Source organism: Vibrio sp. SCSIO 43155 (assembly GCF_023716605.1).
GTDB classification, from domain to species: Bacteria; Pseudomonadota; Gammaproteobacteria; order Enterobacterales; family Vibrionaceae; genus Vibrio; species Vibrio harveyi.
In genome coordinates, this window is record NZ_CP071852.1 from 3,167,244 (window position 1) to 3,224,914 (window position 57,671).

52 protein-coding genes and 4 pseudogenes (2 of these 56 cut by a window edge) are annotated in these 57,671 nt (G+C 45.4%); 13 read left to right on the forward strand and 43 right to left on the reverse strand.

Features of this window, described 5'->3' with window-relative positions:
• The 5 genes from J4N44_RS15050 to dusA form a co-directional block, all read right to left on the reverse strand.
• Nucleotides 1-1,277 carry the 5' portion of an assimilatory sulfite reductase (NADPH) flavoprotein subunit gene (locus J4N44_RS15050; protein WP_252044612.1) on the reverse strand. The gene continues 598 nt to the left of window position 1, outside the view, so the window shows 1,277 of its 1,875 coding nt (coding positions 1-1,277); the start codon lies at nt 1,275-1,277; its stop codon lies off the left edge, out of view.
• A gap of 117 nt (nt 1,278-1,394) precedes the next feature.
• Nucleotides 1,395-1,625, reverse strand: coding sequence for a hypothetical protein (locus J4N44_RS15055; protein ID WP_005451530.1), 231 nt, complete (start codon nt 1,623-1,625; stop codon nt 1,395-1,397).
• A 150-nt stretch (nt 1,626-1,775) separates the two neighbouring features.
• A complete protein-coding gene (locus J4N44_RS15060; RefSeq protein ID WP_009697568.1) occupies nt 1,776-2,441 on the reverse strand; it encodes a TIGR04219 family outer membrane beta-barrel protein in 666 nt (221 codons plus the stop codon).
• Nucleotides 2,442-2,541: 100 nt separating this feature from the next.
• Entirely contained in the window at nt 2,542-2,757 is a 216-nt protein-coding gene (pspG, locus tag J4N44_RS15065) for an envelope stress response protein PspG (RefSeq protein ID WP_005451528.1), read from the reverse strand.
• 163 nt (nt 2,758-2,920) lie between these two features.
• Complete coding sequence (gene dusA, locus J4N44_RS15070) at nt 2,921-3,901, reverse strand: tRNA dihydrouridine(20/20a) synthase DusA (protein ID WP_005451527.1); 981 nt, start codon at nt 3,899-3,901, stop codon at nt 2,921-2,923.
• A 285-nt stretch (nt 3,902-4,186) separates the two neighbouring features.
• On the opposite strand from dusA, the gene zur reads away from it, so the two are divergent.
• Entirely contained in the window at nt 4,187-4,642 is a 456-nt protein-coding gene (gene zur, locus J4N44_RS15075; protein WP_009697566.1) for a zinc uptake transcriptional repressor Zur, read from the forward strand.
• 18 nt (nt 4,643-4,660) lie between these two features.
• Nucleotides 4,661-5,122, forward strand: coding sequence for a chemotaxis protein CheX (locus J4N44_RS15080; RefSeq protein ID WP_005381269.1), 462 nt, complete (start codon nt 4,661-4,663; stop codon nt 5,120-5,122).
• Between the two features lie 100 nt (nt 5,123-5,222).
• On the opposite strand, the gene pgi is transcribed toward J4N44_RS15080, so the two are convergent.
• Nucleotides 5,223-6,875: a glucose-6-phosphate isomerase gene (gene pgi / locus J4N44_RS15085; RefSeq protein WP_017190915.1), complete on the reverse strand. Its 1,653-nt coding sequence runs from the start codon at nt 6,873-6,875 to the stop codon at nt 5,223-5,225.
• Between the two features lie 306 nt (nt 6,876-7,181).
• On the opposite strand from pgi, the gene J4N44_RS15090 reads away from it, so the two are divergent.
• Nucleotides 7,182-7,601 (forward strand): secondary thiamine-phosphate synthase enzyme YjbQ, encoded by a 420-nt coding sequence (locus J4N44_RS15090; protein WP_005451524.1) that lies wholly within the window; start codon nt 7,182-7,184, stop codon nt 7,599-7,601.
• 51 nt (nt 7,602-7,652) lie between these two features.
• Here J4N44_RS15090 and J4N44_RS15095 read toward each other — a convergent pair whose 3' ends face one another.
• The 3 genes from J4N44_RS15095 to J4N44_RS15105 are packed head-to-tail and all read right to left on the reverse strand — an operon-like array spanning nt 7,653 to nt 11,343.
• Nucleotides 7,653-8,849 (reverse strand): BamA/TamA family outer membrane protein, encoded by a 1,197-nt coding sequence (locus J4N44_RS15095; RefSeq protein WP_005451523.1) that lies wholly within the window; start codon nt 8,847-8,849, stop codon nt 7,653-7,655.
• 3 nt (nt 8,850-8,852) lie between these two features.
• Complete coding sequence (alr, locus tag J4N44_RS15100; RefSeq protein WP_005451522.1) at nt 8,853-9,929, reverse strand: alanine racemase; 1,077 nt, start codon at nt 9,927-9,929, stop codon at nt 8,853-8,855.
• Between the two features lie 13 nt (nt 9,930-9,942).
• A complete protein-coding gene (locus J4N44_RS15105) occupies nt 9,943-11,343 on the reverse strand; it encodes a replicative DNA helicase (protein WP_005451521.1) in 1,401 nt (466 codons plus the stop codon).
• 320 nt (nt 11,344-11,663) lie between these two features.
• On the opposite strand from J4N44_RS15105, the gene J4N44_RS15110 reads away from it, so the two are divergent.
• The gene (locus tag J4N44_RS15110) at nt 11,664-12,428 is read left to right on the forward strand and encodes a DUF481 domain-containing protein (RefSeq protein WP_009697565.1); all 765 of its coding nucleotides are present in this window, start codon (nt 11,664-11,666) and stop codon (nt 12,426-12,428) included.
• A 78-nt stretch (nt 12,429-12,506) separates the two neighbouring features.
• On the opposite strand, the gene rplI is transcribed toward J4N44_RS15110, so the two are convergent.
• The 14 genes and pseudogenes from rplI to pilM form a co-directional block, all read right to left on the reverse strand.
• Nucleotides 12,507-12,959: a 50S ribosomal protein L9 gene (rplI, locus tag J4N44_RS15115; RefSeq protein ID WP_005451518.1), complete on the reverse strand. Its 453-nt coding sequence runs from the start codon at nt 12,957-12,959 to the stop codon at nt 12,507-12,509.
• Nucleotides 12,960-12,991: 32 nt separating this feature from the next.
• Complete coding sequence (gene rpsR / locus J4N44_RS15120; RefSeq protein WP_000090472.1) at nt 12,992-13,219, reverse strand: 30S ribosomal protein S18; 228 nt, start codon at nt 13,217-13,219, stop codon at nt 12,992-12,994.
• A 288-nt stretch (nt 13,220-13,507) separates the two neighbouring features.
• On the reverse strand, nt 13,508-13,888 hold the full coding sequence (gene rpsF, locus J4N44_RS15125) for a 30S ribosomal protein S6 (RefSeq protein ID WP_005451516.1): 381 nt from the start codon (nt 13,886-13,888) through the stop codon (nt 13,508-13,510).
• 257 nt (nt 13,889-14,145) lie between these two features.
• Nucleotides 14,146-14,817 carry a ribulose-phosphate 3-epimerase gene (gene rpe / locus J4N44_RS15130; RefSeq protein WP_252044613.1) on the reverse strand — a complete coding sequence of 224 codons (672 nt, stop codon included), beginning with the start codon at nt 14,815-14,817 and terminating at the stop codon, nt 14,146-14,148.
• A 99-nt stretch (nt 14,818-14,916) separates the two neighbouring features.
• Complete coding sequence (locus J4N44_RS15135; protein WP_005451513.1) at nt 14,917-15,756, reverse strand: Dam family site-specific DNA-(adenine-N6)-methyltransferase; 840 nt, start codon at nt 15,754-15,756, stop codon at nt 14,917-14,919.
• Between the two features lie 69 nt (nt 15,757-15,825).
• Nucleotides 15,826-16,407 (reverse strand): annotated as a pseudogene (locus J4N44_RS28265) (SPOR domain-containing protein); the annotation flags it as partial.
• 525 nt (nt 16,408-16,932) lie between these two features.
• Nucleotides 16,933-17,328: pseudogene (locus J4N44_RS28270) on the reverse strand (ATP-binding protein); the annotation flags it as partial.
• 53 nt (nt 17,329-17,381) lie between these two features.
• Nucleotides 17,382-18,482: a 3-dehydroquinate synthase gene (gene aroB / locus J4N44_RS15145; protein WP_009697563.1), complete on the reverse strand. Its 1,101-nt coding sequence runs from the start codon at nt 18,480-18,482 to the stop codon at nt 17,382-17,384.
• Nucleotides 18,483-18,513: 31 nt separating this feature from the next.
• The gene (aroK, locus tag J4N44_RS15150) at nt 18,514-19,032 is read right to left on the reverse strand and encodes a shikimate kinase AroK (protein ID WP_005451507.1); all 519 of its coding nucleotides are present in this window, start codon (nt 19,030-19,032) and stop codon (nt 18,514-18,516) included.
• A 189-nt stretch (nt 19,033-19,221) separates the two neighbouring features.
• Nucleotides 19,222-20,973 carry a type IV pilus secretin PilQ gene (locus J4N44_RS15155; protein WP_005451505.1) on the reverse strand — a complete coding sequence of 584 codons (1,752 nt, stop codon included), beginning with the start codon at nt 20,971-20,973 and terminating at the stop codon, nt 19,222-19,224.
• 34 nt (nt 20,974-21,007) lie between these two features.
• Nucleotides 21,008-21,523 (reverse strand): pilus assembly protein PilP, encoded by a 516-nt coding sequence (locus J4N44_RS15160; RefSeq protein ID WP_005451501.1) that lies wholly within the window; start codon nt 21,521-21,523, stop codon nt 21,008-21,010.
• Nucleotides 21,513-22,106: a type IV pilus inner membrane component PilO gene (locus tag J4N44_RS15165; RefSeq protein WP_005451500.1), complete on the reverse strand. Its 594-nt coding sequence runs from the start codon at nt 22,104-22,106 to the stop codon at nt 21,513-21,515. Before J4N44_RS15165 ends, J4N44_RS15160 begins: the two co-directional genes overlap by 11 nt.
• Nucleotides 22,099-22,674: a PilN domain-containing protein gene (locus tag J4N44_RS15170; protein ID WP_005451499.1), complete on the reverse strand. Its 576-nt coding sequence runs from the start codon at nt 22,672-22,674 to the stop codon at nt 22,099-22,101. The genes J4N44_RS15165 and J4N44_RS15170 overlap by 8 nt, the downstream gene beginning before the upstream one ends.
• Nucleotides 22,658-23,674: a type IV pilus assembly protein PilM gene (gene pilM / locus J4N44_RS15175; protein ID WP_026000383.1), complete on the reverse strand. Its 1,017-nt coding sequence runs from the start codon at nt 23,672-23,674 to the stop codon at nt 22,658-22,660. Before pilM ends, J4N44_RS15170 begins: the two co-directional genes overlap by 17 nt.
• A gap of 178 nt (nt 23,675-23,852) precedes the next feature.
• On the opposite strand from pilM, the gene J4N44_RS15180 reads away from it, so the two are divergent.
• Entirely contained in the window at nt 23,853-26,423 is a 2,571-nt protein-coding gene (locus J4N44_RS15180; protein ID WP_050902270.1) for a penicillin-binding protein 1A, read from the forward strand.
• 66 nt (nt 26,424-26,489) lie between these two features.
• Here the strand turns inward: J4N44_RS15180 and oxyR are convergent, their stop codons facing one another.
• The gene (gene oxyR / locus J4N44_RS15185; RefSeq protein ID WP_005451495.1) at nt 26,490-27,398 is read right to left on the reverse strand and encodes a DNA-binding transcriptional regulator OxyR; all 909 of its coding nucleotides are present in this window, start codon (nt 27,396-27,398) and stop codon (nt 26,490-26,492) included.
• Between the two features lie 174 nt (nt 27,399-27,572).
• On the opposite strand from oxyR, the gene J4N44_RS15190 reads away from it, so the two are divergent.
• The 3 genes from J4N44_RS15190 to J4N44_RS15200 all read left to right on the forward strand — a co-directional run bounded on the left by J4N44_RS15190 (nt 27,573) and on the right by J4N44_RS15200 (nt 30,658).
• A complete protein-coding gene (locus tag J4N44_RS15190) occupies nt 27,573-28,301 on the forward strand; it encodes a redoxin family protein (protein WP_005451494.1) in 729 nt (242 codons plus the stop codon).
• 216 nt (nt 28,302-28,517) lie between these two features.
• Nucleotides 28,518-29,990 carry a dihydrolipoyl dehydrogenase gene (locus J4N44_RS15195; RefSeq protein WP_252044616.1) on the forward strand — a complete coding sequence of 491 codons (1,473 nt, stop codon included), beginning with the start codon at nt 28,518-28,520 and terminating at the stop codon, nt 29,988-29,990.
• A 386-nt stretch (nt 29,991-30,376) separates the two neighbouring features.
• The gene (locus J4N44_RS15200) at nt 30,377-30,658 is read left to right on the forward strand and encodes a DUF3624 domain-containing protein (RefSeq protein ID WP_026000384.1); all 282 of its coding nucleotides are present in this window, start codon (nt 30,377-30,379) and stop codon (nt 30,656-30,658) included.
• 154 nt (nt 30,659-30,812) lie between these two features.
• On the opposite strand, the gene argH is transcribed toward J4N44_RS15200, so the two are convergent.
• From argH to argC, 4 genes are all read right to left on the reverse strand, one after another.
• Nucleotides 30,813-32,687, reverse strand: a complete 1,875-nt coding sequence (gene argH, locus J4N44_RS15205; RefSeq protein ID WP_005432701.1) for an argininosuccinate lyase — start codon at nt 32,685-32,687, stop codon at nt 30,813-30,815.
• Between the two features lie 250 nt (nt 32,688-32,937).
• On the reverse strand, nt 32,938-34,152 hold the full coding sequence (locus tag J4N44_RS15210; RefSeq protein ID WP_252044617.1) for an argininosuccinate synthase: 1,215 nt from the start codon (nt 34,150-34,152) through the stop codon (nt 32,938-32,940).
• 90 nt (nt 34,153-34,242) lie between these two features.
• Nucleotides 34,243-35,034, reverse strand: coding sequence for an acetylglutamate kinase (gene argB / locus J4N44_RS15215; protein ID WP_009697558.1), 792 nt, complete (start codon nt 35,032-35,034; stop codon nt 34,243-34,245).
• Between the two features lie 21 nt (nt 35,035-35,055).
• A complete protein-coding gene (gene argC / locus J4N44_RS15220) occupies nt 35,056-36,060 on the reverse strand; it encodes an N-acetyl-gamma-glutamyl-phosphate reductase (RefSeq protein WP_252044618.1) in 1,005 nt (334 codons plus the stop codon).
• A gap of 144 nt (nt 36,061-36,204) precedes the next feature.
• Here argC and argE point away from each other — a divergent pair, with 144 nt between their 5' ends.
• The 3 genes from argE (at nt 36,205) to J4N44_RS15235 (ending at nt 41,231) form a co-directional block, all read left to right on the forward strand.
• Nucleotides 36,205-37,341, forward strand: a complete 1,137-nt coding sequence (gene argE / locus J4N44_RS15225) for an acetylornithine deacetylase (protein WP_017190923.1) — start codon at nt 36,205-36,207, stop codon at nt 37,339-37,341.
• Nucleotides 37,342-37,619: 278 nt separating this feature from the next.
• On the forward strand, nt 37,620-40,253 hold the full coding sequence (ppc, locus tag J4N44_RS15230; protein ID WP_252044619.1) for a phosphoenolpyruvate carboxylase: 2,634 nt from the start codon (nt 37,620-37,622) through the stop codon (nt 40,251-40,253).
• Nucleotides 40,254-40,691: 438 nt separating this feature from the next.
• Nucleotides 40,692-41,231 carry a PadR family transcriptional regulator gene (locus J4N44_RS15235; protein ID WP_005451477.1) on the forward strand — a complete coding sequence of 180 codons (540 nt, stop codon included), beginning with the start codon at nt 40,692-40,694 and terminating at the stop codon, nt 41,229-41,231.
• A gap of 70 nt (nt 41,232-41,301) precedes the next feature.
• On the opposite strand, the gene metF is transcribed toward J4N44_RS15235, so the two are convergent.
• From metF to J4N44_RS15250, 3 genes are all read right to left on the reverse strand, one after another.
• Nucleotides 41,302-42,204, reverse strand: a complete 903-nt coding sequence (metF, locus tag J4N44_RS15240; RefSeq protein WP_005432740.1) for a methylenetetrahydrofolate reductase — start codon at nt 42,202-42,204, stop codon at nt 41,302-41,304.
• Nucleotides 42,205-42,476: 272 nt separating this feature from the next.
• Nucleotides 42,477-44,885, reverse strand: coding sequence for a bifunctional aspartate kinase/homoserine dehydrogenase II (locus J4N44_RS15245; RefSeq protein WP_017190926.1), 2,409 nt, complete (start codon nt 44,883-44,885; stop codon nt 42,477-42,479).
• Between the two features lie 17 nt (nt 44,886-44,902).
• Complete coding sequence (locus tag J4N44_RS15250) at nt 44,903-46,063, reverse strand: O-succinylhomoserine (thiol)-lyase (protein WP_114092093.1); 1,161 nt, start codon at nt 46,061-46,063, stop codon at nt 44,903-44,905.
• A 229-nt stretch (nt 46,064-46,292) separates the two neighbouring features.
• Between J4N44_RS15250 and metJ the strand changes: the two genes are divergently transcribed.
• On the forward strand, nt 46,293-46,613 hold the full coding sequence (gene metJ, locus J4N44_RS15255) for a met regulon transcriptional regulator MetJ (RefSeq protein WP_005432736.1): 321 nt from the start codon (nt 46,293-46,295) through the stop codon (nt 46,611-46,613).
• Nucleotides 46,614-46,723: 110 nt separating this feature from the next.
• Here metJ and J4N44_RS15260 read toward each other — a convergent pair whose 3' ends face one another.
• The 12 genes and pseudogenes from J4N44_RS15260 to fkpA form a co-directional block, all read right to left on the reverse strand.
• Nucleotides 46,724-48,001: a malic enzyme-like NAD(P)-binding protein gene (locus tag J4N44_RS15260; RefSeq protein ID WP_005451474.1), complete on the reverse strand. Its 1,278-nt coding sequence runs from the start codon at nt 47,999-48,001 to the stop codon at nt 46,724-46,726.
• A gap of 209 nt (nt 48,002-48,210) precedes the next feature.
• On the reverse strand, nt 48,211-48,687 hold the full coding sequence (gene bfr / locus J4N44_RS15265; RefSeq protein WP_005381359.1) for a bacterioferritin: 477 nt from the start codon (nt 48,685-48,687) through the stop codon (nt 48,211-48,213).
• A gap of 74 nt (nt 48,688-48,761) precedes the next feature.
• Nucleotides 48,762-48,950 (reverse strand): (2Fe-2S)-binding protein, encoded by a 189-nt coding sequence (locus J4N44_RS15270; protein WP_005451472.1) that lies wholly within the window; start codon nt 48,948-48,950, stop codon nt 48,762-48,764.
• A gap of 336 nt (nt 48,951-49,286) precedes the next feature.
• Nucleotides 49,287-50,467: pseudogene (tuf, locus tag J4N44_RS15275) on the reverse strand (elongation factor Tu).
• Between the two features lie 155 nt (nt 50,468-50,622).
• Nucleotides 50,623-52,722: an elongation factor G gene (gene fusA, locus J4N44_RS15280; RefSeq protein ID WP_005451470.1), complete on the reverse strand. Its 2,100-nt coding sequence runs from the start codon at nt 52,720-52,722 to the stop codon at nt 50,623-50,625.
• A gap of 138 nt (nt 52,723-52,860) precedes the next feature.
• Entirely contained in the window at nt 52,861-53,331 is a 471-nt protein-coding gene (rpsG, locus tag J4N44_RS15285; protein ID WP_005438390.1) for a 30S ribosomal protein S7, read from the reverse strand.
• A 100-nt stretch (nt 53,332-53,431) separates the two neighbouring features.
• Nucleotides 53,432-53,806 carry a 30S ribosomal protein S12 gene (gene rpsL, locus J4N44_RS15290; protein WP_004399892.1) on the reverse strand — a complete coding sequence of 125 codons (375 nt, stop codon included), beginning with the start codon at nt 53,804-53,806 and terminating at the stop codon, nt 53,432-53,434.
• A gap of 178 nt (nt 53,807-53,984) precedes the next feature.
• Nucleotides 53,985-54,260, reverse strand: a complete 276-nt coding sequence (gene tusB, locus J4N44_RS15295) for a sulfurtransferase complex subunit TusB (RefSeq protein ID WP_005438388.1) — start codon at nt 54,258-54,260, stop codon at nt 53,985-53,987.
• A gap of 7 nt (nt 54,261-54,267) precedes the next feature.
• Nucleotides 54,268-54,624 (reverse strand): sulfurtransferase complex subunit TusC, encoded by a 357-nt coding sequence (gene tusC / locus J4N44_RS15300; RefSeq protein WP_005451467.1) that lies wholly within the window; start codon nt 54,622-54,624, stop codon nt 54,268-54,270.
• The gene (gene tusD, locus J4N44_RS15305) at nt 54,621-55,016 is read right to left on the reverse strand and encodes a sulfurtransferase complex subunit TusD (RefSeq protein WP_005438379.1); all 396 of its coding nucleotides are present in this window, start codon (nt 55,014-55,016) and stop codon (nt 54,621-54,623) included. The genes tusC and tusD overlap by 4 nt, the downstream gene beginning before the upstream one ends.
• A 2-nt stretch (nt 55,017-55,018) precedes the next feature.
• Nucleotides 55,019-55,736: pseudogene (locus J4N44_RS15310) on the reverse strand (helix-turn-helix transcriptional regulator).
• Between the two features lie 144 nt (nt 55,737-55,880).
• Nucleotides 55,881-56,663 carry an FKBP-type peptidyl-prolyl cis-trans isomerase gene (gene fkpA, locus J4N44_RS15315; protein WP_005451465.1) on the reverse strand — a complete coding sequence of 261 codons (783 nt, stop codon included), beginning with the start codon at nt 56,661-56,663 and terminating at the stop codon, nt 55,881-55,883.
• Nucleotides 56,664-56,791: 128 nt separating this feature from the next.
• Between fkpA and J4N44_RS15320 the strand changes: the two genes are divergently transcribed.
• Nucleotides 56,792-57,671 carry the 5' portion of a WD40 repeat domain-containing protein gene (locus tag J4N44_RS15320; protein ID WP_005451464.1) on the forward strand. The gene runs 107 nt beyond the window's last position, so the window shows 880 of its 987 coding nt (coding positions 1-880); the start codon lies at nt 56,792-56,794; its stop codon lies off the right edge, out of view.

Here is a 57,671-nt window from a genome sequence, read left to right on the forward strand (position 1 = left end):
ACTTCTTCATCGACTTCCGTTTGACTCGAAGCGATAGAATATAGACGAGGTGTCAATCGACGAAGTAAACCAACTAATTCTTCTGCACTTAACTTGGTCTTCTTCTCTGCAAGTACATCTACCACTTGGGTATTTGCAGCGTACTCACGAAGCTTGTCTTTATCTTCCACTAGCTTTTGTAGTTTCTTACTACCAGATAGCTCTGCGAATTTAGTGACAAACTGAGGGTTTGATGCGGTGATTTCGTACTTGCTAACCAATGCACTGTGAATAGAAAGGCTTTCGCCATCGACTTCAACACTTTCTACACCGGATAGACCAGCCTTCGCTAAGATAGCGTTGGCTAATTCTGAACTATTGTCGAACCAAACACCTAGCGCATCACCTGGCTGATAGGTCAAACCCGACTCTTCGAGATCAATCTCTACATGGCGAACGTCTTTACCTGAATCACGACCTGTGATTTTCTGGCTTGTCAGTAACGTTGCGGTATATGGATTTTGCTTGTTATAAGCAGAATGTCCTGGAGCGGCTTGACCAACAGGCAGTTGAACCACTTCAGCTTCATTACCTGAAGAAAGGGCTTCTTTTACTTGTTCAAGCGCTTGCTTACGCCATTCTGCCGCCGGCGCTTCATAATCCACATCACAATCAATGCGATCGATGAAGGCAGTTGCGCCTAACTTAGACAAGTAAGTATCGAAGTCTTTGCCCGTTTGGCAGAAGAACTCATAACTAGAATCGCCCAGTGCGATCACGGCGTATTGTAGATTTGGTAACTTGGGTGCTTTTTTAGATTGAAGGAACTCATGCAGTTCAATGGCATTATCTGGCGCTTCGCCTTCACCATTGGTCGACGCCACGATGATCACGTGAGTCTCTTTTGCTAAGTTCTTGCCTTTGTAATCGCTAGCATCAAACAGCTCTACAGCAATGCCTTCTGCTTTGGCTTCTTGCTCTAGCTCTTCAGCAACGCCTTTCGCATTACCAGTCTGAGAAGCAAAAATGATGCTTAGCTTGCCTGCTGGTTTTGCAGCAACAGAAGCAGCAGCCTGTGCGATTGGTGTTGCAGCCGCTGCACTTGGTTGGTTTTGAGCGAGTCCCCAGAAGTAACCGCTGACCCATGCAAGTTGCTGTGAAGACAACTCTGAGACAGTTTGCTGGAGTGAGTTAAATTGCTGGTCATTTAGTGGGCTTGCGATTGGTGGATTAGCACCCTGCCCATTATTATCTTCCGACACTTTCTTGTGAGAATATTCATTCTGTTGAAAAGACATTGTCACGACATCCCTATTCATTGCGTGACGATAGATTAACCACTCTCTCTAATAACAAGAAAGAATAGAAGAGAATGTTTTATAACTTTTTGGAAGTAAGAACGCTGAGCTTAGTGCTCAACGATCCTCAATACGAACTTGTTGAAAGCCAACCGCCAACGCCGATTTTGATGCCGTATCAAGATCATCATATAGGCACTCTTCCCCATGACTGTCTGTGAGGCAAACAAACCCACCACGGGCATGGCGAAACTCGACAACCCATCCTCCCTCTTGAATTGAAGGCTCTATAATGGCTTCGACTAGCTGGTTGTCACGAAATAGATGTCGTAATTCGTTTATTGTCATCGCAATCCCTGCTCCAACTTTTATACATTGCTCCTAGATAAGCATGGTAGAAGAGTGAAACTTGGGCGAGAAATTCGATTTAATATAATGAAGTGATATAAAAAAACGCCGCTTATAAAGCGACGTTTTAAAGGATTTGATGTTATGTAGTTAGAAAGAGTATTGAGCACCAACGAAGAAGCCGTCTGCAAAGATAAACTCTTTACCTAGGCTCGATAAAAACTCCTCTGACTCTAAATCAATCACACGGTAACCACCACGGAAAGTGAGTTGAGACTCTTGAAAAGGAATTCGGTACTGAACACCAGCCATTAGATCAGTACTCTTGATACCTTTGTTATCACCAAAGTTCATCTCACCAATTACATCAAAGTTTGTATTTGGCACAGTGATTTCTGCGTAGCCATACCAAGCCCAAATCAGCTCATCAAAATCTTCCGTACGAGCATTAGTGCCTGCGTCTACGTATTTTGTATCACTCAAGTTACTAAAAGTAAGACCCGCATCGAAGTGCATCAGGTCGTGTTCAAGAATTTGGTAGTAAAGAGTAAGGTCGAGCTTGTCAAAACCCATGTAATCCGCATCAACACTTGAGTAACGAAGGCGCGCATTCGGTACGTATTTCACGTCATGCTCAATTGCAGCGTAGAAAGACCCCGTTGTGTCGCTATCTCTTCTTACTTCATTCACTTTGGTATCCGCTACCCAAACTTCCCCACCAACCGTCGTAGTGAAAGAAGACTCTTGTTCTGCGAAACAAGGGTAAGACGCAGCCAACGATAGTGTCGCTAAAGCGATGGTCGCTTTATATGTCATGTAATTTTTACTCCGAGATAGCTGATTTCAACATTAAGGGGCATGTGAGAAATACTAACATACTCTCACAGCCCACCATCAACTAAATCTCTACTATCCGTTACTTATAACGAGGCTGGGCAACGAAGTTTTTAAAAAACCATATACCTAGTGCAATGACTATCAACCAAGGCAATAGTTTTAGTACAGCGCCTACCATACCCAATAAGAACATCACAACCAATGCGATACCTGTTGCGGCAAATACCGTTACCATAGTAATACCGGTTACTAATAGGGTTGCTGTGAAAACTAAAATAAAGATCAGCTCCAACATAATCACTTCTCCTTTGTTTTAGTTTTACTAGAGCAGGTTCCATACCAACTTATAAATATATATCTAATACCATGATCTATAAGTAAAAATAAAGCCAGAGGCATTTCTGCACTCTGGCTTTGTTATTTATCAGTTGGTAAATTTCACCAACCACTGGTGAAATTTACACGTTCAATTCTTTTGGAATCTTCGCCAGTGCATCTTGCAGCACTTCTAGACCTGAACCCGGTTTGTGCGCGTTTTCACTGATGTGACGACGCCATTGACGAGCACCAGGCATGTTTTGGAACAGACCCAACATATGACGCGAGATATGACCAAGGTAAGCACCTTTTGCCAATTGCGCTTCAATATACGGGAACATCTCTTCAACGATTTCGCTGCGCTTTTTCACTGGTGCATTTGAACCAAACAGCTCTTGGTCAACAGATGCTAGCAAGTAAGGGCTTTGGTAAGCCTCACGACCAATCATCACACCATCTAGGTGTTGTAGATGCTCTTTCGCTTCTTCTAAAGATTTCACGCCACCGTTAATCGCAATCGTTAGGTGTGAGAAGTCCTTCTTCAATTGGTAAGCGCGTGGGTAATCCAATGGTGGGATCTCACGGTTCTCTTTCGGGCTTAGACCACTTAACCATGCTTTACGTGCGTGGATAGTGAACTGCTCACAGCCGCCCTTCTCAGAAACAATAGACACGAAATCCGTTAGGAATTCATAAGAATCTTGGTCATCGATGCCGATACGTGTTTTCACAGTAACAGGCACGTCTACCACATCTTTCATCGCGGCTACGCAGTCTGCGACCAACTGCGGCTCTGCCATTAGGCATGCACCAAATCGACCATTTTGAACGCGATCCGATGGACAACCAACGTTTAGGTTAATCTCATCGTAGCCACGCTCTTGCGCAAGCTTGGCACACGTTGCCAAATCTGTTGGGTTTGAGCCACCAAGCTGAAGGGCTAACGGATGCTCTTCCTCGTTATAAGCCAGGAAATCCCCTTTTCCATGAATGATCGCGCCTGTGGTCACCATTTCGGTGTACAGCAGGGTTTCTTTGGTCATTAAGCGATGGAAGTAGCGACAATGACGATCCGTCCAATCCAACATTGGTGCTACAGAGAGCCTGCAAGAATGAGTCATGATATAAACACCCGTTTTTACGTTGCCAAGATAGAGCGCGACGGTGCGCTCAAAAAATGAAGTCGGGTATTGTATACCCACTGTGCAGTGGATGCGAGTGTTGTGAGCTTACTTACCAATAGACATATTTCGGCATTGGGATCTCGTTCTGTGATATCGGTTACTCTCTCTGATATACACTAGCTTGCTTTAATTCATGATTTTCGTTCTGATAGTAGGTAAAATGAAGCCTTTCTAAACGAACTTCGTATAGAAATGGTTTATCATAAAGCACGTCCGATAGTTATGGTGAAAGATTTGGACCCAACAATCCTTGAACAAATTGAACATATCTGCGCTGAGCGCGGAGTAAGGTTGACGCCGCAACGCCGACGCGTTTTTGAGCTCATTTGTTCTAATCGCCGCGCCTCTAGTGCGTATGAGCTATTGGAGCAACTGAAAGAGAGTGAACCACAAGCGAAACCACCGACGGTATACCGAGCATTAGATTTTCTTCTAGAACAAGGCTTTATTCATCGAGTGGAATCTAACAACAGCTTTATCACTTGCTGTTCGTTCAACACTCAACAGCACTTTTTCCAACTGCTAATTTGCGATAAATGTGGCGATGTCGTTGAACTTGAAGACGAGACGCTGATATCCTTATTAGCCAATAACGCCGAGAAACATGGATTCAAACTGACGAATCAAGTTATCGAAACCCATGGCGAATGCCAGGCATGTTCCTCGGAGACGAAATAAGAAAGATAGAAGAACGTTATGCGCGCTGAATTTGTAAACCCGTTTTTAGCTTCTTTAATGAATGTTCTAAAAACTATGGCTTCGCTTGAACTGAAGCCACAAAAACCGCGAATCAAGAAAGATGAGATCGCACGAGGTGACGTTTCTGGTCTTATCGGTATGGTTGGTCCACAAACTCGTGGCTCAATGTCGATTACCTTTGATGAAGCGTTAGCACTGGAAATCATGCAGAACATGCTTGGTGAACGTCCAAATGGACTGAACGAAGAAGTGACGGATATGGTTGGTGAGATCACTAATATGGTGACAGGCGGTGCGAAACGCATTCTAGCGGAAAGTGGATTTGACTTTGATATGGCAACACCAGTTGTAGTATCTGGTCGAGGTCACACCATTCGCCACAAGTGTGAAGGCTCAATCATCATCATGCCTTTCTCTTCACAGTGGGGAAATGCCTTCATCGAGATTTGTTTCGAATAATAGAGAAAAAATAGGTTGGTCCGTACCAACCTATTTTGTTTCTGCCCCAGGCAATAAAAAAGGTCAGCATTTGCTGACCTTTTCTTTTTCTATTCAAACATTAAGCTTTAAACGCTTTAAATGCATTGATTAGACCGTTTGTCGAGCTATCGTGTGAGTTGATTTCAGACTCATCGGCTAGCTCAGGTAGGATTTGGTTCGCTAGTTGTTTGCCTAGCTCAACACCCCATTGGTCGAAGCTGAAGATGTTCCAGATAACGCCTTGAACGAAGATTTTGTGCTCGTACATTGCGATCAGGTTACCTAGCGTGCGAGGTGTGATTTGCTTAACTAGGATAGAGTTCGTTGGGCGGTTACCTTCAAATACTTTGAACGGTACTAGAGACGCCATTTCTTCTTCGCTCTTACCTGCTTTCGCAAATTCTGCTTTTACTGTTTCTGCTGACTTACCAAATGCCAATGCTTCTGTTTGTGCAAAGAAGTTAGACATCAGTTTTTGGTGGTGATCGCTTGCTGGGTTGTGGCTGATTGCTGGTGCAATGAAGTCACATGGGATCAGCTTAGTGCCTTGGTGAATCAGCTGGTAGAACGCGTGCTGACCGTTAGTTCCTGGTTCACCCCAGATGATAGGACCAGTTTGGTAAGTCACTGCGTTACCTTCACGGTCAACGTACTTACCATTAGATTCCATGTTACCTTGCTGGAAGTACGCTGCGAAACGGTGCATGTACTGGTCGTAAGGTAGGATTGCTTCAGACTCAGCGCCATGGAAGTTGTTGTACCAAATACCGATCAGAGCAAGAATCACAGGGATGTTGCTTTCTAGATCTGTCGACACGAAGTGGTTATCCATCTCGTGAGCACCATCTAGAAGCTCGATGAAGTTGTCGTAACCTACAGCTAATGCAATTGAAAGGCCAATTGCAGACCATAGTGAGTAACGACCACCAACCCAGTCCCAGAACTCAAACATGTTGTCTGTGTCGATACCAAACTCAGATACCGCAGGAGCATTAGTAGATAGCGCAGCGAAGTGCTTAGCAACGTGTGCTTGATCGCCAGCAGTTTCTAGGAACCAATCACGAGCAGAGTGCGCGTTTGTCATGGTTTCTTGAGTCGTGAACGTCTTAGACGCGATCAAGAATAGTGTTGTCTCTGGGTCTACTTTCTTCAAAGTCTCAACGATATGAGTACCATCAACGTTAGAAACGAAGTGTAGGTTCAGGTGGTTTTTGTATGGTGCCAATGCTTCTGTCACCATGTAAGGACCAAGGTCTGAGCCGCCGATACCGATGTTTACGATATCTGTGATTGCTTTACCTGTGTAACCTTTCCACTCACCGCCGATTACACGCTCAGTGAAGGATTTAATTTTTTCTAGAACCGCGTTTACCGCTGGCATTACGTCTTCGCCGCCAACCATTACAGGTTTGTTCGAGCGGTTACGCAGTGCAGTGTGAAGAACAGCGCGATCTTCTGTTTTGTTGATCGCTTCACCACTGAACATCGCTTCAATTGCTGACTTAAGCTCAGTCTCGTTAGCAAGAGCGAACAGGTGCTTCAGAGTTTCCTCGTTGATTAGGTTCTTTGAGTAATCGACTAGGATGTCTGAGCCGAAGCGTGCTGAGTATTTGTCGAAACGCGCAGCGTCTTGAGCAAATAGCTCTTTCAGATCCATATCTTGTGCAGATTCGAAATGCGCAGTTAGCGCTTTCCAAGCTTGTGTTTGCGTTGGATTGATATTTTTCAACATGGTCTTTATCCCGATGTTACAGTAGGTTCCATTCCTTACAGTCTAGCGAAAACTGCGGAATCCCCGATTTAGCAAATAGAATATAAATGAGATGTTTGGGCGAATTGCCACAAAACAAGTCTTTGTAATTTTTTTTCAGTCGCCAATTATGACTGAGTGCCCTTACACTCACATTGAGTTAGGTCACGTTCCCTGTTTCGAATTTAAACAATTCATTTATGACGTTGGGAATCATATCATTTACTAATGACAGGCTCTAATTGGATTAGGATAGACGCCAAACCAAATTTTTCCAAAGGAACGCATATGTGGGCACAAAAAACTCTGCAATTAAAAGCACGTAGCCGAGGCTTTCATCTGGTCACTGATGAAATTGAACAACAATTACCACAAATCCAATCGCTTTCAGTAGGTTTGTTACATTTATTCATTCAGCATACGTCTGCCAGTTTGACTTTAAATGAAAATGCCGACCCAACAGTACGCATGGATATGGAAGCCCACTTCAATAAGTTTGTGCCTGAGCGCGCCCCTTACTACCAACACACTTATGAAGGTGATGATGACATGCCAGCTCATATAAAAGCGTCTTTACTTGGCAGCAGTGTGACAATTCCTATTCAAAGCGGTCAATTAGCGTTGGGAACATGGCAGGGCATTTACTTAGGCGAGCATCGAGACTACGGTGGCAGCCGACGCATTATCGCCACCATCAACGGCGAATAGCTTAGAGACAACAAAGGCTAACCTCAGGGTTAGCCTTTGTTTTATATCGAGTTAGAACGGTTGGTTTATCATGACTCGGAAAGTACCTTCATCGGCACCTTTTGCCATCTCGGCACGAACAACAATCCCTTCCACTTGGAAGCGTACTGCGCCACCGACGTTCCATTTCATGTCTTCATGCAATGTCTTGAGGTCATAATCGTCCGCGACTCGCCCCACTTCAACAAACGCTACCCATTGCCACCAAGGTAAGTCGTAGTAGTTGATCAGAGGAATATCATCAAGCGGCTGCCAGTCTGGCAATACGCGGTATTCCGCAGAATAGTGAATCGCGCTGCGTCCATGGTAACGACCCGCCGTATAACCACGCAAGCGATACAAGCCACCCAAGCGAACTTGCTCCTGCTCTGGAGGACGACTACATACTGCGCCATCGCACTGATTCCATGTCGGTGTATCTGCAGTATAGAAATCGAATGCCAGAACTTGCTGATCAAACCAATCACCTAACGGACCTAGGGAATAGTACTGACTGTTTTGGAACTCCCACTTTAGCCATAAGTCTTCCGACTGTAAGCTGTCTGCTCCTGTGGTTAAATCAAACGAGGTATGGGAGCCTCGCGTGGTATTACGCACACTGTCGCGGTTGTCCCAGTCAAATGTCAGGCTAAACCCTGTTGCTTCTTCTTTCTTATCGTTGTAGATATCTAATTCACGAGAAGAATAAAACGGCGTGAAGATAATTGAGCTGACACCAGAATCGACCGGAGAAGCAAAACTTACATCGCGAATAGGTTGGAATGCACCAAGTAACCCATGTTCACGAACGTTACCCCAAGGAAGCAAATACTTGAACTCGAGTTTATAGTTCTCTTCATCCCCATTGGTTATCGTTTTGTCTTCCGTTGAAGAGTTGTTTGAACCTTGATTGTCTAAGTAATATGGGTTGTCGTTAAAGCGCGCTTGATACATTTGCGTGCTAAACAAAAGATTTGATGACAAAGCGTAGTTGAAGGCAGAAAGAAAACCGACATAGCTATCTTTCTCAGAATACAGCCCCATACCAAACAATGCAGCTTGAGGTTGACCAACACCTTTTGCCACACCAGCTAAACCGATCGTGCTACCCATGGTATCCGTACTGAAATAGAACGGAACAAATGCTGAGTCTTTCTCTTTCGCGACTATCTGCGGGGATAAAAAAAGGCTGGCAGAGAATGCCAGCACTGAGAATAATCTTTTCTTCATGGGTTACTTCGAATATTCCATTTCGACGCGAGAAGTCAGTTTAGTCACCAATTCATAAGCGATAGTGCCGATGTGACTCGCCACTTCTTCTACTGGTAAATCCATACCCCACAAAATAGCTTCGTCGCTTACTTTATCAGTCGCGTCTGGACCTAAATCGACCGTCAGCATATCCATAGAAACGCGACCTGCAATTGGTACTTTGCGTCCGTTAACAAGAACTGGCGTACCATTCGGTGCTGTTCGTGGATAACCATCTCCGTACCCAACAGCAATGACACCGACTTTAGTATCTCGCTCACTGGTCCACATGCCACCATAGCCGACACTTTCACCTTTCTTCACTTCACGTACCGCGATTAAGTGCGATTTCAGTGTCATGACGGGTTTATAGCCCATGTCTTGTGCCGTTTTATCATCAAATGGAGACACGCCGTACATGATGATTCCAGGACGAACCCAATCAAGTTGACTCTGCGGCCATGCAAGCAGACCTGCCGATGCCGCTAAAGAGCGCTCTCCTTGACAGCCTGCGGTAAGCGACATAAATAAGTCGATCTGCTCTGTCGTAATACTATTACCTAGCTCATCGGCACAGCCAAAGTGACTCATGTAACGTAGCGGTTTCGCCACGTTTGGACACTCTTTAAGGCGTGTGATGAATTCATCGTACTGCTCTGGACGCACACCAAGTCGGTGCATGCCACTATCGATTTTGAGCCAAACGACAACTGGCGTTTCAAGCTCTGCTTGCTCCAACGCAGTCAACTGCTCTTCACAGTGGACGACCGTTTGAATGTTATTCGTCACCAATACAGGCAAATCACCTGGCGAGTAAAAACCTTCAAGTAAAAGAATCGGCTTTACTACGCCACAAGCGCGTAACTGAAGGGCTTCTTCGATACGAGCAACACCAAAAGCATCCGCATGAGTAGCGTGTTTAGCTACATGACGAAGACCATGACCGTAGCCATTCGCCTTCACCACGGCCATCACTTTGCTGTCTGGTGCTTGTTCTTTTACTCGCTGTAAGTTGTGCTGCAGTGCTGACAAGTCAATGCATGCCATCGCGGCTTTCATGTAGCTCATTGCATTACTCATCATCAATATCAAATGCTGGACCCGCGTAGTTATCAAAGCGCGAGTGTTGACCTTGGAATGTTAAGCGAACCGAACCGATAGGACCGTTACGTTGCTTACCAATAATGATTTCTGCCGTGCCTTTGTATGGGCTGTCAGGGTGGTAAACCTCGTCACGGTAAATAAACATGATCAAGTCGGCATCCTGCTCGATAGAGCCCGATTCACGCAAGTCTGAGTTAACCGGACGCTTATCTGCGCGTTGCTCTAGGGAACGGTTTAGCTGTGATAGCGCAACGACAGGCACATTCAATTCTTTCGCCAACGCTTTAAGCGAGCGCGAGATTTCCGCGATTTCCAAGGTACGGTTATCCGAAAGAGCAGGCACACGCATTAGCTGAAGGTAGTCGACCATGATCATGGACAAACCACCATGCTCACGAGCGATACGACGAGCACGAGATCGCACTTCGGTTGGCGTTAAACCTGAACTGTCATCAATGTACATGTTCTTCTTGTCCATAAGAATGCCCATGGTAGAAGAAATTCGCGCCCAATCTTCATCATCTAGCTGACCAGTACGAATCTTCGTTTGGTCAACACGAGATAAGGACGCCAACATACGCATCATCAGCTGTTCAGCAGGCATCTCTAACGAGAAGATAAGTACAGGTTTGTCTTGGCTCATCGCCGCGTTTTCACACAAGTTCATCGCAAAGGTAGTTTTACCCATCGATGGACGCGCCGCCACGATAACCAAATCCGAACCTTGTAGACCTGCCGTTTTCTTGTTGAGGTCATTAAAGCCGGTCGTTACCCCCGTCACACCGTCTTGCGGGGTTTTATATAGAATCTCAATTCGCTCTAGTGTTTTCTCCAGAATGTTATCCACGTTTTGTGGACCTTCATTCTCGCTAGTGCGTGATTCTGCAATGGCGAAAACTTTACTCTCCGCCATATCAATTAAGTCTTCTGAGCTTCGACCTTGAGGATCGTAACCAGCATCAGCGATTTCGTTCGCGACACCAATCAAACCACGTACAATCGCGCGCTCCGCGACAATATCAGCATATGCGTTAATGTTCGCCGCACTTGGGGTGTTTTTGGCAAGATCAGCAAGGTAGGCAAAACCACCCACGTCTTCCAATTGTTCGTGACGCTCTAGGTGTTCAGATAACGTGATCAAGTCGAGAGGCTTACCATCTTCAAGAATGGTTTTAACCCCTTCAAAAATCAGGCGATGGGGACGACTATAGAAATCACTACTTACAACACGTTCGGCTACGGTGTCCCAACGTTCATTGTCTAGTAATAGACCGCCAATTACTGATTGCTCAGCTTCTAGCGAGTGAGGTGGCACCTTGAGTGCTTCGACCTGACTGTCTGAAGGTTTGCGATTTCTGTTTTCCGCCATGACTTTGCTCGATAACTACTAATGACCCAAGATTATAACCTTAAACTTAGCTAAGATGCTTCCCTCATGAGACAATTACTTGTTAAGAATTCCACAAGTGAAGAACTAAAAAGTGGCTTTTTATAGTGCGAATTTGTTCGATTACGATAGAATCTCATCAATCCGTACTGAAGCATATTGTTTGTAAAGTTTAACGCCTTCATAAAGGTGTCTAACAAGGTTCTACCGCTTAGGTCTAATAAAAATTAACCTATCATTGACCCAATAAAACATCTGTATCAGTATCATGCCCCTCCTTTTTATTTACGTTCGAGGTTTTTGTGTCCCGATACTGGTTACTTGGCTTTAGCTTACTTTGCACGGGAGCATCGTACGCTGAAGAATCAGTAAAGCCAGAGCAAGAAATTGAAGTGCCCGATCCTCTAAAAACTGAGGTCGAGTTCGGCTATCAAGCTCACACAGGTAACACGGACTCTCGTTCCCTGAATGCTCGTCTGAGTGCTGAATACACTTCTGGTCGCCACCGTTCTAATGGCGAATGGAAGTACTACAACCTTTACAAAGATGGCGAAGAAGACAAACGCTCTTCGACCTATAGCGCACAAACCGACTACAAGTTAGGTCCAAAGACATACTTGTATGGCAGTTTTAAAGGGGTTGATTCACGCTACAGTGCTTACTTTAAAGACTACACTCTTTCTGGCGGTCTGGGTTACCAGTTCGCTTATACTGAAAACTTCACCCTTGAGGCAGAAATTGGTCCTGGTTTTCGCTACCAAGAGCCAAATTTAGATGAGATTGATGATGATGACATCGTCTTTCCAGATATCGTTCAAGAAGGGATCTTGCGTGGTAACATCAATACCACGTGGCACGCACTTGATAACTTGAGCCTTTCTGCAGATATCACGTTAGTGAGTGGTAGAAGTAACACGCGTGTCGACAGTGATCTTAGTGTTACCAATGACATTACCGAAGACATTGCTCTTAAATTAGCGCACTCTCGCCAATATCACGATAAAGTGCCAGAGGGCTTGAGCAAGGCGGATAGTGTATTTTCCGTCAACCTTTTGTTTGCTTTCTAACTCCCGCTTTTCATCATATTCAGACATAAAAAAAGCACCTCCGAGGAGGTGCTTTTTACTATTTCGCTTGGTACTGAATTACTCAGCAGCAACAACTTGTAGGTTGATTGTAGCGAAAACTTCAGAGTGAAGTTGAACGCTGATCTCGAACTCACCAGTGTTACGTAGAGCACCTTCAGGAAGGCGAACTTCGCTCTTAGCAACTTCAACGCCTGCAGCTGTGATAGCTTCAGCGATGTCACGAGTACCGATAGAACCGAATAGTTTGCCTTCGTCACCAGCTTTAGAAGCAAGAACAACTGCTTCTAGAGCGTTAACTTTCTCAGCACGTGCTTCAGCAGCAGCTAGTTGCTCAGCAACTTTAGCTTCTAGTTCAGCGCGACGAGCTTCGAACATTTCAACGTTGCCTTTAGTCGCCATAACTGCTTTACCTTGAGGGATAAGGAAGTTACGTGCGTAGCCAGATTTAACGTTTACTGTGTCGCCAAGACCACCTAGGTTACCGATTTTATCAAGTAGAATAACTTGCATTGCTTAATCCTCTTTCTTAATAAAACGACCGATTACTGATGCTTATCAGTGTACGGTAGTAGAGCTAGGTAGCGTGAACGCTTGATAGCGCGAGCTAGTTGACGTTGGTATTTAGCGCTTGTACCAGTGATACGGCTAGGAACGATTTTACCAGCTTCAGTGATGTAGTTTTTAAGAGTTGCTACGTCTTTGTAATCAATCTCTTGTACGCCTTCTGCAGTGAAACGGCAGAATTTACGACGACGGAAGAAACGAGCCATGGGCTATCTCCTGATCTTAAATTTGAGTAATGTTGTCGGCGATAACACTAACTTCCTAAATCTTTCGATTGGAGTGACAAGTGATAAGCTCACTTATCTTAATGCTACTGCCTTGTACTAAATCTGAGTGAATACTTGTGACCTAAGCCCAGTGACGACTACCTGTCTAAATCTGCAGAGTAAAACTCTATCCGAAACCAACAGTGTCTTATTATCAATAGGCTTAATTACGAATGGGCAATTTGACAATGAAGCCAAGTAGCACCATCCGGATGGTCAAAAGAAAAATTACTCAGCAGCTGCTTCTGGCTTAGCTTCAGCACGCTCTTCGCGACGAGGAGCACGCTCTTCTTTCTGCTTAAGCATGATAGATTGCTCAGTGATAGCCGCTTTAGTACGCATGATCATGTTACGTAGAACTGCATCGTTGAAACGGAAAGCAGTTTCTAGCTCATCGATTACAGCTTGGTCAGCTTCAACGTTCATTAGAACGTAGTGAGCTTTGTGAAGCTTGTTGATTGGGTAAGCCAGTTGACGGCGACCCCAGTCTTCTAGACGGTGGATTTTACCGCCAGCTTCAGTGATTGAACCAGTGTAACGCTCGATCATGCCAGCAACTTGCTCGCTTTGATCTGGGTGCACCATGAATACGATTTCGTAATGACGCATTGGTTGCTCCTTACGGATTATTCAGCTTCCACAAATGGCTCAGTCGTCCAGAGGAAGCAAGGAACTAAAGAAAGTTGACTGAGTTTTAAGGAGCACGAATAGTACAGAAAGGACGCAAAATAGGCAAGTGATTATTTGCACACCGCGATGGATATTTTTTCTCGGTTCGCGCTAGAAACAACAAAGGCTGCCGGTACGGTGGCAGCCTTTCAAATCATAGCGTTAACGCGCTAGTTTAAGAGCGTGTTTATCCGCGCTTATTTTGCTTCTGCAAGCTCAGCACGCATTTTATCGATCACTTGCTTGTAATCTGGCTCACTAAAAATCGCAGAGCCCGCAACAAACATATCTGCGCCCGCTTCTGCGATTTCACGAATGTTGTCCATCTTCACACCACCATCGATTTCTAGGCGAATATCACGACCAGACTCATCAATCATCTTACGCACTGCGCGCAGTTTATCTAATGTGTGAGGAATGAATGATTGACCACCAAAACCTGGGTTAACTGACATCAGTAGGATCAAGTCAACTTTATCCATAATGAACTCAAGGTGAGCAAGTGGGGTTGCAGGGTTTAGAACCACGCCAGCTTTACAGCCGTGCTCCTTGATTAGTTGAAGCGTACGGTCTACGTGCTCAGATGCCTCAACGTGGAAAGTAATCATTGATGCACCTGCTTTCGCGAAATCAGGAATGATGCGATCGACTGGCTTCACCATTAGGTGTACATCAATTGGAGCTGTGATGCCGTAATCACGTAGCGCTTTACACACTGGAGCACCAAAAGTCAGGTTTGGTACATAGTGGTTATCCATAACGTCGAAGTGCACCACATCCGCACCCGCTGCGAGAACTTTCTCTACGTCTTCACCGAGACGAGCAAAATCAGCCGATAAAATGGATGGAGCAATTAGAAAATCTTTCATACCTGACCTCAGTAGTGGCGAGCAAACAGCAAACAATTTGCGCGCAATTCTACCGAAGCCAGTGGGGAGATCCACTATTTCAATGCAATAGTGTGAGAATTAAGAGTCAGATTTGTCCGCGTCAGGTGCACGAAATAGCGCCAGCAACTCGTCAACTTTATTACGGCCACTGCCATTACGACTGATGGTTCGCTTCACTTTTACGACATTAAGCTCCGCACCATGATAAAGGCGACGCGTTAATGTCGTGTCATGGTTTGAGATCAGAACAGGGATACCACGTTCAGTTGCGGCTTTCTCTGCAATATCAGCCAATGCAGCTTGATCATCCAGCGTAAAGCCGTTGCCAGCATAAGAGGTAAAGTTCGCCGTGTTCGACAACGGTGCGTACGGTGGATCGCAATAAACCACACTACCTTTACGCGCTCGACTGAACGTTTCTGGGTAACCTTCACATACGAACGTCGCTTTCTTTGCTTTTTCAGCAAAGAATTCTAGCTCCGCTTCTGGGAAATAAGGCTTTTTGTAAGAACCAAACGGGACATTAAAGCCGCCTTTTTTGTTATAACGACATAAGCCATTAAAGCCAAAGCGGTTCATGTATAGGAACGCCAACGAGCGGTACATCACGTCATCTGTTTTATTAAACTCGGCGCGAATATTCAAGTACGCTTCTTTGCGATTGTTCTCTGCAACAAACCAGCGCTTCGCTTCTGAGATGTACTCTTCAGGACGCTCTTTTAGTAAGTTATAGAGATTAATCAGGTCGGGGTTAATATCCGCCAGTAGATAGTGGTCATAGTCGGTATTTAGAAAAACCGAGCCAGCACCAACAAAAGGTTCAACTAGCTTTCGAGCCGGTGGTAAATGACGTTGGATGTCTTCAACCAGACCGTATTTTCCTCCTGCCCACTTAAGAAAGGCTCGTTGCTTTTTCATCTACTGCTCTATCTATCGACCAAAAATTAAGGCTGCGGAATGTAACATATTTTTCAACGAAGCTCAGGATTATTTCACGCGATCAATTTCTCGATGTACTTGACCCAGTGATTTTGCCCATGGACTCACCGATTTAAGTGCATCTGGCAAGCTTTCAACAGCGTCTCGCGCCAGCTGAATCGTAGGGTAATCTTGGTAAGTGATAATGTACCACTCTGTTCCGCTACGAACGGTTGGATAAATTCTCACCTGACCATTTAAGTCGTACTTATCAAGGAACGCTTGTACATCCTCCATCGCCGTCATTGCACCCAACTGTAAAGTGTAAGCACGAGGCGATAGTGCTTTCAGCTCTTCTCGAGCAAAAGAGAACTTCACTATCGGTTTTCCAGACGTCGCTTTCTCTGCTTCAGGCTGCTGACCGGTTTGAACCACATTGATCAATGAGGGACTTGATGCGCTTTTCGCTTGAGGGATCGATTCTTCGACAACCGTTTCAATGTTAGTGGTATCGGCTGCTTCAGGCTTGCCTTCTAGAAGTGCGTCAACGACATCCGACTCAATCACAACGCGTTGCTGCTTATCTTCGCTGCCGACACTCGCTACTTCACTCGTTACCGCTGGAGGAAGAGCATCTGAATCATCCGTAGCCTCTGTCAGGTTAGTATCATCCGAAGGCTCTGAACCATCATCCATTGATGAATCTGCACGACTGATTTGAGCCTCTGGCTCGTTTAGAGTTGGAATGGCAGTTTGCTCAATGACTCCAGTGATTTGCTGCGCTTTATCATCAGGGCTTGGTTGATTATACATCCACCAATATCCACCAGCCGCCAACAAAAGTAATACCAGCACAACGAGTGCAATGTTAAGGGGCGAACCGACAATTGAGCGGATAATGATCCTTTTTTCCACTTTCATCTCTCCTAAAGCCATGATGTCCCCCGGTACCGGGTCAACTTTCTTGAATGCATCTCGAACGCGTTTTTCAGAGTCATCATCGACATATCGAATCACTAGCGACTCAAAAAAGCGACGAGCTTCAACTTCTGACAGCATATCAATATCGAGTTCAACTGGCTTGTACTCTTGTCCGTAGCTAATACGCGACAATACTGACTCTAAACGCCCAGTTTGCGTGAACAGTAAGACGTTGATTTTCCAATTTGGATTTGCTTGCGCTGCAAGCACTAGCATCCATAACTCTGAAACTAGGTTTTCACTCAACAAATGCGCATCATCGACCACGATGGCAATATCGCACGTGTCATCACCTAAGATTCTCTCCAAGCTATCGAGCAAAGTATCTTGCTGATTGAACAACGCATCCGAGACGATCTGACTCAAGATAAGCATGCGATGCTGCACATCATCTTGATTTGAATGACAAAGTAACAAACATTGATTTTTGTTACTGGCACCGAGCTCAAGGTATCGCTGTGCCAACCAAGATTTTCCGTACCCGGCTTGACCATTAACAGCGATCAGATTAGACGCAAAGTTAGTTAATAAGCCTAATCGGTCTAATAACTCGGTTTGTGAATCCAATTCAAGAACGTGAGCGAAACTCATCTAAATAACCTTAATAAACTACAAGAATGACGCCCCAAGGCGCCATTACAAGGTTAAATGTCTCGACCGAAGTCGATAGCTTGTTTGATTATGTCTTGCGGCGTATCAGCAATGACTTCGGCACTACCAATACCCGTAGGTAAAACTAAGCGTAATTGACCAGACAATACTTTTTTGTCGCGCATCATGTGCGTCATAAAGTCATCAAAAGTCATGCTATCTGGCGTATGCACTGGCAGTTTTGCTCGGCGCATAATGGAAATGATGCGATCAAGCTGCTCTTGCGAAATTAATCCACGCAAATGAGATGTTTTCGCCGCCATAATCGTACCCGAAGATACCGCTTCACCGTGTAGCCAGTTACCATAGCCAAGTTCAGCTTCAATGGCATGACCAAAGGTATGACCCAGGTTCAACAGCGCTCGAATGCCCGACTCTTTCTCATCTTGAGCAACCACTTCCGCTTTGATTTCACAACAACGTGCAATAGCGTAAGTTAGCGCCTCTTCGTCAAGTGCATACAATCGTTCTAGATTCTCTTCTAGCCAATCGAAAAAAGCAGGATCGTAAATGATGCCGTATTTGATCACTTCTGCAATACCCGCTGCAAACTCGCGTTCTGGCAGTGTCGATAGGCAGTTGGTATCGATGATAACGGCTTTAGGTTGGTAGAAGGCACCAATCATGTTTTTGCCCAGCGGATGGTTAACTGCGGTTTTACCACCTACTGATGAATCCACTTGAGACAATAATGTGGTTGGGATTTGAATGAAATCAACACCACGTTGGTAACACGCCGAAGCAAAACCTACCAAGTCGCCAATAACACCACCACCTAACGCAATAATCACCACATCACGAGCATAACTTCCCTCTAGCAGGAAGTTCATGACTTGATTAAATACGTCTAAGCTTTTGTATTGTTCGCCATCTGGCAATTCAAGCAGGGATGCATCACAACCGAGCTGTTTTAGTTGGCTAAGAATTTTATCCGCATACAGAGGCGCGACCGTAACATTACTGATCACAACCACTTTCTGGTTTGCGTTTTTGCTTGAAAGAATTTGAGAAAGGTACGCCGGGTCTTCAAATAACCCGGCGCCAATTGAGATTGGGTAGCTACGCTCTGCTAGATTGACCGTAATCCGTTCCATCGGTGTGCTCCAATTTGAAAAAGATAAATGCTTATCTCTCTTCTAGCATTTTTACGATCTGGTTGGCTACCACTTTTGCACTCTGATCGTCAGTACGAACTGTGTAATCCGCTACTTCTTCGTATAGAGGGTTACGTTCGCCTGCCAAACTTTCCAACACTTCACGAGGGTTTTCAGTTTGAAGTAGAGGACGCTTCTTGTCGCGGTTTGTACGCGCAAGTTGCTTTTCAATAGTTGTTTCTAGGTAAACAACAACACCACGTGCTGAAAGACGGTTACGGTTTTCTTTGCTCTTAACAGAACCACCGCCTGTTGCTAGCACGATGCCTTGCTCTTGAGTTAGGTCTTCAAGTACCGCTTCTTCGCGCTTACGGAAGCCTTCTTCGCCTTCTACATCAAAAACCCAAGCAATGTCTGCACCAGTGCGTTCTTCGATCACTGTATCAGAGTCTACGAACTCCATATGCAGTTGCTGTGCTAGATGTCTACCAATTGTACTTTTGCCGGCACCCATTGGGCCAACAAGGAAAATATTACGTTTCTCAGCCATATTTAGCGATAATTTACAACGTTAATTCAATAAGATCGCCACAAGAAACACACAGCCAAACTGCTGTTCTACAAGGCTTGTGGCACCAATTCCTCACAGATAATTCGTGATAAGACCCGAAATTATCCAAGCATGGTGCCACTAATGCAACTTTATTTTTGATCTAATCGATTTTTTACTCGCTGAGTCTTACTGAATCACCACTTTAGGCGTCACAAAAATCAGCAACTCACTTTTACCGACATTTTCGTAACTTCGGCGGAAAAGTGCCCCTAACAGCGGTAAATCACCTAATAAAGGTACCTTATCGACGGAGTTTGTAATGCTGTGTTGGAAAATACCACCAAGCACAACCGTCTCACCATTATTCACCAATACTTGAGTGCCAATACGCTGAGTATCAATCGCAACTGCCTCACCGGTACCAGTTTTTACCACTTGACCCGGTCTATCTTGCGTAACACTCAAATCCAGCACCAAACGGTTATCAGGCGTGATCTGCGGTGTCACTTTTAAGCTCAGCACCGCTTTTTTGAACGTTACGGATGTCGCACCGCTGGAAGAGGATTCTAGGTAAGGAATTTCAGTACCTTGTTCAATATAAGCTGGCTTCTTATTGGTAGTAATTAAACGCGGACTAGAAATGATTTCTGCTTTTGATTCTTGTTGCAACGCAGACAACTCCAAATCCAACAAAGTATCAGACCCTAGTTTCGCAACTTGGAAAGCAATACTGGTTGCATTCGGGCTGGTTGCAGCAAGGTTAACGTTCAGGAAGTCATCAATACCAACACTGCCGCCACCGTCTTCACCATCGCCGTCGCCACCGCCGCCATCGTAGAGACCAATAGTTGCAAGGTTGTTCTCGATCGATCCACCAACCGTATGACTACCATTAATCGATGTGAAGCCCCAGCGAACGCCAAGTTCATCCATGTTACCTTCATTGATAGTCACGATACGTGCTTCAATCTGAACTTGTTTTACTGGAATATCTAATGATTCAATGATTTCACGAATTACTTGAATATTCTCCGGCAACTCACGGATCAATAATGAGTTAGTACGCTCATCAATCGTCATGCTGCCACGATCAGAAAGCATACTAATGTTACCTTCACCGTTAATCATCTCTGCAATATCCGATGCTTTCGCAAAATTCACTTTGATAATTTCAGAAGAAAGTTCACCCATTTCTTGTTCAAGCTTTTGTTTTTCTAGTTGTTGCTTCTCGCGCAGATCGAGCTCATCCTTCGGAGCAACCAAAATAACGTTACCATCTACACGCTTATCCAAGCCTTTGACTTGAAGGATGATATCCAGCACTTGTTGCCAAGGTACACCGTCCAAACGCAAGGTCAGGTTCCCTTCAACTGAGTCTGAAACCACAAGGTTAAACTGGTTGTAATCAGCAATAAGCTGCAGCACATTTCGCACCGGAATATCTTGGAAGTTAATCGAAATCAACTTGCCTTCTTTTTCCAGAATACTTTTGTCTGGTGCTTTTTCGTTGGCTTTGAGCTTACCAACCTTCACCTCTAGATAACGCCCTGTGAGGCGATAGTCATGGGTATAATCTTCATCAATGTAAGCGACCAAACGCGTCGTAGAGGTATCGCGGAAAACCTCAACACTCTCTACCACTGTAGAGAAGTCTTTTACATCAAGTAGATAAAGCTGATCGTCTTTAACTGACGTATTGAGCAAGTCGATACTTAAACCTTCTTGCACACGCTTGATATCAACAATAGCAGCTGGCGATGCAAGCTCTACGACGATAACCGCGTCTTTATCTTTATTAGTACGGAAGTCGATGCTCTTAAGCGAGTTAGACTTTACTTCTTCCGCTGCGACTAAAGGGGCTAAAAGTAGAAACAACCATAAAGAGAAGAGCCCTGTTAGCTTCCTTGGTGTCAGTGTTAATCCTTGTCTCATTTTCATCATTACTCAATATCAAAAATAAATGCAGCTATGCCTATCTCAAAGCCAACTTAACTTTGCGTTTTTGCCAACAGCCCAAACCGTCTGGCAAGGTTTCATTAATCAATAAATAGTTGTGGGATACATGGGTAACCTTGCCATTGTTGCGTCCGAGGTATTGACCTGGTTTTACTTTGTAAACAGTGCCATTCGGAGCCTGAACCAACCCAGAAACACTGCTGCCGATACCCATCACACCCTTCAAGCGCAGTTGCGCAAGAGGAAACCTTTCCAATTTGCCAGTTCGCTTTCTTGAAGGAGGTTGCCAGCAGTCTTTTCTTGCAACAGGTTGAGTCGCAATCGTTGCCTCTTTTGGTAATTCGAAAGGTGCACGCAATATTTCTGGTTCGTAATTAACGACAACATACTCTTCAACAGGCTGCAGTTTGGTGACATCACGGCGAGCTTGGTTCTCCACGTCACGAATAAATTCCGTCAGTGATTCATCATTGGCTTGGCAGGCAGTCAAAACGCCAGCAATACACACCATCAGCAAAGATTTACTTCTCATCTTTCTTCACCTCTGGTTTGAACTGGTAAGTGTTTGCTTTCACACGAAAGTGCAGAGTTTCACTCTCTTGGCTGACACGCTGCCAAGTCACGTCTTTAAAAGTGATGATGCGTGGCAACGTCGCAATCGCTTGGGAGAAACGACCGATATCATGAAAATCCCCTGTCAACTCAATGTCGAGCGGTAAACGATAAAGGAAGTGTTCTGATTGCTTATCACCCCAGTCGATTCGGGTGAACGTCAACTTATTATCAATTCCGAGTTCATTCACCGAAGCCAACATGGTTGCCAGCTCTTTCTGTGCAGGCAGTTGTTGCAGTAGCAATTCGTATCGAGTAGTAAGCTCATCAAGTTGCGATTGCAATTGAGGCAAAGCAGCGACTTTGTTCGCTTTGATCCGTAACGCAACTTTTAAGGTTTGTTCTTCTTGAATAAGGTTATTCAGCTGTTCTTGCTCTGGCTTTAAATAAAACCAATAACCAAGGCCTTGAATCAGCACAACTAACAACAAGATCACTACTATCTGAGGCACCAATGGCCACTCAGCGATCTCATCCATTTCTAGATCTTGCCAATTAACCATGTTGGTTACCTCCTTTCACCGAGGCGTCTTTGAACATGAAGGAAACTTTGAAAGTCTGAAACTCTTTCCCAAAACGCGCTTTACCATGAACGATAGAATGCATGTCGACATCTAGCAGCTTGGCTGAACGCTCCATGTTGTCGAGCATGGTGGCCAAGCGAGGTGTACTATCAGAGATACCCGAGATTTCAATTTCATAATCATTCATTTTGATCTTATCGACGTAGACTCCTTCAGGGATCACCGACGGCATCAGGTTCATGAACTCCGTGGTCTTATTACGCCCATTTTGCAAACCTTCAACGATCTTTAACCTCTCCAAGATCTTGCTGTGCTCTTGTTCAGCAATCTTCATCGCTTCGATTCGTTTATCAAGCTGGGAGATATAGTGCGCCAAATAATCAAGGCGCTGCTGTTGTTGATCCTGCTGATATTGATAGAACTTACCAATGCCCCATTGCACGCCCAACGCAACAATCACCCCCAAGACGATCAAACTGAGAAAGCGGCGGCGGTGTTCTTCACGTTGATTCTCACGCCACGCAAGGAGGTTAATGTGATACAGCATGTTTGCCTCCTAGCCATTGAATACCTCTAACCGCTAAGCCCGCAGCCGCAGTAAAATGCTGCCAATCTGCTGCACGGCGTTTGCGTTTCGATACTTTCATCTCGAATAGACCGAGCGGATTAAGCAACTCACACTCCAATGCCAACTGACTTGAAAGTTCTTCTGCTAACATTGGCGTAGCTGCACCTTCACCAGACAACCAAATGCCTTTGATGTCTTGATTTCCATTAATCGAGGTATAGAGCTGAATCTGGCGCTTTACACGATCAACGATTTGTCGATTAAACTGCTCAGTAGCAACTTGCGAGTCTTCAGCAAGAGGGTCTTGTTGAAATAGATCATTTGAAGTGCGCGTGCCGTAAGGAAATTCCTTGTGGAACAATTCACTCTGCTCTGTAAACATGGTGAAAGAGCTGCTCAATGCACTGATATCCAACAAGCAATACTTGCTCTTTTCAGGGAAGCGCTCGACAGCCAGTTTCCATATATGCCCTAAACTTTGTGAATGCACGTCCACCAGCACGGTTTTCAAGCCTGACTTTTGCAGAGCATCGACACGAGTTTCAACGACATCTTTGCGAGTTGCGAATACTTGATAACTGTCTGTTCCACGCATCTGCTCATCGGCATCAAGCTTTACAAAATCAAGACTGAGCTCTTCAACAGGAAATGGGGATTGATGCGAGAAAGCTTGCACCACGGCAAACTCTTTCTCACTCTCCTCCAAGTTCTGCTCAATTTGCAGCTTCTTGCTGATCACGGCATTATCAGGAACAGAAATTGCGACCCGTCGAGCCCAAAATGGCAGCTCTTTTCTTATCTCTTTAAGGGTCTTTACAATTTCTTGATGATTTATGGTGTTATTTTCAGCGACAATACCTTCCTTAAGTATTATTTCTTTGTAACCCAATAAGGCGTAACTGTTGCCATTGGGTTTAAGTACCACGGCTTTGAGGCTGTTATGGCCAATATCTATGCCCGTAACTAATAGCTTATCCATCTCTACTCTCGCTCCGAAATTCCTGCGTGCTTATGTAGTTAGCGCACAGAGAATTTTCTTCGTGCAAAGGTTGTTATTAGCACCCAAATAGGAGTTAATACCTCTTATGTGCTAAATTTTTGACCTAAGAGTACAAGGGTTTGCCGTTACACAGCCTCAACCAATCAGGGATTCTCCGGTGAAGTTCATAAAGCGTTTATTATTTTTAACATTGATTTGCATAATTCTTGGAGTCACCACAATTTTTGGCTTCTATCAGTACGTGAAGCCTGAATTGCCAGATGTTGCAACCCTAAAAGATGTTGAATTACAAACACCTATGCAGGTTTTTAGTCAAGATGGGAAACTGATCGCACAGTTTGGCGAGAAGCGCCGAATTCCTGTTACCTACGACGAAATTCCGCAAGATTTGATTCACGCGCTGATTGCGACCGAAGATAGCCGCTTTTATGAGCACCCTGGTATCGATCCAATCGGTATTACTCGTGCTGCTGTTGTGGTGGCATTATCTGGTTCTGCAAAACAAGGTGCGAGTACCATCACTCAGCAGCTAGCGCGTAACTTCTTCTTATCAAATGAGAAGAAAATCATGCGTAAAGTAAAAGAGATCTTCATTGCGATTCACATTGAGCAGTTGTTGACAAAGCAAGAGATCATGGAGCTATACGTTAACAAGATTTTCCTTGGCTACCGCTCTTACGGTTTTGGTGCAGCCGCTCAGGTTTATTTCGGTAAGAGTTTGAATGAACTGACTCTCAGCGAGATTGCTACGTTAGCAGGTATGCCAAAAGCGCCATCAACCATGAACCCACTTTACTCACTAGAGCGAGCGACAAAGCGTCGTAATGTGGTGTTGATGCGTATGCTGGATGAGAAATACATCACTCAAGCGCAATACGATGAAGCACGCTCAGAGCCAATTGTGGCACGCTACCATAGCGCTGAAATCGAACTGTCTGCCCCATACGTCGCAGAACTAGCACGTTCTTGGGCAGTAAAAGAATACGGTGCAGACAAAGCGTATACGTCTGGTTTGAACATTTACATGACGGTAGATTCCAAGCTTCAAGACGCAGCAAACAAAGCATCCATCAACAATATCCTTGCTTACGATGAACGTCACGGCTATCGCGGAGCAGAGAAAGTACTGTGGAAACAAGGCGAACCTGCTTGGGATACAGAGCAGATTGAGAAGCATCTGAAGAAGCAGCCAACATATGGTCAACTTTATCCAGCGGTTGTGACCAAAGTAGACGGTAAAACGGCACAAGTTTGGGTGAAAAACAACGACGAACAAACTCTCGCTTGGACAGGCATGAGCTGGGCTCGTAAGTTCCTGACTGATGAACGCCAAGGCGCAGCACCAAAATCAGCGCAAGAGATCCTAGAAGTAGGCCAGCAAGTTTGGGTTCGCGAAGTCAGCACAACTGACAAAGATGGCAACACCATCAACAATTGGAAGTTGAGCCAAGTGCCAAATGCAAACACCGCGTTTGTCGCAATGAACCCAGAAAATGGTGCGGTACTTTCTCTCGTTGGTGGTTTTAACTTCGTCCATAGCAAATTTAACCGTGCGACCATGTCGGTCCGTCAGGTAGGTTCAAGTATTAAGCCTTTCATCTACTCTGCTGCGATCAATAAAGGTCTAACGCTGGCATCATTAGTTAACGATGCTCCAATCAACAAATGGGATGCAGGTTCTGGTTCGGCATGGCGTCCGAAGAACTCACCACCGACATACATTGGTCCTACTCGTCTACGTATCGGTTTAGCACAATCGAAAAACGTAATGGCGGTGCGCACTTTGCGTGAAGTAGGCTTAGATGCGACTCGCGAATACCTGACTCGCTTTGGTTTTGATATCAACGAAGTGCCGCGTTCAGAGACTATTGCGCTTGGTGCGGGTAGCTTAACGCCGATGAAAGTAGCACAAGGTTACTCGGTCTTTGCCAACGGTGGTTACTATGTTGAACCATTCTACATTGACCACGTTGAAGACTCTTTCGGTGAAGTGCTATTTAAAGCCAATCCAAAAGTTATCTGTCAGCATGATTGCCCTCAAATGGAGCAAGAAGCGCCGGTTGAAGATAAGTTTGCCGCAGAGTTTGGCGAGCAAGATATCGCAATGGATGAGCCAACATCAGACAACGCTTTAGAAGACGATACACCACAATATGCGAAGCAAGTTATTTCAGCACAAAACGCATTCTTAATGCGTGAGATGATGTACAGCAACATTTGGGGCGGCGGTAGCTGGCGTGATGGTACCGGTTGGAACGGCACAGGTTGGCGCGCTCAGAAACTCGAACGCCGCGATATTGGCGGTAAGACCGGTACAACCAACGATTCAAAAGATACATGGTATAACGGTTACGGTCCGGGCATTGTCGCTATTGCATGGGTTGGCTTTGACGATCACAGTCGCACTCTAGGTCGAACGACTGTGAACAGCAACCTTGGTAAAGGGCAGATTTCTGGTGCGGAATCGGGGGCGAAGACAGCAGAGCCAGCTTGGATTGATTTCATGCGCGTCGCACTTGAAGGTACGCCTCAAAAAGCGAAAAACATCCCAGAAGATATCGTCCGTGTTCGTATTGATCGTGATAGCGGTCTTCTGACTCATAAAGTCGATGGTTCATCCATGTTCGAATATTTTGAGAAAGGAACTGAGCCAACTGAGTACGTCGGTAACAGTTTAGAAGACAGTATCTATTCAGGTGGTGGTAGCGGCTCAGAAGAGTTGTTCTAACAACCACTCATCAGATAAAACAAAAAAGGGAGCCATTGGGCTCCCTTTTCCTATATTAACTTGCGCTTAAGCGGCAATAGAGTCTTCCTGAGCCTCTAGTACCCCTTTAATCGTTGCAGCCAAGGTTTCGAAACGAGCACGCAGTGGAGAGCCCGGACGATAAACTAAAACAATGCTGCGAGAAGGCGTTGGATTAATCGCAGGGACATAACAGACACCATCCTTCTTCTTCTCATGCGGTACAGATAACTGTGGTAATAACGTGATACCTGCGCCCGCCGCAACCATATTACGTAATGTTTCTAGACTAGTGGCTTTAAAGCGCTCGTCATCTTTTGCTCCTGCAGCAAAGCAAAAACCAAGTGCTTGGTCGCGTAGGCAGTGACCATCTCCTAGCGCCAAAACGGTTCGACCATTAAGATCCAACATGTCTATATGGTCTAAACCAGCCCATTCGTGATCGCAAGGTACAGCAACACTCAACGGCTCGTTATAGACCTCAATCTCTTTAAACGGAGCTGTTTCATCAACTGACGCTAGTACAAGGCAATCAAGCTTACCTTCTTCCAACTGACGTACCAGTTGGTGGGTTTGAGCCTCATGTAAAAACAGTTCTAACTCAGGAAACTCTTCTTTCAGTCGAGGGACTATTTTTGGCAATAGGTAAGGACCAACGGTTGGAATAAAGCCAATATGCATTGGACCGGTCATCGCACCGCTTTGACCGCTCGCCATATCTTTGAAAGTTTTCACTTCACTTAAGATGCGTTTTGCTTGCTCCACCAATTGCAAACCAGAATCAGTAAACAGCACTCGACGGCTGCTCCTTTCTAGTAAGGCTGTACCAAGCTCGTCTTCCAGTTTTCGAATCTGGCCACTTAAAGTTGGTTGGCTAACAAAACAGGCTTCTGCTGCTTTTCGAAAATGCTTGTGCTCCGCAAGCGCCACCAAGTACTCAAAATCTCGGATATTCATACGTACGATTCGCTTCTTGTTTGGCGATAGAAATAATCTATCAAAACCATAGCATTAAACGATTAGAGCTATCAAAGTTTTTTTTCAATAATGAGCTCAACAAAACGAAACTGAGCGACAAATAACGCTAAGCTCGAAAACGAATTATTTCATAAATTTAAAAAGGAAATCATCATGTTTGCATCAAAAGAAGGTCAAGCTGTACCACAAGTTACTTTTCCTGTTCGTAAAGGTGACGCATGGGTGAACGTAACCACGGATGAACTGTTTAAAGACAGAACGGTTATCGTATTCAGCTTGCCAGGTGCGTTTACTCCAACCTGTTCGTCAAGCCACCTACCTCGTTACAACGAGTTATTCTCAGTATTTAAAGAGCATGGTGTGGATGAGATTCTATGTGTATCAGTAAACGACACGTTTGTAATGAATGCATGGAAAGCTGACCAAGAAGCTGAAAACATCACTTTCATCCCAGATGGTAACGGTGAGTTCACAGATGGCATGGGTATGCTAGTAGACAAAAACGACATAGGCTTCGGCAAGCGTTCATGGCGTTACAGCATGCTAGTGAAAAACGGTGTGGTTGAGAAAATGTTTATTGAACCAAACGAACCAGGCGACCCGTTCAAAGTTTCTGATGCAGACACAATGATGAACTACGTAGCACCTGAGTACAAAACTCAAGAATCGATCACTGTGTTCACTAAACCAGGTTGCCCTTTCTGCATGAAAGCGAAACAAAATCTGATTGACCACGGTCTTCAATATGAAGAAGTGATTTTGGGTAAAGACGCAACAACAGTCAGTCTACGTGCAATTTCGGGTCGTACGACGGTTCCTCAAGTGTTCATCGGTGGTAAACACATCGGTGGTAGCGAAGAATTAGAAGCTTACCTAGGTTAATAATTTGCCTAATGGGCTTGGGTTGGCAATTTAGCTGTCCAGAACTCAGCCCTCAGTCTCCCGGAGCATCCCTCGCCCGGGAGACTACCCCCTCAATCACTTCCTATGCTTAGTCTTGATCACTGCTCTTCTTCGGACTATCAAGATTAATGAACTCAAATTCACTCTTCTAAACTTAGTCATCTCAACTCAGTTTGGACAAAACGAGAATCCATTATGAAACAGTTAAATGTTGACGTAGCAATCATTGGTGGTGGTACAGCAGGTCTTGGTGCATACCGCGCAGCAAAAGCACACACAGACAGTGTTATGATGATCGAAGGTGGTCCTTACGGCACAACATGTGCTCGTGTAGGTTGTATGCCCTCAAAACTTTTGATCGCTGCTGCAGAAAGCGTACATCAAATCGAGAAAGCACCAGGTTTCGGCGTGCACCCACAAGGCGAGATTTACATTAACGGTCGTGAAGTAATGGATCGAGTAAAGCGTGAACGTGACCGCTTTGTTGGCTTTGTGTTGGAAGGAGTCAATGAGATCCCTGCTGAAGATAAAGTTTCAGGCTATGCCAAGTTTATTGATGACAATACGCTAGTCGTTAATGACCACACCCAGATCACCGCAAAACGCATTGTGATCGCAACAGGCTCACGTCCAGCATACCCAGCGGTATGGAATGAGCTCGGCGATCGCCTAGTCATTAACGATGATGTATTCGATTGGGATAACTTGCCAGAATCCGTTGCAGTATTTGGTCCAGGTGTCATTGGTCTTGAATTGGGTCAAGCGCTGCATCGTTTAGGAGTGAATGTGAAGCTATTTGGTCTTGGTGGTCAAGTAGGACCATTGACGGACCCTGAAGTGATGGCGTACGCCGATAAAGCATTCAAAGAAGAGTTTTACCTTGATGCCGATGTAAAAATCGAAAGCATGAAACGTATTGCTTCGCCAAAAAATAACGGTGAAGATAAGGTCGAAATTCAGTTCATCAACCACGATGGTGAACTAGAAACCTTTATTGTCGATTACGTATTGGCAGCAACAGGTCGTCGCCCGAATGTGGATAAGCTCGCGATTGAAAACACCAGTGTTGCATTAGATGAGCGCGGCGTACCAACGGCGGATCACTATACATTGCAAACTTCGGTAGAGAGCATCTTCATCGCAGGTGATGCAAGTAACCAAATTCCACTGCTTCATGAAGCGGCAGACCAAGGTCGTATTGCCGGTGATAACGCTGGCCGCTTTCCTGATATTCGTGCAGGTTTGCGCCGCTCGCCTATTTCTGCTGTATTCTCTGATCCACAAATTGCCATGGTTGGTGAAACCTTTAAGCAATTGGAAGCACGTTTAGGCACCTGCGGCTGTTTCACAACCGGAGAGGTCTCGTTTGAAAGCCAAGGTCGCTCACGAGTGATGCTACGCAATAAAGGCATATTGCATGTGTACGGAGAACAAGGCACCGGACGCTTCTTGGGCGCAGAAATGATGGGACCAAACGCCGAGCACTTAGCCCACCTGCTCGCTTGGGCACATCAAAATAAAATGACAGTTTCAGCAATGTTGGATATGCCGTTTTACCACCCAGTAATTGAAGAAGGCGTTCGTACCGCACTGCGAGATTTGAATGCAAAACTTCACTTAGGTCCAGAGACAATCAAGCACTGCCTAGACTGTGGTCCTGGTTGTTAATCCTGCCCTCATTATCCTTAACATCGATAAACAAAAAGCCTCGTCATAGACGAGGCTTTCTTCTTTCAGCTTTATCAATTCAAGAATCAATAGAGCTGTGGTTATGCAGTCATCATTGCATAGCGACTCACCAACACAATGGCTGTTAATCCAATCGTGAAAAAGCTACCCGCTAAACCAAGTGCTACTTTAAGTTCTGTCGACATTATTATTTTTCCTATTGTCAGGCTGACAGCGCACCATACATCAATTACGTGCTACACAATTTTGACCAAGCTAATTTTTCATTTTTGGTTTGATAAGCGAGACTAAGAAACCAAGCAAAAACACTATCAAACAGGAGTTGAGGTTATAATCAGAAGCAAATAGATAGTTTGGGTAGAACAATGACTTGTCGAAGTTGCCAAGAGCATTGGTTTTGGAAAAAAATCGGGCGTTGCCAGCGATGCATGGATCAACTTACCGTGCTCTCTGTCTTATGTTGGATCGTATGGTGGTTTGCATTTAAAGATGATCCACAAAGCATCGAGTCGATCGCACTGATCTTTGCGGGCTTTGCGTTTAATGGTCTGCTGTTTTTACACCTCTGGATGCGCTTCGTTATTCTGCCGTGGCAGCGCCGCCATAGAAAACAAAATAAAGATGATCATCATCCAGATGACAGATAGAAAAAAGCCCCAAAACCAATACCGGTCTTGGGGCTCTCTTAGATTCTTCTAAGAAAAAGCAGTGGTACTTTAATAGACCGGGCTTCCTCTCAAAGGTTCCAAATTTTTTTCTGATTTTTTTAGTATTTTCTTAAATACTAATAGAATCATTAACCTAGGCTACGTTACTTTTCTGGATCAATTGTTCGAACAAGTTGATCTCCAGTGCAACTTCATCACATGCATGCTGACGTGGGCACTGATCGCAATCTTTCAGTACTTTCTCTGGCAGCAATGACTTCGACGTTGGCAAGAAGCTTTGCTTCATAAAGAACTCTGGCGTACGTGTCAGCACAAAGACTTTCTTAATAGCCATCTGGCGCGCCTTCTCAACCAGATAGTTCACAATCGCACTGCCCTGCCCTTGACCTTGCCAACCCGCTTCAATACCTAAAGAGCGAATCTCTGCTAAGCCTGAGTCATAGACATACAAAGACGCACAACCAGTGACTTCTCCGTGGTGCTCGGCAACCGCGAAAGAACCAATGTCACGTACCAACTCATTACGTGAGCGTGGTAGATTCTCACCCATATTTGCCCAGTACGCCACCATGCCTTCCAGTGTCTCAATATCCGTCAGACGTGCTGGACGTACTTTGACTGCTGAAGTGTCACGTTGAGATAGACGCTTGTCTGCTTGGTCGACAGCATAAGCCACTTGCTGCGGCGACACGCCACCAAGCGCACAACGTTTCTCAAGGCATGAATCGATGGTCAAGATGTCATACACATCCGCCTCAATCACTTCAGAGAAAGATTTCAATTCTTCAATCGACAACTCTTCTAACGCACAGCCTTTGGCAATTGCACCAACCACAGCAACACCGACGATATGGTGCGCTTCACGGAATGGGATGCCTTTCGCCACTAGGTAATCCGCCAGCTCAGTTGAGTTTGCGTAACCTTGCTTCGCCGCTTCTAACGTACGCTCGCCATTAACTTTAATGCCATCGAAACACAATGCTGCCATTTCCATACAGTCATTCCATGTATCAAGCGCATCGAACAGACCTTCTTTGTCTTCTTGCATGTCTTTGTTGTAAGCCAGTGGCAGCGCTTTCACCGTCATCATCATGCCAGCAAGCGCGCCGTATACACGACCTGTCTTACCACGAATAAGCTCTAATGCATCTGGGTTTTTCTTTTGCGGCATCAACGAAGAACCTGAAGTCACGGTATCGGCTAGTTCAATAAAGTTGGACTCACCCGAGTTGTAGAAGATCATGTCTTCTGCCAAGCGAGATAGGTGCAACATTGAAATAGATGCCACAGACATCAGTTCCATCACATGGTCACGGTCAGAAACCGAGTCTAGCGAGTTACGTGTCGCACGGTGGAAACCAAGGTTGTGAGCCAGCTCTTCACGGTCGATAGGGTAAGCGGTCCCCGCAAGCGCACCCGAGCCGAGTGGACACGTATCCAAACGCTTTAGCGCATCGTTCAGACGTGAGTAATCACGCTCAAACATTTCAACATAAGCCAAGCACCAGTGAGCAAACGTCACAGGCTGAGCACGTTGTAAGTGCGTATAACCAGGAAGAACAGTACCTTGATGCTGCTTAGCAACACCAACCATTTGAGTTTGTAGGCGATCAAGTGCAATCAACAGTTGTTGACCTTGCTGACGACACCAAAGCTTGAGATCGGTTGCAACTTGGTCGTTACGAGAACGTCCCGTGTGTAGCTTTTTACCTAGGTCACCAACTTTATTGATCAGTTGCTGCTCGACCCAAGAGTGGATATCTTCAGCGTCTGAACGTAAGATTTGATGTGGGTCTTCCATCACTTCAAGCTTGAGTTCATTTAGTGCTAGCTCAAGCTTTTGTTGTTCATCTGCAGATAACACGTCAACAGACAGCAATGCTTTAGACCACGCAATTGAGCCTACGATATCTTGCTCGGCCAATCGGTAATCGAAACGCAACGAATCGTTGAAGTCTTTAAATCTGGTATCTGCCGCTTGGGTAAATCTTCCGCCCCATAATGCCATTGCGTCTCTCCTGATGACTATTGCTTACGCTAACGTGTTATTCATTAAGTGTTGACCGAATCGGTGGTCATTTGCTCACTTTTTCTTATGCCTCAACGTTACGATAATCGTAGACAAAAATAAAGTAGAAATTCAATATTTTTACATATTTATTCATGGCTATTTTATCTTTATGCCAATAAGGTCAGCAAAAACCAAAAAGACCTGCCAATAGTGGCAGGTCTCTTATCTTATAAGGCGTTAAATTGGCTTATTTTTTCTGGCTGTTCAGCGCACGAATACGGCTGGATAGCGAGTACAGACGGATAAAGCCTTCAGCATGGCTTTGGTCATAAACTTCATCTTCACCAAAAGTAGCAAACTCTTCAGAGTACAAACTGTTATCCGAACGTTTTTGCGTTACCGTTGCGTGACCTTTGTAAAGCTTCACAACCACTTCGCCATTCACGTCTTGCGCGAGCTCTTCAGAAGCCGCAAGAATAGACTTGCACAGCGGCGTGAACCAACGACCATCATAAACAAGGTGTGATGCTTTCAGACCAAGCTCCTCGCGGAATTCAAATGACGCTTTATCCAGCACCAGTTGCTCTACCGCACGCAGTGCTTCCATCATGATGGTGCCCCCCGGAGTTTCGTAGCAACCACGAGACTTCATTCCCACTAGACGGTTTTCGACAATATCGATACGACCAACACCGTGCTTCGCACCTTTTTCGTTTAGGTAAACCAACGCGTTATATGGTGTCATCACTTCACCGTCTACCTCAACAACTTCACCTTTCGCTACTTTCAGCGTCACGGTTTCTGCTTCATTCGGTGCTTGCTCTGGGTCTACAGTCCAAGCCCAGCAATCTTCATTTGGCGCGTTCCATGTATCTTCTAGAACGCCACCTTCAGTAGAAATGTGCCATGCGTTCGCATCACGCGAGTAAATCTTAGTAAGAGATGCTGAACAAGGAATGTTACGCTCTGCTAGGTAATCTAAGCACTCTTCACGGCTCACTAGATCCCATTCACGCCAAGGCGCAATAACATGCAGATCTGGTGCTAGTGCTGCAAATGCACCTTCAAAACGTACTTGGTCATTACCTTTACCTGTACAACCATGGCACAGAGCGTCTGCGCCCACTTTACGTGCAACTTCAACCTGCGCTTTGGCAATGATTGGACGCGCCATTGATGTACCTAGTAAGTATTTACCTTCGTAGTAAGCACCGGTTTTTAGCGTAGGGTAAATGTAATCCGCTACCATTTCTTCTTTCAGATCAGCGATGTAACATTCAGAAGCACCAGAAGCTTTTGCTTTCGCTTCAATACCTTCTAGCTCCTCTGCACCTTGACCAACATCGGCAACGAAAGCTACTACTTCACAGTCGTAGTTCTCTTTTAGCCACGGGATGATTACTGAAGTATCTAGACCGCCTGAGTATGCGACTACCACTTTATTTACGTTCACTTTGCTCATGTTTTTTCTCCAAACTTAACTGGCGCTGCTCTCGGCGGTCAGTGCCAACCACTTCCTAATGTTCAATTCTTTAACTGGTTTGCTTCTGCTCTATTGCGGCAGAAATTGCGTTCCGATACTTTCACCCGCGAATAGCTGGTTCAGTTTCTCTGGGTAACGCCATGTCGCGACTTCGATAGGACGACCAAGATCATTGGCGGCCTCCAAAGCGGCTTTAACTTTGACGATCATGCCGTCGGTGATCACTTGCCCTTTGATCAATGCATCGGCTTCTTGCTCAGATAGCGTTTTGATCAAATGCCCTTTGCCATCGAGTACACCGCTCACATCAGACAGAAGCACTAACTCCGCATCCAATGCTCCGGCCACAGCAACCGCAGCTTGGTCAGCATTCACATTCATCATCTGACCTTTTTCAGTCAGACCAATTGAGCTGATGATCGGCAGTGCACCTGCGTTTAGCACCGCTTGTAATAGGGTTGAATCACCCGGTGATGCTTTGCCTACAGCGCCTAGCTCTGGGTCAAGTTCTTCAACATGACATAACCCACCATCAGCGAGACTAAGACCCACTGCATTCAGACCATCCGCAATCGCTTGACCTTGAAGCAATTTGTTTGCTGTGCCTGCAAGCGCGCCTGCAATCACAGGAATTTGCTCATAAGGCGTCACGCGAAGACCGTTTTTCTTTACGGTTTCAAGCTGAAGCTTTGCCATCAACTCATCAACTAGGTAGCCACCGCCATGAACGATGGCGATTTGTCGCTGTGCCGACTTTTGGTAAGCCGCAATGGCGCCAAACAGTTGGCTTAAGGTTTGAGTGCAAGATAGAGCTGCACCACCGAGCTTAATGACTAAAGGAGCTTGATTGGTTTGCGTCATCGCATTTCCCTCTTTCAACGACTACAGCAACGCTGTCAGTTCTGGGTAACCGTAATGAATATTGAGACATTGCATCGCTTGACTCGATGCACCTTTAAGTAGGTTGTCGATCGCCGAAATCACAATGATGTGTTCGCCTTGTACCTTCCATCCGATATCACAGAAAGGGGTATTTTCGACATCCTGAATACGTGGAATACCGTCACCTTTAAGGCGAACCGCTGGCATGCCTTGGTAAGCTTGTTCAAACGCTTGTACCACTTGTGCTTCCGTCACACCTTGTGCCAATTTCATCGTGATAGTGGCAAGAATGCCGCGTTTGAAGTTGCCTAGGTGTGGAGTAAAAATCACATCGCAACCTAAATGCTGAGCAATCTCTGGTTGATGACGATGGTTAAAGACACCGTAAGGTTGCAAGCTCACTTCGCAGAAGCTGTTAACCATGGAAGCTTTACGCCCTGCACCTGATACACCACTGGTTGCGTTAATCACAGGCCATTGGTTGGTATCCAGTAATGCGTGTTCTAATAAAGGTTTGATTGCAAGCTGTGAAGCGGTTGGGTAGCAACCTGCCACTGCAATCAAAGGAGTGGTTTTTATTGATTCTTGGTTCCACTCTGCTAAGCCGTATGCTGCTTTATCTAGCCAGTTGTTATATTGATGTTCGAAGCCATAAAAGGTGTCGTAGAAGCCTTCGCTTTTCACACGAAATGCACCAGATAAATCGAATACCTGACATCCCGCCTCTAAGAAGATAGGAGCTAAGTCATGGCTCACTTCATGTGCCGTTGCCAGAAAGACCACATCAGACACTTGAGCAACTTGCTCAGGGTCAGTCAGTGGTGAAACTGGCATATCAATCACACCCGCTAGCTTGCCGTGCAATTGAGCAATATTCTTTCCTGCATCTACGCTATTGGCGGAAACGTATAAACCTGATAGCGTGAGTTCAGGGTGTTTGTTGACCATTAAAGCCAACTCTGCGCCGGTGTAGCCGCTGGCTCCGATAATCGTGGTTTTTAGCATTACATGACATCCATATACTTAAGGCTCAAAATGACTATTCATATTTAATTTTTGCTTTATTTTGATTTTTTATTCATTAAATATGATTTAATATGTGTTTTACATTTTTGTGCTCTGTCTGTCAATAGGAGAATTGAAGAATCCATGCAATTACCAAGTTTTCTAGAGGTCTATGAAGGACTGATCAGTACCTCTTCGATCAGCTCAACCGATCCAAGTTGGGATCAAGGCAATGCCAAAGTGATCGAGAAGCTAGCTTCTTGGTTTAAAGATCTTGGCTTCAGTGTTGAAGTGATCGAAGTGGAGCCAGGCAAACACAATATGATTGCACGTATGGGTGAAGGTGAAGGCGGTCTACTTCTCGCAGGTCACAGCGACACAGTGCCGTTTGATGAAGGACGTTGGAGTTTTGACCCACATAAGCTGACCGAAAAAGACAACCGCTTTTACGGTTTGGGTACTGCTGATATGAAAGGCTTCTTTGCCTTTATTTATGAAGCGGTAAAGAAAATCGACTGGAGTAAGCAAACCAAGCCGCTTTATGTATTGGCGACCTGTGATGAAGAAACCACCATGCTAGGTGCCCGTCATTTCACTGAGAATGCGCCTTTTAAGCCGGATTACTGCATCATTGGCGAACCCACCAGCCTCGTACCAATTCGAGGTCATAAAGGGCATGTGGCAAATGCCATTCGCGTAACAGGCAAGTCCGGTCATTCGTCTGATCCTGCGCTCGGCGTCAACGCAATTGAAATAATGCATGAAGTCATGTTTGCCATGATGCAACTGCGCGACAAATTGGTTAAAGAGTATCACCATCCGGGTTTTGCTATTCCAAGCCCTACCCTAAACCTTGGTCATATCCATGGTGGTGACAGCGCAAACCGTATTTGCGGTTGCTGTGAACTGCATTATGACGTTCGTCCTCTTCCTGGTATTAGCCTTGATGGTTTAGAGAACATGCTGCGCGGAGCATTGAAAGAAGTCGAGGCGAAATGGCCAGGGCGATTAGAAATTATTCCCTTGCACGAGCCAATTCCGGGTTACGAATGTCAACACGATCACCCATTTATTGGTGGTGTTGAAGAGATCTGTCAAACCAGCTCAGAAACCGTCAACTACTGTACTGAAGCGCCATTTCTGCAGCAACTGTGTCCAACCTTAGTTCTAGGTCCCGGTTCAATTGATCAAGCTCATCAACCAGATGAGTTCCTCTCTTTCGACTTTATCGACCCAACCATCGACGTGTTATCACGTGCGATGGTGAAATATTGTTGTTAGTCGCATTCTGTACTTTCCTCACAATGCAGCTCGATTGAGCTGCATTTTGTTATCTTCGCCACTATTCTTCTAGCACGCTATATCCTTCTTTAAGCGGCAATTTTGTAATTAATTTTCACTTCGAGTGGCATAAGCTGACCTAATTTTGCTCTAAATCAGGTCAGCAGCGGAATAATTGCAAACTTACTCTGCTTTATTTGACTAGAACTGGTTATTTTCGCTAGATTGGAGTCTTAACAAGGACAATGGATGTAGTTTTTTTACGAGGCAGGATGACAATGAACGAGAAATACGCCGCACTTAAAAGCAATGTGCGCATGTTGGGCCACCTTCTGGGTAACACGATTCGTGATGCTCATGGCGAAGAAATCTTCGAGAAAGTGGAAACCATTCGTAAATTATCCAAATCGGCTCAAGCTGGAAATAACGCTGACAGAGAAAGCTTAATAGAAGAAATTAAAAGCTTACCAGATGAGCAATTGACGCCCGTGACCCGCGCGTTCAACCAATTTCTAAACCTGACCAATATTGCTGAGCAATACCACACCATTTCACGCCATTGTGAAGAGCATATCTGCGAACCTGACGCAATTAACTCGCTGTTCTCAAAACTAGTGCAAAATGATGTGAGTAAGCTAGACACGGCACAAGCGGTTCGCGATCTAAATATTGAATTAGTTCTGACAGCGCACCCAACCGAAATCACTCGTCGCACTATGATCAACAAGCTTGTAAAGATCAACGAGTGTCTATCTAAGCTAGAGCTGAGCGACCTCTCTTTCAAAGAGCGTAAGAAAACTGAACGCCGTCTTGAGCAACTTATCGTTCAAAGCTGGCACTCTGACGTTATTCGTCAACAGCGCCCGACACCGCTTGATGAAGCCAAATGGGGCTTTGCTGTAGTAGAAAACTCACTATGGGAAGCCGTACCTGACTTCTTACGTGAAATGAACGACCGTCTAAAATCATACCTTGGCGAAGGTCTACCGATTGATGCTCGCCCTGTGCACTTCTCATCTTGGATGGGTGGTGACCGCGACGGTAACCCATTTGTAACTCACAGCGTAACTCGTGAAGTACTGCTTCTGTCTCGCTGGAAAGCGGCAGACCTATACCTCAACGACATCAACGAACTGATCAGCGAACTGTCAATGACAGTGTGTAACGACAAAGTTCGAGAGCTTGCGGGTGAAGATCAACACGAACCATACCGTGCGATCCTTAAACAGCTGCGTTCGCTACTGAACGAAACAAAAGACATTCTCGACGCAAAAGTTCACGGTCAGAAACTGGCAGTCAAAGCGCCGCTACAAAAAGTAGAGCAGCTTTGGGAACCACTTTACGCGTGTTACCAATCACTAAACGAATGTGGCATGGGCGTGATTGCTAACGGCTCACTGCTGGATACGCTACGCCGTGTTAAAGCATTCGGTATCCACCTAGTTCGTCTCGATATCCGTCAAGAAAGTACGCGTCATGCCGACGTTCTATCTGAACTGACTCGTTACCTAGGTATTGGTGACTACGAACAGTGGAGCGAGCAAGATAAGGTAGCTTTCCTAACTAACGAGCTCGCATCTAAGCGCCCTCTTCTGCCTCGTGACTGGGAACCATCGGAACCAGTTAAAGAGGTTTTGGATACCTGTAAGATTGTTGCAACACAACCTCGCGAAGCATTCGGTGCTTACGTTATCTCAATGGCGCGTACCGCTTCTGACGTACTTGCCGTACACCTACTACTTCAAGAAGCAGGTTGCCCTTACCGCATGGACGTGTGTCCTCTGTTCGAAACCCTAGACGATTTGAACAACGCAGAAGCGGTAATCAAGCAGCTGATGGGTATCGACCTATACCGCGGCTTTATCCAAAACCACCAAATGGTGATGATCGGCTACTCTGACTCTGCAAAAGACGCAGGCGTAATGTCAGCAGGTTGGGCGCAATACCATGCGATGGACTCACTGGTTAAGGTTGCAGAAGAAGAAGGCGTAGAACTCACACTATTCCACGGTCGTGGCGGTACAATTGGTCGTGGTGGTGCGCCAGCACATGCTGCACTACTGTCTCAACCACCTAAGAGTTTGAAAGGTGGTCTGCGTGTAACAGAGCAAGGCGAAATGATCCGCTTTAAGTTGGGTCTACCTGATGTTGCAGTTAATAGCTTCAACCTGTACGCGAGTGCAATCCTTGAAGCAAACCTACTGCCGCCACCAGAGCCTAAGCAAGAGTGGCGTGACCTAATGGACGTCTTGTCAGAAGTAAGCTGCGAAGCATACCGTAGTGTCGTTCGTGGCGAGCCAGATTTCGTGCCTTACTTCCGCCAAGCAACACCGGAGCTTGAGCTAGGTAAACTGCCACTTGGTTCACGACCAGCGAAACGTAATCCAAACGGTGGCGTAGAAAGCTTGCGTGCGATTCCATGGATCTTCTCTTGGAGCCAAAACCGCTTGGTTCTGCCAGCATGGTTAGGCGCAGGTGAGGCTATTCAGTACTCTGTAGACAAAGGTCATCAGGCGCTACTGGAAGAGATGTGTCGTGAATGGCCGTTCTTCTCTACTCGTCTAGGCATGCTTGAGATGGTGTACACCAAGTGCAACATGGAAATCTCTCGCTACTATGATCAACGCCTAGTGGAGAATCAACTTCTACCATTAGGTGATCGACTACGTGAGCAACTCCAGCGTGATATCAAGTCGGTACTAAACGTAGAGAACAACGAGAACCTAATGCAAAGCGACCCTTGGGGTCTAGAATCTATTCGCCTACGTAACATCTACGTTGAGCCATTGAACATGCTTCAAGCCGAGTTGCTATACCGAACTCGTCAAACTGAAGAAGCTTCTGCCAATTTAGAAGAAGCATTGATGGTGACGATTGCAGGTATTGCAGCAGGCATGCGTAATACAGGTTAATCTGATTACATAAAGTTGACTAAAAGGCTGAGCGAAATCTCAGCCTTTATTGTTATTTACTAATCACTTCCACTATTCGAACAATACCGACCTAGATTATTAATCCAAATAGAAAACAAAAAGTCTCTACACAACAAGATATTTCACTACCAAAAAACACTATTGAGTATTTTATTAGTTTTTTTGGGTAATTTTGTCCTACTATTCCACTTCATGCTTATTATTTATATACTACTTGCCTGCTGGAAGCTCACAAGTCCAATCAAATAGGCTCCAGCTCGGTGGAAACACCATCACTCTAGGTGATAAACGGCTTTAAGGTGACAGGACCAACATTGTTGGTGCTATCTACACATAAAAAACTCAAGCGTCATTAAGAACGCAAATGAAAGTGTAGCTAGCTTGTTTACAAGTTTATTGACCATTTGGATTGAAGACATGTCATTACCACACGTAATTCTAACTGTACTTAGCACTCGCGACGCTACCGGTTACGACATCACTAAAGAATTCTCAGCTAGCATCGGTTACTTCTGGAAAGCAAGCCATCAACAAGTTTATCGTGAACTTAACAAGATGGCTGAGAAAGAGCTGGTTACTTGCGTACTAGAACCTCAAGAAGGCAAACCAGATCGTAAGGTTTACTCAATCACTGACGCAGGTCGTAGCGCATTGGGCGAGTGGTTCGATCAACCAACTGCACACCCAACTGTACGTGACGAATTCTCTGCTAAGCTAATGGCTTGTGCCGTGCAGCCAGCAGCACCGTACCGTGACCAGCTTTCTGAACTTGTAGAAGAGTCTCGTAAGCTCGTTTCTCACTACAAAGAAATCGAAGCAGCGTACTACGCAACGCCATCAACACTAGACAAGCAAGCACGTCTTGAGCGTCTAACACTTCGTCGTAACCTAATGCTACGTGAAGCTTGGATTAACTGGGCAGAAGAAGTACTAACAGAACTTGAAGTGATCGGCTAATTCGTCACTTTAAATGAAACGAAAAAGGCTTGCCGATGGGCAAGCCTTTTGTTTATCTGGGGAAGGCGCATTAAGCCCCTACTGCAACTTGTGGACGAACACCTAGAGTGTGGCAAAGTGCATAAGTCATCTCTGCACGGTTCAATGTGTAGAAGTGAAAATCTTTTACACCTTCACGGCTTAATACACGAACCATATCAATTGCTTGGCTTGCACCAACCAGCTGACGCGTCACGGGATCATCATCCAAACCTTCAAACTGCTTGCTCATCCAACCTGGTACTTTCACATTATTCTGCGCCGCAAAGCGAGATGCTTGTTTGAAGTTCGATACTGGCAAGATACCCGGCACAATTTCGACATCAATACCAGCCGCTACACAACGGTCACGGAAGCGCAGGTAAGACTCCACATCAAAGAAGAACTGAGTAATCGCGCGGTTTGCACCTGCGTCAACTTTACGCTTTAGATTCAGCAGATCCGATTGAGCACTTTTCGCTTCAGGGTGAACTTCTGGGAATGCCGCTACTGAGATATCGAAATCGTGGCGCGCTTTAAGCAGTTCTACCAAATCCGATGCGTACATATCTGGCGCACCACCCCCCGGTGGAATATCACCACGTAGCGCTACGATGTTTTTGATACCGTTATTCCAGTAATCGTCAGCAATGTCGATCAATTCATCACGAGTTGCGTCGATACACGTAAGGTGAGGCGCAGCCACAAGACCTGTTGCCGCTTTGATTTCTTTAATGATCGAGTGGGTTCTGTCACGCTCGCCTGAGTTTGCGCCGTATGTGACAGAAACGAATTTTGGTTGAAGAGTTTTAAGACGATGCACTGAGTTCCACAGTGTTTCTTCCATCTTCTCACTGCTTGGTGGAAAAAACTCAAATGAGACGTTGATGTTGTCTGATAGTTCAGCGATATTCTGGTTTAAGGCATCGATGTGCCCTGCATGCGTGTATCCCATCTTACTCTCCCTGTGGCAACTCCACCACGAAATCAAAATTCCTCAAATCGACGTTTAGACGTCTATATGTCTACAGAATGTATTGAATGCGATTTAATGTCAACCTTGTGATTATGAATTTTTCTCAAGTTCATAATGAGGATAGTTCAAGTTCCTTTATGACCAATCCCTAGCCGAACTTCCCAATTCAGTATGGCATTATCTAAATAATAAAAAACCCCGGAGATAGTCCGAGGTTTTGTTGTCGTTCGCAAAAATTGTTTCGGTGAAATTTAAAACAAACCAGCTAGGCGATTAAGGTCAGATTGAATCGCACCAGCCGTGACTTCACGACCAGCACCTGGACCTCGAATAACCAATGGATTGTCTTTGTACCACTTACTCTCAATAGCAAAGATATTGTCACACGGTAGTAAGTTTGCCAGTGCATGTTCACGTGATAATGCTTCAACACCCACCGTTGCTTTGCCATTACGCTCTAAACGCGCGACATAACGCAATACTTGGTCATTTTTCTGAGCCTTGGTTAGACGCTCTTGTAGAATCTCACTTAGAATATCACCTTGGTCAAAGAATGCGTCTAGACTCAGTTCTCGCAACTCTTCTGGTACAAGTGATTCCACTTTCACACTCTCTGGTTCAATACTCAAACCAGATTCACGAGCCAAGATAACCAACTTACGCATCACGTCAGAGCCATCTAAATCAGAGCGAGGGTCAGGCTCTGTCAAACCTTGTTGCCATGCCAAATCGACCAGTTCAGCAAACGGCACTGAGCCATCAAACTGCTGGAATAACCAAGATAGCGTACCGGAGAAAATACCCGATAGTGCGACGACATCATCACCGCTTTCACGCAAGTCTCGAACAGTATGGTTGATCGGTAACCCTGCACCAACCGTAGCGTTGTAAAGCCAATGACGACCAATTTTAGCAAAGGCGTCTTGTACTTGGTGGTAATATTGACTGTCCGCCGAGCCTGCCACTTTGTTCGCTGAAATCAAGTGAATACCTTGCTGCGCAATTTCCACATAACGTGTCGCCAACTCTTTACTCGCCGTGACATCAAGTACGACTGCTTCATCGAAGTTTTGTATCGCGCCGAGCTTCGTCAACCAGTTGCCATCATTCTCGATGCTTTCATCATCAAAGCGCTGAGCAACTGTTGCTGCATCAATCCCGTTTTCATCAAACCAATACGTTTGACTATCAACAACCGCTACTAAATCAAAGCTCATACCATGGCGTTTTTCGAGCTCTTCTTTTTGCTCTGCAAACAGCGATAACCAACTTGAGCCAATGTTACCTTTACCACACAACGCAACCGCTACACGCTTTTGGGCTTGAAACAACTGACTATGAATGCATTGTACCAACTCTTCAACTTCTGCACGGCGTAGTACTGCTACCAAGCTCAAACCTGATTCCGTCTCTGAAATAAACTCAACAGGCGCATGCTTAAGTTGTTGATAGAAGCCAAAACAGTGATTTGCATTTTTCGTCACACCGGCACCAACAGCCGCTAAAAGTGAGTAACCCTCTTTAAGCTTGATTTCTGCTTCAACGGCTAACTCTTGTAGATAAGTTAATGCACCGCCAGCAATCTCTGCGGTATACGCCAAACGCAAAGTTTGCTGATCTTGTTGTGCTTCAAATGCTAATGGTTCCAATTGAGCACGCTTTAAAGCTTGCAGAACTTCTTTCTGCGCTCTCTCAAAATCATGACCATGGATAAAAGACAGTTGAACCAACAACACTTCATCAAGAGACGTAATGATTTTAGCACCGCGACCTGAAGCCAATACGCGCTCAATACGCGTTGAGCCTGATTCAGGTTGATAGCTGCATTTGAGGTTCAAATCCATCGTGCTTTGAGCAACTGGCTGTAGCGTACGACTGTGCAGCACTGGCGCAGCCAAACGCGCAAGTTCACTCGCCTCATCTAAACGCAGCAGCGGCAACAAGCAAGCATCCGACACTAAACGTGGGTCTGCACTGTAAACGCCAGCAACATCACTCCAGATGGTCACTGTGTTTACCTCAGCCAATGCACCAATCACCGTTGCTGAATAGTCTGAGCCGTTACGCCCCAACAGTACTGTTTCACCCACTTCATTTTGCGCCATAAAGCCTGTAATGATGACACGCTTGTGGCTATGTTGAGTTAACGCCTCTTTGATGAGTGCATAAGAGCGAGCTCGGTCGACTTCTGGCTGCGTTCCAGCTTCTGCGCGTAAAAAGGCGCGAGAATCTTGCGCTACCGCTGGAAGATCCTGTTGTGATAACAGTGCAGCCAGTAAGCGTGACGACCATACTTCACCATGCCCAAGCACTGCTGCTTTTTGCGCTTCTGTAAGTGGCGCAGTTAACTCAGCTAAGGTACTGAATTCATCTTGAAGAGAAGCAAGCACTTGCGTTTGCGCTTCTCCTTCTAATAAAGCTTCAACTAACTCCGTCTGGAACAGTCGCAAGTTTTGTAGCGCTTCGTGTGCGATGCGACCGTCTTTATCCAGCCCTTCTAAAAATTCGATCAAGCGGTTAGTGGTTTTCCCTGCAGCCGATACCACCACCAAATCATTTTCTGCTGAATACTCTTTAAGAATACCCACCACACGTTGGTAACATTCTGGGTTCGCTAAGCTGCTACCACCAAATTTATGCAGCTGACGTTGTACAGTCATGACCTTACCTCTCCCAATTACTGTGTAGCTTTTACAAATGCTTGCTCAAGATCAGCAATCAGATCTTGGGCATCTTCTAAGCCAACAGATAAGCGCAGTAACTGTTGAGAAACACCAGCTTCAGCCAGAGCTTCTTCACCCATCGCACGATGCGTCATTGACGCAGGGTGACAAATCAAGCTTTCTACACCACCTAGCGACTCAGCAAGAGAGAAGAGTTCAAGTTCTTTAACAAACACTTTTAGCTGCTCAAATGAGCCAGCAAACTCAAAGCTCAGCATAGAACCAAAACCCGATTGTTGCTTCTTCGCGATGTCATGGCCTGGATGCTCTGGCAAACTTGGATGATAAATCTTCGCTACCAAAGATTGCGTTTGCAAATACGCCAACACTTGCTGAGAGCTTTCTTCATGAACTCGCATTCGCGCACCCAGCGTACGAATTCCTCGAAGCGTCATGTAACTGTCGAATGGCGTACCCGTTGCACCAATGCAGTTACCCCACCATGCTAACTCTTCAGCATGCTCTTCGCTCTTAGTGATCACCACACCACCAATCACGTCAGAGTGACCATTAATGTATTTCGTTGTTGAGTGGATAACAAAATCCGCACCAAGCTCCAAAGGCTTTTGGTACACAGGTGTCAAAAAGGTATTGTCCACTGCGACTAAAGCGCCAACTTGTTTTGCCTTCTCACACACAGCCGCAATATCAACAACGCGTACGAGTGGGTTTGACGGAGTTTCTAACAAGATAAGCTTTGGCTTTTTCGCAATCGCCGCATCCAACGCTTGCTGATCCGACTGGTCAACAAACTGCACTTTAAAGTCGCCTTTCTTGGCGCGAGTATTGAACAGACGATACGTACCGCCGTAGCAATCATGCGGTGCAACAATTAAGTCATCAGGTCCAAGAAACGCCGATACCCAAAGGTTTAGTGCCGATGTGCCGCAGTTAGTGACAACCGCTCCTTTACCTGACTCAAGTTCGTACAATGCTTTTTCTAACAAGCCTCGGTTTGGGTTACCAGAACGTGTGTAATCGTATTGTGGAACTTCACCAAACGCGGGGAAGCCGTAGTTAGTAGAAAGGTAGATTGGTGGTACAACAGCGTGATATTGACTGTCTGACTCGATACCAGTGCGTACAGCAATGGTCGCAGGCTTACGGGTGCTCATGGGTGTATCCTTTCACGGGTGGTGACATCTAAATGGGAATGCGCTATATCTAGCTTGTATTGCTCAATTGATTAACACTCTTCCCTAACTATTAACCTCACTTTACTTGTCTAAAAATAAGACGTCAACACTTCTAGACGTCTATATGTCTTTGCTTATGGCGGTAAATGCAGCTAAAATCAGCACCTATATTTATTTTTCTAACTTATTACATTAATGAAGGTGCGCAATGGCTGACTGGAATGGCGAATACATTAGCCCGTATGCTGAGCACGGTAAAAAAAGCGAACAAGTAAAAAAGATTACCGTCTCTATCCCGCTAAAAGTTTTAAAAGTGCTGACTGATGAGCGAACTCGCCGCCAGATCAATAACTTACGCCATGCGACTAACAGTGAGCTACTATGTGAAGCATTCCTACATGCTTACACAGGGCAACCACTGCCAACTGATGAAGACCTTCGTAAAGACCGCCCAGATGATATTCCTACAGAAGCAAAAGCGCTGATGACGGCAATGGGCATCGAATTCGAAGCGTTTGACGAAGAATAATTGCTTACAAATTCGTCAACACGATGAGGCTGCACCGGGGACAGTTTCAGACCAAACTAAAAAGGGACGCCATCGCGTCCCTTTTCTTTGCTGTCAGAAATGACTTTGGCTTACTCCGCCATGTAGTTTTCTGGCATCTCAATACGCGCCACACCTGAATCAACCGCAGCTTGAGCAACCGCTTTTGCTACGCGTGGTAGTAGGCGTGGATCCATTGGTTTTGGAATGATGTAATCAGAGCCAAACTCTAGCTTGTCTACGCCAGCTGCCTTCAATACAGCTTCTGGTACTGGCTCTTTTGCCAATTCACGAATCGCATCGACTGCCGCAAGCTTCATTTCATCATTAATTTCACTCGCACGAACATCCAATGCACCACGGAAGATGAATGGGAAACACAGAACGTTGTTTACTTGGTTCGGGTAGTCGCTACGACCAGTGCCCATGATCAAGTCATCACGCACTTCATGAGCCAATTCTGGTTTGATTTCTGGATCTGGGTTTGAACATGCGAACACAACAGGCTTATCTGCCATCAGCTTCAATGCTTCTGCAGGTAGTAAATTTGGACCTGATACACCCAAGAACAGATCCGCACCTTCAATCACGTCTTCCAGCGTACGCTTATCTGTGTTGTTTGCGAATAACTGTTTGTATTCGTTTAGGTCGTCACGACGTGTATGGATCACCCCTTTACGATCCAGCATGTAGATCTTCTCACGCATTGCGCCACATTTGATCAACAGCTCCATACATGCCACTGCCGCAGCACCAGCACCAAGACAAACGATGGTTGATTCTTCTAGCTTCTTACCTTGCAGCTCAATTGCGTTCAGCATACCCGCAGCCGTTACGATTGCAGTGCCGTGTTGGTCATCGTGGAATACAGGTACATCACAGCGTTCGATAAGGCGCTTTTCAATCTCAAAACAATCAGGCGCTTTGATATCTTCTAGGTTAATACCACCGAAAGTATCTGCAATGTTTGCTACTGTGTCGACAAATTCGTCGATCGTGCGGTGTTTCACTTCGATATCAATTGAATCTAGACCAGCAAAGCGTTTGAACAACAGCGCTTTACCTTCCATTACTGGTTTAGAAGCTAGCGGACCAAGGTTACCAAGACCAAGAATAGCCGTGCCGTTAGAGATAACCGCAACCATGTTGCCTTTCGCCGTGTATTTGTACACATTGTCAGCATTTTGTGCGATTTCGCGTACAGGCTCTGCAACACCAGGGCTGTATGCCAGAGCAAGATCGTTAGCAGTTTCAGCTGGCTTAGTCAGCTCTACTGCGATTTTTCCTGGGGTTGGGTACGCATGGTAGTCCAATGCTTGTTGGCGGCGTTCTTCTTCTGGGGTGACTTCTTGGCGATTGTCTTCAGACATGGATCGTTTCTCTTTTGTTATTTTTTCGGTAAGGAGGAATAAATTCTAAAGGATAGAAGTCAATCTTCATAGGCAAGATTGCGAGCGATATCCTTAAAAAAGGTAATAATGTAAGAGATTAGACCAGATATCTATGATTGGCACCTGATAGACAGATCAGGTGCACTTTTAATCACTTTCTTTCAGCGAGAAAACAGCGAAATATAATCTCACTCTTCATCAACGTATTGCGCTTGTAGGTAGTTTTCGATACCAGACATTTCGATCAAGCCCAGTTGCGTTTCAAGCCAATCGACGTGCTCTTCTTCGTCTTCAAGAATATCTTGGAAGAGGTCGCGTGATACATAATCACGAATATCCTCCGCATAAGCGATCGCATCTTTTAGATCTGGGATTGCTGCCATTTCGAGCTTCAAATCGCACTCAAGCATTTCTTTGGTATCTTCCCCGATCATCAATTTACCGAGATCTTGCAAATTAGGTAAGCCTTCTAGAAACAGGATACGTTCGATTAGATGATCAGCGTGCTTCATTTCATCGATCGACTCGTGGTACTCCTTGTCGGCGAGGTGTTTTAAGCCCCAGTCCTTGTACATACGAGCATGCAGAAAATATTGATTGATAGCGACGAGCTCGTTGCCGAGCACTTTATTGAGATGTTGGATTATGATTGGATCGCCTTTCATGACAAAGCCCTCCTCTTTGGCTTCATTTAAATGTAGAAGCAAATGAGAAGGTGTCAAAAAGGCTTAGCTAATAATTAGCTAGCTTGTTTCAGTGTTAGGTATTCTGTTTCCGCTAAAATCTCTTTGGCTTGTTTAATGCACTTACCACATTGGCTGCCCAAAGCAGTACATCGTTTAATTCCTTTTATGTCTGTTACGCCTTCATCTATCGCCAACTTCCTAATTTTCTTGTCAGAGACACCATGGCAAAGACAAACGTACATATTCAAAACCTTTAAATTTCACTTTGGAATGAAATATAAACAAGAATCGTTCTTGTTACCAGTTGTATTAATATGAATTACAGAACGTTTTGTTATAACGGTCTGGACCGCTTTGGCATTTTTCAGTGACTTAGCGGATAGCTAAAAAGAAGAGAAAATCGAGCAGAGCTAAGATCATGTTTTTAAAAAACAAAAAGCATGACTAAGAGTGATGGACTTATAACCATATTGAAAAGAGGAATTGTAGATATAAAAAAGGGAAGCCTAAGCTTCCCTTTTTCTAGCGCTTTCTTCAAAAAGAAGAAGAGTGCAAGATTACGATTAATTCAGTAAGAATTAGTCGAAGATCTTAGCAACAACACCAGCACCTACAGTACGGCCACCTTCACGGATAGCGAAACGTAGACCTTCGTCCATAGCGATTGGAGCGATTAGCTCAACTTGCATTTGGATGTTGTCGCCTGGCATTACCATTTCTACGCCTTCTGGTAGAGAGATGTCACCAGTTACGTCAGTTGTACGGAAGTAGAACTGTGGACGGTAGCCTTTGAAGAATGGAGTGTGACGACCACCTTCATCTTTAGAAAGTACGTATACTTCTGACTCGAACTTAGTGTGTGGAGTGATTGAACCAGGCTTAGCTAGTACTTGACCACGTTCAACTTCATCACGCTTAGTACCACGTAGAAGTGCACCAACGTTCTCACCAGCACGACCTTCGTCAAGAAGCTTACGGAACATTCAACACCAGTACATGTGTAGTAGTCGTCTTTGATACCAACGATAGCAACTTCGTCACCTACGTTTAGGATACCACGTTCGATACGACCAGTTACTACTGTACCACGACCTTGGATTGAGAATACGTCTTCGATAGGCATTAGGAATGGCATATCTACTGCACGCTCTGGCTCAGGGATGTATGAATCTAGCGCTTCTGCTAGTTCAACAATCTTAGCTTCCCATTGCTCTTCGCCGTTTAGTGCGCCTAGAGCAGAACCTTGGATAACTGGTAGGTCATCACCTGGGAAGTCGTACTCAGATAGAAGTTCACGAACTTCCATTTCTACTAGTTCTAGTAGCTCTTCATCGTCAACCATGTCACATTTGTTCATGAATACGATGATGTATGGGATACCAACCTGACGGCCTAGTAGGATGTGCTCACGAGTTTGTGGCATTGGACCATCAGTCGCAGCAACAACAAGAATACCACCGTCCATCTGTGCAGCACCAGTGATCATGTTCTTAACGTAGTCCGCGTGTCCTGGACAGTCAACGTGTGCGTAGTGACGAGTTGGAGTGTCGTACTCTACGTGAGAAGTAGCGATTGTGATACCGCGCTCACGCTCTTCTGGAGCGTTATCGATAGATGCGAAGTCACGAGCAGCACCGCCGTATACTTTAGCAAGTGTTGTACAGATAGCTGCAGTTAGAGTAGTTTTACCGTGGTCAACGTGGCCGATAGTACCAACGTTTACGTGCGGTTTTACACGTTCAAATTTTTCTTTAGACACAATCGTGTTCCTTCCTAGTTATGATTCGCCGTGATCATTATTGATCTCGACGCGCCAGAAATTGTTATTTTATGCGCCAACGCCTGTTAGCGCAATATTTGGACGCATTGATCTTTAAAAAAAGCTGGACTTTTTTTCAGCTCAAAGCGTTTTAATTAGTAACCACGGTCTGCAATGATTTTATCTGCGAAGTTTTTCGGTACTTCAGCGTACTCGTTAAACTCCATAGAGTAAGACGCACGGCCTTGAGTTGCAGAACGTAGGTCAGTTGCGTAACCAAACATCTCAGATAGTGGAACTTGAGCACGAATGATCTTAAGACCAGCCACACCTTCATCCATACCTTCGATCATACCGCGGCGGCGGTTTAGGTCACCAACAACGTCACCCATCCAATCTTCCGGCGTAGTTACTTCAACATTCATCATTGGTTCTAGAATCACAGGTTGTGCTTCTAGTGCACCTTTCTTGAATGCCATCGAGCCAGCGATCTTGAACGCCATCTCGCTTGAGTCAACATCGTGGTAAGAACCGTCAAATAGTGTTGCTTTAATATCTAGAACAGGGTAACCCGCTAGAACACCACTATTCATTTGTTCTTCGATACCTTTCGATACCGAGCTGATGTATTCCTTAGGAACCACACCACCCACAATCTCGTCTACGAATACGAAACCTTCACCAGGCTCTGAAGGTTCAAGTTTGATCCATACGTGACCGTATTGACCGCGACCGCCAGATTGACGAACGAACTTGCCTTCTACTTCCGCTTTACCACGAATGGTTTCACGGTAAGCAACCTGAGGTTTACCAACGTTACAGTCAACGCTGAATTCACGCTTCATACGGTCAACGATGATATCTAGGTGAAGCTCACCCATACCAGAGATCAGAGTCTGACCTGTTTCGTCATCCGTTTCCACGCGGAATGATGGGTCTTCCGCTGCCAGTTTACCTAGCGCGATACCCATTTTCTCTTGGTCTGCTTTAGAACGAGGTTCTACAGCGATCTGAATTACAGGTTCAGGGAATTCCATGCGCTCTAGAATCACTTTGTGGTTCTGGTCACATAGTGTGTCACCTGTTGTAACGTCTTTCAGACCGATAGCAGCTGCGATATCACCAGCGCGAACTTCTTTTACTTCTTCACGCTTGTTCGCATGCATCTGAACGATACGACCGAAACGCTCTTTCTTGTCTTTTACTGAGTTGTAAACAGCATCACCTGAGTTCACAACACCTGAGTAAACGCGCATGAAAGTTAGCGTGCCCACGAATGGGTCAGTCGCGATCTTGAATGCTAGTGCTGAGAACGGTTCGTTGTCGTCTGCGTGACGCTCAACTTCGTTCTCTCTTTCGTCGATACCTTTAATTGCAGGTACGTCGATTGGCGATGGCAAGAACTCGATCACTGCGTCTAGTACTGCTTGAACACCTTTGTTTTTGAACGCACTACCACAAGTAGCCAGTACGATTTCGTTGTTTAGTGTACGAGTACGTAGAGCTTGTTTGATCTCTGCTTCAGACAGTTCACCTTCTTCAAGGTACTTGTCCATTAGCTCTTCAGTTGCTTCTGCTGCCGCTTCAACTAGGTTGTTGCGCCATTCTTCTGCAAGCTCTTGCATGTCAGCTGGAATTTCGTCGTATGTGAACGACATACCTTGGTCGGCTTCATTCCAGTTGATCATCTTCATCTTGATAAGGTCGATAACACCACGGAAATCATCTTCTGCACCAACGTTTAGTTGGATTGGAACAGGATTCGCACCAAGACGGTTTTTAATTTGGTCCACAACGCGTAGGAAGTCAGCGCCTGCACGGTCCATCTTGTTAACAAATACCATACGTGGAACGTGGTACTTGTCAGCTTGACGCCATACAGTTTCAGACTGAGGTTCAACACCAGATGAACCACAGAACACAACAACTGCACCATCAAGTACGCGTAGAGAACGCTCTACTTCGATAGTAAAGTCAACGTGTCCAGGAGTGTCGATGATGTTAACGCGGTGCTCTTGGAATTGTGCTTCCATACCACGCCAGAAGGTAGTAGTCGCCGCAGACGTGATTGTGATACCACGTTCTTGCTCCTGCTCCATCCAGTCCATGGTTGCTGCGCCATCGTGAACTTCACCGATTTTATGAGACAGACCAGTGTAGAACAGAATACGTTCAGTAGTGGTTGTTTTACCTGCATCTACGTGAGCACAGATACCGATGTTACGGTAGCGCTCAATAGGAGTTTTGCGAGCCACGATTGAATCCTCTTAACTTAGAGATAGGGACTATTGCTATAACTAAAAAATGCTATCCCCTAGATATAGCAATAGTTCCTAGCATAGGCATAGGAACTAAAGAAGTGCTGCAAGGAACCTTGCAGCACTGAAAAGGTATTACCAACGGTAATGAGCGAACGCTTTGTTTGCGTCAGCCATGCGGTGAACGTCTTCACGTTTCTTAACCGCAGTACCTTTGTTCTCAGACGCGTCTAGCATTTCAGCAGCTAGGCGTTGAGCCATAGATTTTTCACCACGCTTACGCGCAGCTTCAACCAACCAACGCATAGCAAGTGCGTTACGGCGAACCGGACGTACTTCTACAGGTACTTGGTAAGTTGAACCACCTACACGGCGAGATTTAACTTCTACCGCTGGGCGAACATTTTCAAGAGCTTCTTCAAAAATAGCTAAGTGGTCTTTACCAGACTTTTCAGCCATAGAATCTAGTGCAGTGTAAACGATTTTTTCTGCAGTAGATTTTTTACCGTCAACCATTAGGATGTTAACGAATTTTGCCAGCAGTTCAGATTTGAACTTTGGATCTGGAAGGATCTTACGCTGACCAATGACGCGACGACGTGGCATGGATTTTCTCCGTTGTCTTCTTCAGGTTTTATCCAAAACTTTTCAGTTTTTTCAAAAAATTAAAAATAATTTAGTGTTTGGCCTTACTTAACGGAATCCATTAAGACTTAGGACGCTTCACACCGTACTTAGAACGACCTTGTTTACGGTCGTTAACGCCAGCACAGTCAAGTGCACCGCGAACAGTGTGGTAACGTACACCCGGAAGGTCTTTTACACGACCGCCACGGATTAGTACAACACTGTGCTCTTGAAGGTTGTGACCTTCACCGCCGATGTACGATGTAACTTCGAAGCCGTTTGTCAGACGTACACGACAAACTTTACGAAGTGCTGAGTTAGGTTTTTTAGGTGTAGTAGTGTAAACACGAGTACATACACCACGTTTTTGTGGGCACGCTTCTAGTGCAGGCACGTTGCTTTTAACAACTTGCTTTGCACGTGGCTTACGTACCAACTGGTTAATAGTTGCCATTAACTAGCTCCTGATTTACTTGAAAGTAAGCTTTGTGAAAAATCTATCCCTAACAGCGGTTGGCAGTTAGGGACGCAAAATTCTATGCAGCAGTGAGAGGTGTGTCAAGAAATATACGGATCTTTTTTGTTCAATTAGGGCAATTAATCCGTAAAGCTCAATCGACAGGAAAGAAGGGTTAATCCCAAGTCAGAGATTTGGCTTGTTTTGCTGTTAGTTCAACAAAGCCAGCATAGCCAATCACCTCAATAGATGGGCTGATACGATTGCTCATGCCGCGGGCTTCAATATCGCTTTGTAGCGCAAACACTGATGGACCTTTTACCTTGCTGAACGCCTTATGCTGAGGGTTCGCAGCGTACACGGCATCTTCAATCAACAAGACATCATCTTGCTCACTGTACAGTGCCATTGCATCGTCTAATGCAGCTACGGATTTGATGATATGTAACATGGCTTCCTCAGAATGACAGCAGTTTGCCCGCTTGTTGCAGTTGAGCTTTTAGTTGCTCTGTATTTAGCGCCTCTGCATCAATGACTAAATCGGCTTGAGCCAAGCCACGCTCGGCAAGCGAATCGGCACAAACAAACACTTGCTCAATGTCGTACAAGTCGAACAACTTCAACATTGGAGCGTAGTCTTTGCTTAAGATGCCTTTAGGCTCTTGTCCAAGCAGTAACTGATACACACCATCCCCAACAAATAGAACGGTGATGTCTTCACAGTACGCAGACGCTGCTAACAGCGCATCCACACCTTCACGCCCTGCATTGTTACCATGAGGCGCGCTACGAAATAGGTAAGTTAACTGACTCAAAACTGCACCACTCTATCTTGCGTTAACATGGCTTCGGCTAAGCTCCCCAAACCGGCTTGCTCGAACCCTGTCGCTAGGTTGTTCTGCTCAAGACCATGTTGATTCGCCTCATCTTCGCTGATGATGCCGCGACGCAAAGCGGCTGCTACGCAGGTTTCCAGACGAACATCGTGTTGCTGTGCGAGTGATTGCCATGCTTTGGTTAGGTCAAACTCGTCGTTGGCAGGCACGCTCAAAGCCGTACCATTAGTGACGCCATCTTGGTAAAAGAACACACTCACCAGAGTATGTCCTTGTTCAATTACCGCTTGTGCGAATTGATATGCGCTGCGCGCCGATTGACTGCCGTAAACCGGCCCGTTCACTACCAGCGTGTAAGTTAATCCACTCACGCTTATTCGTCCTCAGTCTTACGCTGACGAATGTATAGGTAAACGGTGTGTTTAGAGATATTCAGGCGATCTGCGACACGGTTGATAGCGTCTTTGATATCGAAAATACCTTTGTCGTACAGTTCCATCACTATCTGACGGTTTTTGGTGTTGTTCGAGACGGATTTGTCGGCGTTGATCTCTTCAATCGTACGCTCAACCGTTTGGTCTACGAGTTCTTCAACATCACTTGCGAAGTTAACGGATGACGCCGCTTCTTTCGCTTCTTGCGTTGGCATGAAAGATTGCAGCACTTGAGAGAAAGGCGCATCAAGGTTGACGTTGATACAAAGCAAACCAATCACACCGGTTTTCGCCGTTACGAATAGCAACGGTGATCGACTTCATTAATACGCCGCCTTTAGCGCGGGTGAAGTACGAACGTGAGAAGTTACGCTCAGAACCTTCGATGTCTTTCAGCATCTTAAGTGCTAAGTCAGTGATAGGAGAACCTACCTGACGACCGGTGTTCTCACCGTTAGCGATTTTGATTGCAGAGGTATTGAGGTCTTCCAGTGAGTGAAGAACGATCTCACAGAACGGACCAATAAGACTGGCAATGCCGTCAACGACCGCTTCGTAAGATCTCAAGATGATTTTATCGTGCTCGGTAAATGGCATCACGTTGACAGATTCCATTTCGAGCAACATTTCCGCATTTATTGTTTCTGTAGTTGTCATAAGCCTTCGAGCGAAAAATCAACAAATTGGTGTAAGTTTATCAGAAAATTTGAAAGGCAACCTAGCAAACTCACCAACTAGTGACCTAGAACAAAAAAGGCCCGTAAAACGGACCTTTTTTCATCGAGTTATCGCTAAGGATAATTATTGAGCAGCGTTGTCGTTCTCAATTTTTAGTAGCTCAACTTCGAATACTAGCGTTGAGTTAGCAGGAATGCTCGGTGTGTCTTGGTCACCGTATGCTAGCTCTGGCGGGATAACGAATTTGAACTTAGAACCTACAGGCATTAGCTGAACACCTTCAGTCCAACCTGGGATTACGCGGTTTAGTGGGAACGTTGCTGGTTCACCACGATCGTAAGAGCTGTCGAATTGAGTACCGTCGATCAGAGTACCTTTGTAGTGTACTTGAACTGTGTCGGTGTCTTTTGGCTTCTCGCCTTCAGCCGGTGTTTCAACTTTGTATAGAAGACCAGATTCTGTCTTCACTACGCCTTCTTGCTTCTCGAATTCCGCACGGAAGTCATCACCAGCTTTCTTCGCTTCAGCTGCTTTCTCAGCCGCTTGCTTTTGCATAGTTTCTGCAACACGCTTGTCTAGAGATTCTAGAGCGGCACGAGTTTCTTCTTCGTTTAGCGCTGCTTTATCTTTAAATACGTCTTCGATACCTTTAAGAACTAGGTCTTTGTTTAGGTTGATGCCAATTTCGCTTGGTTTTTCAATGCTAGTGCTTAGGTAGTTAGCAAATGAAACACCGATCGCGTAAGCCGCTTTGTCATCGTCTGTTTTAAAGTGAACTGCTTTACCAGTCTCTGCTTGAACTTGTTCTGCTTGAGGTGCTGCTTCTGGTTTTGTTTCTTCTTTTTGACAACCTACCGCTAGCATTACTGTTGCAGCAAGTAGCGACACTTTTAAAACTGATTTCATTAAATTCTCCCAATAATGGCTTAGCCACTGGTTGTTGTGCACAAATCTTCTATGAGACTAGTGAAGACAATCGTTATACCAATATACTAGCTATATGTCTTAAGACACAAACCGGATTATTAGATGTGATGCAAAGAATTTCTCATTTATTCCTATATTTAATTGTCATCACCACGTTAAATGGATGCTTTTTTACCGATCGTGATGTTCAACGTTGGTCACTCGAACCACAAGGTTCCACCAGCTTTGCGCTCAGCCGAGATGGTCGATTTGCGCTGCTGTACTCCAAAGAGCACCAATTGGTTCTTTGGGATTTGGAGCAAAACAAACAACTCGCAAAGCTGGGTGAACTCGATCAAGCCGCCAACGTGGTCTCCCATATTCGCATTTCAGACAATGGTCGTTATGCAGTCACAGCAAGCCAAATGAACTTCGCTGTGTGGGATCTCGGGTGGACTCAAGCTGAAGGGCTGTGGTCTATCGATGACGCGCTGATTCGAGACGTTGATATCACCAGTAACGGTGAACAGGTATTACTTGGACTGTCCAACGGTAAAGCGATTTACGTCAACTTAGTCACTGGTCGTCGGCTAGAGTTCCTTGCGCACCAAGAAAAAGTCAATTCTGTCGCTATCTCGCCCAACGGTCGCTTCGCTCTCACAGGTGGCAACGACTACAAAGCGTATCTGTGGGATACCGAAACAGGGCTGGTATTGCGTACCTTTGAGCACGACCAACGCGTAGTCAGAGTCGCTTTACAGAGAGATGGCAAACTGGCCATGACCTCAGACGGTGGCAACCAAGCCATCATCTGGAATTTAGAGACGGGTGAAGAAGTCACGCAACTGAGCAGTTGGTCTCGTCAGTTAATCTTTTCGACGGCGCGCTTCTCCGATGATGGCAGCTTGTTAGTAACTGGCACACCTTCAGGTCGTGTGATGGTGTGGGATACCCAGACCGGCAAACGCGTCGATGGATTTGAAGTTGAGCCGAAAAAAGATACTCGCC

Excerpts from the sequence above, each read along its gene's own strand:
- J4N44_RS15055 (WP_005451530.1), bottom strand. The coding sequence starts at position 1,625 with ATGACAATAAACGAATTACGACATCTATTTCGTGACAACCAGCTAGTC.
- J4N44_RS15060 (WP_009697568.1), bottom strand. The coding sequence starts at position 2,441 with ATGACATATAAAGCGACCATCGCTTTAGCGACACTATCGTTGGCTGCG.
- pspG (WP_005451528.1), bottom strand. The coding sequence starts at position 2,757 with ATGTTGGAGCTGATCTTTATTTTAGTTTTCACAGCAACCCTATTAGTA.
- dusA (WP_005451527.1), bottom strand. The coding sequence starts at position 3,901 with ATGACTCATTCTTGCAGGCTCTCTGTAGCACCAATGTTGGATTGGACG.
- zur (WP_009697566.1), top strand. The coding sequence starts at position 4,187 with ATGGTGAAAGATTTGGACCCAACAATCCTTGAACAAATTGAACATATC.
- J4N44_RS15080 (WP_005381269.1), top strand. The coding sequence starts at position 4,661 with ATGCGCGCTGAATTTGTAAACCCGTTTTTAGCTTCTTTAATGAATGTT.
- pgi (WP_017190915.1), bottom strand. The coding sequence starts at position 6,875 with ATGTTGAAAAATATCAATCCAACGCAAACACAAGCTTGGAAAGCGCTA.
- J4N44_RS15090 (WP_005451524.1), top strand. The coding sequence starts at position 7,182 with ATGTGGGCACAAAAAACTCTGCAATTAAAAGCACGTAGCCGAGGCTTT.
- J4N44_RS15095 (WP_005451523.1), bottom strand. The coding sequence starts at position 8,849 with ATGAAGAAAAGATTATTCTCAGTGCTGGCATTCTCTGCCAGCCTTTTT.
- alr (WP_005451522.1), bottom strand. The coding sequence starts at position 9,929 with ATGAAAGCCGCGATGGCATGCATTGACTTGTCAGCACTGCAGCACAAC.
- J4N44_RS15105 (WP_005451521.1), bottom strand. The coding sequence starts at position 11,343 with ATGGCGGAAAACAGAAATCGCAAACCTTCAGACAGTCAGGTCGAAGCA.
- rplI (WP_005451518.1), bottom strand. The coding sequence starts at position 12,959 with ATGCAAGTTATTCTACTTGATAAAATCGGTAACCTAGGTGGTCTTGGC.
- rpsR (WP_000090472.1), bottom strand. The coding sequence starts at position 13,219 with ATGGCTCGTTTCTTCCGTCGTCGTAAATTCTGCCGTTTCACTGCAGAA.
- rpsF (WP_005451516.1), bottom strand. The coding sequence starts at position 13,888 with ATGCGTCATTACGAAATCGTATTCATGGTGCACCCAGATCAAAGCGAG.
- rpe (WP_252044613.1), bottom strand. The coding sequence starts at position 14,817 with ATGAAAGATTTTCTAATTGCTCCATCCATTTTATCGGCTGATTTTGCT.
- J4N44_RS15135 (WP_005451513.1), bottom strand. The coding sequence starts at position 15,756 with ATGAAAAAGCAACGAGCCTTTCTTAAGTGGGCAGGAGGAAAATACGGT.
- aroB (WP_009697563.1), bottom strand. The coding sequence starts at position 18,482 with ATGGAACGGATTACGGTCAATCTAGCAGAGCGTAGCTACCCAATCTCA.
- aroK (WP_005451507.1), bottom strand. The coding sequence starts at position 19,032 with ATGGCTGAGAAACGTAATATTTTCCTTGTTGGCCCAATGGGTGCCGGC.
- J4N44_RS15155 (WP_005451505.1), bottom strand. The coding sequence starts at position 20,973 with ATGAAAATGAGACAAGGATTAACACTGACACCAAGGAAGCTAACAGGG.
- J4N44_RS15160 (WP_005451501.1), bottom strand. The coding sequence starts at position 21,523 with ATGAGAAGTAAATCTTTGCTGATGGTGTGTATTGCTGGCGTTTTGACT.
- J4N44_RS15165 (WP_005451500.1), bottom strand. The coding sequence starts at position 22,106 with ATGGTTAATTGGCAAGATCTAGAAATGGATGAGATCGCTGAGTGGCCA.
- J4N44_RS15170 (WP_005451499.1), bottom strand. The coding sequence starts at position 22,674 with ATGCTGTATCACATTAACCTCCTTGCGTGGCGTGAGAATCAACGTGAA.
- pilM (WP_026000383.1), bottom strand. The coding sequence starts at position 23,674 with ATGGATAAGCTATTAGTTACGGGCATAGATATTGGCCATAACAGCCTC.
- oxyR (WP_005451495.1), bottom strand. The coding sequence starts at position 27,398 with ATGAATATCCGAGATTTTGAGTACTTGGTGGCGCTTGCGGAGCACAAG.
- J4N44_RS15190 (WP_005451494.1), top strand. The coding sequence starts at position 27,573 with ATGTTTGCATCAAAAGAAGGTCAAGCTGTACCACAAGTTACTTTTCCT.
- J4N44_RS15195 (WP_252044616.1), top strand. The coding sequence starts at position 28,518 with ATGAAACAGTTAAATGTTGACGTAGCAATCATTGGTGGTGGTACAGCA.
- J4N44_RS15200 (WP_026000384.1), top strand. The coding sequence starts at position 30,377 with ATGACTTGTCGAAGTTGCCAAGAGCATTGGTTTTGGAAAAAAATCGGG.
- argH (WP_005432701.1), bottom strand. The coding sequence starts at position 32,687 with ATGGCATTATGGGGCGGAAGATTTACCCAAGCGGCAGATACCAGATTT.
- J4N44_RS15210 (WP_252044617.1), bottom strand. The coding sequence starts at position 34,152 with ATGAGCAAAGTGAACGTAAATAAAGTGGTAGTCGCATACTCAGGCGGT.
- argB (WP_009697558.1), bottom strand. The coding sequence starts at position 35,034 with ATGACGCAAACCAATCAAGCTCCTTTAGTCATTAAGCTCGGTGGTGCA.
- argC (WP_252044618.1), bottom strand. The coding sequence starts at position 36,060 with ATGCTAAAAACCACGATTATCGGAGCCAGCGGCTACACCGGCGCAGAG.
- argE (WP_017190923.1), top strand. The coding sequence starts at position 36,205 with ATGCAATTACCAAGTTTTCTAGAGGTCTATGAAGGACTGATCAGTACC.
- ppc (WP_252044619.1), top strand. The coding sequence starts at position 37,620 with ATGAACGAGAAATACGCCGCACTTAAAAGCAATGTGCGCATGTTGGGC.
- J4N44_RS15235 (WP_005451477.1), top strand. The coding sequence starts at position 40,692 with ATGTCATTACCACACGTAATTCTAACTGTACTTAGCACTCGCGACGCT.
- metF (WP_005432740.1), bottom strand. The coding sequence starts at position 42,204 with ATGGGATACACGCATGCAGGGCACATCGATGCCTTAAACCAGAATATC.
- J4N44_RS15245 (WP_017190926.1), bottom strand. The coding sequence starts at position 44,885 with ATGACTGTACAACGTCAGCTGCATAAATTTGGTGGTAGCAGCTTAGCG.
- J4N44_RS15250 (WP_114092093.1), bottom strand. The coding sequence starts at position 46,063 with ATGAGCACCCGTAAGCCTGCGACCATTGCTGTACGCACTGGTATCGAG.
- metJ (WP_005432736.1), top strand. The coding sequence starts at position 46,293 with ATGGCTGACTGGAATGGCGAATACATTAGCCCGTATGCTGAGCACGGT.
- J4N44_RS15260 (WP_005451474.1), bottom strand. The coding sequence starts at position 48,001 with ATGTCTGAAGACAATCGCCAAGAAGTCACCCCAGAAGAAGAACGCCGC.
- bfr (WP_005381359.1), bottom strand. The coding sequence starts at position 48,687 with ATGAAAGGCGATCCAATCATAATCCAACATCTCAATAAAGTGCTCGGC.
- J4N44_RS15270 (WP_005451472.1), bottom strand. The coding sequence starts at position 48,950 with ATGTACGTTTGTCTTTGCCATGGTGTCTCTGACAAGAAAATTAGGAAG.
- rpsG (WP_005438390.1), bottom strand. The coding sequence starts at position 53,331 with ATGCCACGTCGTCGCGTCATTGGTCAGCGTAAGATCCTTCCAGATCCA.
- rpsL (WP_004399892.1), bottom strand. The coding sequence starts at position 53,806 with ATGGCAACTATTAACCAGTTGGTACGTAAGCCACGTGCAAAGCAAGTT.
- tusB (WP_005438388.1), bottom strand. The coding sequence starts at position 54,260 with ATGTTACATATCATCAAATCCGTAGCTGCATTAGACGATGCAATGGCA.
- fkpA (WP_005451465.1), bottom strand. The coding sequence starts at position 56,663 with ATGAAATCAGTTTTAAAAGTGTCGCTACTTGCTGCAACAGTAATGCTA.